Origin of the sequence: Nocardia sp. NPDC049149, from assembly GCF_043197455.1 — a bacterium.
Classification (GTDB): Bacteria; Actinomycetota; Actinomycetes; order Mycobacteriales; family Mycobacteriaceae; genus Nocardia.
The window spans coordinates 764,528-821,700 of sequence record NZ_JBICTD010000005.1; the positions used below are offsets into that span (position 1 = coordinate 764,528).

The 57,173-nt window shown below is 67.9% G+C and carries 50 protein-coding genes (2 of these 50 running past the window's edge); 27 read left to right on the forward strand and 23 right to left on the reverse strand.

The window, feature by feature from the left end:
* The 3 genes from ACGFNJ_RS23815 to ACGFNJ_RS23825 all read right to left on the reverse strand — a co-directional run.
* Positions 1-409 carry the 5' portion of a class I SAM-dependent methyltransferase gene (locus ACGFNJ_RS23815; RefSeq protein ID WP_393452000.1) on the reverse strand. 227 nt of this gene lie to the left of the window's left edge, so 409 of the gene's 636 nt are visible here — the first part of the coding sequence; it begins with the start codon at positions 407-409; its stop codon lies off the left edge, out of view.
* Positions 410-485: 76 nt separating this feature from the next.
* Positions 486-1,907: a hypothetical protein gene (locus ACGFNJ_RS23820; RefSeq protein WP_393452003.1), complete on the reverse strand. Its 1,422-nt coding sequence runs from the start codon at positions 1,905-1,907 to the stop codon at positions 486-488.
* Between the two features lie 326 nt (positions 1,908-2,233).
* Entirely contained in the window at positions 2,234-3,112 is an 879-nt protein-coding gene (locus tag ACGFNJ_RS23825; RefSeq protein WP_393452006.1) for an alpha/beta fold hydrolase, read from the reverse strand.
* 115 nt (positions 3,113-3,227) lie between these two features.
* Between ACGFNJ_RS23825 and ACGFNJ_RS23830 the strand changes: the two genes are divergently transcribed.
* The 4 genes from ACGFNJ_RS23830 to ACGFNJ_RS23845 all read left to right on the forward strand — a co-directional run bounded on the left by ACGFNJ_RS23830 (position 3,228) and on the right by ACGFNJ_RS23845 (position 9,929).
* The gene (locus ACGFNJ_RS23830) at positions 3,228-6,581 is read left to right on the forward strand and encodes a BTAD domain-containing putative transcriptional regulator (protein WP_393452009.1); all 3,354 of its coding nucleotides are present in this window, start codon (positions 3,228-3,230) and stop codon (positions 6,579-6,581) included.
* A gap of 268 nt (positions 6,582-6,849) precedes the next feature.
* Positions 6,850-8,016 carry an alpha/beta fold hydrolase gene (locus ACGFNJ_RS23835; protein WP_393452012.1) on the forward strand — a complete coding sequence of 389 codons (1,167 nt, stop codon included), beginning with the start codon at positions 6,850-6,852 and terminating at the stop codon, positions 8,014-8,016.
* An 85-nt stretch (positions 8,017-8,101) separates the two neighbouring features.
* On the forward strand, positions 8,102-9,106 hold the full coding sequence (locus ACGFNJ_RS23840; RefSeq protein WP_393452015.1) for an adenylate/guanylate cyclase domain-containing protein: 1,005 nt from the start codon (positions 8,102-8,104) through the stop codon (positions 9,104-9,106).
* A gap of 58 nt (positions 9,107-9,164) precedes the next feature.
* On the forward strand, positions 9,165-9,929 hold the full coding sequence (locus tag ACGFNJ_RS23845) for an RluA family pseudouridine synthase (RefSeq protein ID WP_393452270.1): 765 nt from the start codon (positions 9,165-9,167) through the stop codon (positions 9,927-9,929).
* Here the strand turns inward: ACGFNJ_RS23845 and ACGFNJ_RS23850 are convergent.
* Positions 9,926-10,570 carry a TIGR03086 family metal-binding protein gene (locus ACGFNJ_RS23850; RefSeq protein ID WP_393452018.1) on the reverse strand — a complete coding sequence of 215 codons (645 nt, stop codon included), beginning with the start codon at positions 10,568-10,570 and terminating at the stop codon, positions 9,926-9,928. The genes ACGFNJ_RS23845 and ACGFNJ_RS23850 overlap by 4 nt on opposite strands.
* 80 nt (positions 10,571-10,650) lie before the next feature.
* Between ACGFNJ_RS23850 and ACGFNJ_RS23855 the strand changes: the two genes are divergently transcribed.
* Both ACGFNJ_RS23855 and ACGFNJ_RS23860 read left to right on the forward strand, forming a co-directional pair.
* A complete protein-coding gene (locus tag ACGFNJ_RS23855) occupies positions 10,651-11,088 on the forward strand; it encodes a MarR family winged helix-turn-helix transcriptional regulator (RefSeq protein WP_393452021.1) in 438 nt (145 codons plus the stop codon).
* 163 nt (positions 11,089-11,251) lie between these two features.
* Positions 11,252-12,031 carry a metallophosphoesterase gene (locus ACGFNJ_RS23860; protein WP_393452024.1) on the forward strand — a complete coding sequence of 260 codons (780 nt, stop codon included), beginning with the start codon at positions 11,252-11,254 and terminating at the stop codon, positions 12,029-12,031.
* A gap of 8 nt (positions 12,032-12,039) precedes the next feature.
* Here the strand turns inward: ACGFNJ_RS23860 and ACGFNJ_RS23865 are convergent, their stop codons facing one another.
* On the reverse strand, positions 12,040-13,098 hold the full coding sequence (locus ACGFNJ_RS23865) for an AraC family transcriptional regulator (RefSeq protein WP_393452027.1): 1,059 nt from the start codon (positions 13,096-13,098) through the stop codon (positions 12,040-12,042).
* Between the two features lie 84 nt (positions 13,099-13,182).
* Here ACGFNJ_RS23865 and ACGFNJ_RS23870 point away from each other — a divergent pair, with 84 nt between their 5' ends.
* From ACGFNJ_RS23870 to ACGFNJ_RS23885, 4 genes are all read left to right on the forward strand, one after another.
* Positions 13,183-14,649: a flavin-containing monooxygenase gene (locus tag ACGFNJ_RS23870; protein ID WP_393452030.1), complete on the forward strand. Its 1,467-nt coding sequence runs from the start codon at positions 13,183-13,185 to the stop codon at positions 14,647-14,649.
* A 45-nt stretch (positions 14,650-14,694) separates the two neighbouring features.
* Positions 14,695-16,821: an ABC transporter ATP-binding protein gene (locus tag ACGFNJ_RS23875; protein ID WP_393452033.1), complete on the forward strand. Its 2,127-nt coding sequence runs from the start codon at positions 14,695-14,697 to the stop codon at positions 16,819-16,821.
* Positions 16,821-17,561: an energy-coupling factor transporter transmembrane component T family protein gene (locus ACGFNJ_RS23880; protein WP_393452036.1), complete on the forward strand. Its 741-nt coding sequence runs from the start codon at positions 16,821-16,823 to the stop codon at positions 17,559-17,561. Before ACGFNJ_RS23875 ends, ACGFNJ_RS23880 begins: the two co-directional genes overlap by 1 nt.
* Positions 17,562-17,799: 238 nt before the next feature.
* A complete protein-coding gene (locus ACGFNJ_RS23885; protein ID WP_393452039.1) occupies positions 17,800-18,456 on the forward strand; it encodes an ammonium transporter in 657 nt (218 codons plus the stop codon).
* 187 nt (positions 18,457-18,643) lie between these two features.
* Here the strand turns inward: ACGFNJ_RS23885 and ACGFNJ_RS23890 are convergent, their stop codons facing one another.
* The gene (locus ACGFNJ_RS23890; protein WP_393452042.1) at positions 18,644-20,134 is read right to left on the reverse strand and encodes a lipase family protein; all 1,491 of its coding nucleotides are present in this window, start codon (positions 20,132-20,134) and stop codon (positions 18,644-18,646) included.
* Between the two features lie 439 nt (positions 20,135-20,573).
* Between ACGFNJ_RS23890 and ACGFNJ_RS23895 the strand changes: the two genes are divergently transcribed.
* The 3 genes from ACGFNJ_RS23895 to ACGFNJ_RS23905 are packed head-to-tail and all read left to right on the forward strand — an operon-like array spanning position 20,574 to position 22,981.
* Positions 20,574-20,933 carry a WXG100 family type VII secretion target gene (locus ACGFNJ_RS23895; RefSeq protein WP_393452045.1) on the forward strand — a complete coding sequence of 120 codons (360 nt, stop codon included), beginning with the start codon at positions 20,574-20,576 and terminating at the stop codon, positions 20,931-20,933.
* Positions 20,930-21,226 carry a WXG100 family type VII secretion target gene (locus ACGFNJ_RS23900; RefSeq protein WP_393452048.1) on the forward strand — a complete coding sequence of 99 codons (297 nt, stop codon included), beginning with the start codon at positions 20,930-20,932 and terminating at the stop codon, positions 21,224-21,226. The genes ACGFNJ_RS23895 and ACGFNJ_RS23900 overlap by 4 nt, the downstream gene beginning before the upstream one ends.
* Before the next feature lie 3 nt (positions 21,227-21,229).
* The gene (locus ACGFNJ_RS23905; protein ID WP_393452051.1) at positions 21,230-22,981 is read left to right on the forward strand and encodes a hypothetical protein; all 1,752 of its coding nucleotides are present in this window, start codon (positions 21,230-21,232) and stop codon (positions 22,979-22,981) included.
* Between the two features lie 19 nt (positions 22,982-23,000).
* Here the strand turns inward: ACGFNJ_RS23905 and ACGFNJ_RS23910 are convergent, their stop codons facing one another.
* From ACGFNJ_RS23910 to ACGFNJ_RS23925, 4 genes are read right to left on the reverse strand one after another with little or no spacing between them, the layout of a single operon-like run.
* Positions 23,001-25,313, reverse strand: coding sequence for an ATP-dependent DNA ligase (locus ACGFNJ_RS23910; protein WP_393452054.1), 2,313 nt, complete (start codon positions 25,311-25,313; stop codon positions 23,001-23,003).
* A gap of 50 nt (positions 25,314-25,363) precedes the next feature.
* The gene (locus ACGFNJ_RS23915) at positions 25,364-25,588 is read right to left on the reverse strand and encodes an antitoxin (protein WP_393452057.1); all 225 of its coding nucleotides are present in this window, start codon (positions 25,586-25,588) and stop codon (positions 25,364-25,366) included.
* 38 nt (positions 25,589-25,626) lie between these two features.
* Positions 25,627-26,769 (reverse strand): MBL fold metallo-hydrolase, encoded by a 1,143-nt coding sequence (locus tag ACGFNJ_RS23920; RefSeq protein ID WP_393452273.1) that lies wholly within the window; start codon positions 26,767-26,769, stop codon positions 25,627-25,629.
* On the reverse strand, positions 26,769-27,497 hold the full coding sequence (locus ACGFNJ_RS23925; RefSeq protein WP_393452060.1) for an enoyl-CoA hydratase: 729 nt from the start codon (positions 27,495-27,497) through the stop codon (positions 26,769-26,771). Before ACGFNJ_RS23925 ends, ACGFNJ_RS23920 begins: the two co-directional genes overlap by 1 nt.
* 90 nt (positions 27,498-27,587) lie before the next feature.
* Here ACGFNJ_RS23925 and ACGFNJ_RS23930 point away from each other — a divergent pair, with 90 nt between their 5' ends.
* Positions 27,588-28,691: an NAD(P)-binding domain-containing protein gene (locus ACGFNJ_RS23930; RefSeq protein ID WP_393452063.1), complete on the forward strand. Its 1,104-nt coding sequence runs from the start codon at positions 27,588-27,590 to the stop codon at positions 28,689-28,691.
* On the opposite strand, the gene ACGFNJ_RS23935 is transcribed toward ACGFNJ_RS23930, so the two are convergent.
* Complete coding sequence (locus ACGFNJ_RS23935) at positions 28,688-29,545, reverse strand: aldo/keto reductase (protein ID WP_393452066.1); 858 nt, start codon at positions 29,543-29,545, stop codon at positions 28,688-28,690. The two genes, ACGFNJ_RS23930 and ACGFNJ_RS23935, sit on opposite strands and share 4 nt — an antisense overlap.
* 187 nt (positions 29,546-29,732) lie before the next feature.
* Between ACGFNJ_RS23935 and ACGFNJ_RS23940 the strand changes: the two genes are divergently transcribed.
* On the forward strand, positions 29,733-30,716 hold the full coding sequence (locus ACGFNJ_RS23940; RefSeq protein WP_393452069.1) for a hypothetical protein: 984 nt from the start codon (positions 29,733-29,735) through the stop codon (positions 30,714-30,716).
* Between the two features lies 1 nt (position 30,717).
* On the opposite strand, the gene ACGFNJ_RS23945 is transcribed toward ACGFNJ_RS23940, so the two are convergent.
* From ACGFNJ_RS23945 to ACGFNJ_RS23965, 5 genes are read right to left on the reverse strand one after another with little or no spacing between them, the layout of a single operon-like run.
* Entirely contained in the window at positions 30,718-32,241 is a 1,524-nt protein-coding gene (locus ACGFNJ_RS23945) for a carboxyl transferase domain-containing protein (RefSeq protein ID WP_393452072.1), read from the reverse strand.
* A 51-nt stretch (positions 32,242-32,292) separates the two neighbouring features.
* Positions 32,293-32,895, reverse strand: a complete 603-nt coding sequence (locus ACGFNJ_RS23950) for an ATP/GTP-binding protein (RefSeq protein WP_014981574.1) — start codon at positions 32,893-32,895, stop codon at positions 32,293-32,295.
* Positions 32,876-33,250, reverse strand: coding sequence for a DUF742 domain-containing protein (locus tag ACGFNJ_RS23955; protein WP_014981573.1), 375 nt, complete (start codon positions 33,248-33,250; stop codon positions 32,876-32,878). The genes ACGFNJ_RS23950 and ACGFNJ_RS23955 overlap by 20 nt, the downstream gene beginning before the upstream one ends.
* A 7-nt stretch (positions 33,251-33,257) precedes the next feature.
* Positions 33,258-33,671 carry a roadblock/LC7 domain-containing protein gene (locus tag ACGFNJ_RS23960; protein WP_011207200.1) on the reverse strand — a complete coding sequence of 138 codons (414 nt, stop codon included), beginning with the start codon at positions 33,669-33,671 and terminating at the stop codon, positions 33,258-33,260.
* A complete protein-coding gene (locus ACGFNJ_RS23965) occupies positions 33,668-37,201 on the reverse strand; it encodes an ATP-binding protein (protein ID WP_393452076.1) in 3,534 nt (1,177 codons plus the stop codon). Before ACGFNJ_RS23965 ends, ACGFNJ_RS23960 begins: the two co-directional genes overlap by 4 nt.
* 317 nt (positions 37,202-37,518) lie before the next feature.
* Between ACGFNJ_RS23965 and ACGFNJ_RS23970 the strand changes: the two genes are divergently transcribed.
* From ACGFNJ_RS23970 to ACGFNJ_RS23990, 5 genes are all read left to right on the forward strand, one after another.
* Positions 37,519-39,558, forward strand: a complete 2,040-nt coding sequence (locus ACGFNJ_RS23970; RefSeq protein WP_393452079.1) for an AMP-binding protein — start codon at positions 37,519-37,521, stop codon at positions 39,556-39,558.
* A gap of 133 nt (positions 39,559-39,691) precedes the next feature.
* Complete coding sequence (locus ACGFNJ_RS23975; RefSeq protein ID WP_393452082.1) at positions 39,692-40,078, forward strand: hemophore-related protein; 387 nt, start codon at positions 39,692-39,694, stop codon at positions 40,076-40,078.
* A gap of 142 nt (positions 40,079-40,220) precedes the next feature.
* Positions 40,221-40,919 carry a response regulator transcription factor gene (locus ACGFNJ_RS23980; protein WP_393452085.1) on the forward strand — a complete coding sequence of 233 codons (699 nt, stop codon included), beginning with the start codon at positions 40,221-40,223 and terminating at the stop codon, positions 40,917-40,919.
* Entirely contained in the window at positions 40,916-42,292 is a 1,377-nt protein-coding gene (locus ACGFNJ_RS23985) for a sensor histidine kinase (protein WP_393452088.1), read from the forward strand. The genes ACGFNJ_RS23980 and ACGFNJ_RS23985 overlap by 4 nt, the downstream gene beginning before the upstream one ends.
* Positions 42,293-42,372: 80 nt before the next feature.
* Entirely contained in the window at positions 42,373-43,539 is a 1,167-nt protein-coding gene (locus tag ACGFNJ_RS23990) for a hypothetical protein (RefSeq protein WP_393452091.1), read from the forward strand.
* A 58-nt stretch (positions 43,540-43,597) separates the two neighbouring features.
* Here ACGFNJ_RS23990 and ACGFNJ_RS23995 read toward each other — a convergent pair whose 3' ends face one another.
* The 4 genes from ACGFNJ_RS23995 to pdxH all read right to left on the reverse strand — a co-directional run bounded on the left by ACGFNJ_RS23995 (position 43,598) and on the right by pdxH (position 47,587).
* Positions 43,598-43,957: an FKBP-type peptidyl-prolyl cis-trans isomerase gene (locus tag ACGFNJ_RS23995; protein WP_069162189.1), complete on the reverse strand. Its 360-nt coding sequence runs from the start codon at positions 43,955-43,957 to the stop codon at positions 43,598-43,600.
* A 43-nt stretch (positions 43,958-44,000) separates the two neighbouring features.
* A complete protein-coding gene (locus tag ACGFNJ_RS24000; RefSeq protein WP_393452095.1) occupies positions 44,001-45,314 on the reverse strand; it encodes a citrate synthase in 1,314 nt (437 codons plus the stop codon).
* A 193-nt stretch (positions 45,315-45,507) separates the two neighbouring features.
* Entirely contained in the window at positions 45,508-46,788 is a 1,281-nt protein-coding gene (locus tag ACGFNJ_RS24005) for an MFS transporter (RefSeq protein WP_393452098.1), read from the reverse strand.
* A 70-nt stretch (positions 46,789-46,858) separates the two neighbouring features.
* Positions 46,859-47,587, reverse strand: a complete 729-nt coding sequence (gene pdxH / locus ACGFNJ_RS24010) for a pyridoxamine 5'-phosphate oxidase (protein ID WP_069162187.1) — start codon at positions 47,585-47,587, stop codon at positions 46,859-46,861.
* Positions 47,588-47,739: 152 nt separating this feature from the next.
* On the opposite strand from pdxH, the gene ACGFNJ_RS24015 reads away from it, so the two are divergent.
* Both ACGFNJ_RS24015 and ACGFNJ_RS24020 read left to right on the forward strand, forming a co-directional pair.
* Complete coding sequence (locus tag ACGFNJ_RS24015; protein WP_393452102.1) at positions 47,740-48,888, forward strand: citrate synthase 2; 1,149 nt, start codon at positions 47,740-47,742, stop codon at positions 48,886-48,888.
* A 98-nt stretch (positions 48,889-48,986) separates the two neighbouring features.
* Positions 48,987-49,874 (forward strand): polysaccharide deacetylase family protein, encoded by an 888-nt coding sequence (locus ACGFNJ_RS24020; protein ID WP_393452105.1) that lies wholly within the window; start codon positions 48,987-48,989, stop codon positions 49,872-49,874.
* Between the two features lie 47 nt (positions 49,875-49,921).
* On the opposite strand, the gene ACGFNJ_RS24025 is transcribed toward ACGFNJ_RS24020, so the two are convergent.
* Positions 49,922-50,590, reverse strand: a complete 669-nt coding sequence (locus ACGFNJ_RS24025; protein WP_393452107.1) for a hypothetical protein — start codon at positions 50,588-50,590, stop codon at positions 49,922-49,924.
* A 175-nt stretch (positions 50,591-50,765) separates the two neighbouring features.
* On the opposite strand from ACGFNJ_RS24025, the gene serC reads away from it, so the two are divergent.
* The 3 genes from serC to ACGFNJ_RS24040 all read left to right on the forward strand — a co-directional run bounded on the left by serC (position 50,766) and on the right by ACGFNJ_RS24040 (position 54,348).
* Complete coding sequence (gene serC, locus ACGFNJ_RS24030; protein ID WP_393452110.1) at positions 50,766-51,890, forward strand: phosphoserine transaminase; 1,125 nt, start codon at positions 50,766-50,768, stop codon at positions 51,888-51,890.
* Positions 51,891-52,226: 336 nt separating this feature from the next.
* Positions 52,227-53,282 carry a septation protein SepH gene (sepH, locus tag ACGFNJ_RS24035; RefSeq protein WP_393452113.1) on the forward strand — a complete coding sequence of 352 codons (1,056 nt, stop codon included), beginning with the start codon at positions 52,227-52,229 and terminating at the stop codon, positions 53,280-53,282.
* Positions 53,283-53,601: 319 nt separating this feature from the next.
* On the forward strand, positions 53,602-54,348 hold the full coding sequence (locus ACGFNJ_RS24040; RefSeq protein ID WP_393452116.1) for a DUF6928 family protein: 747 nt from the start codon (positions 53,602-53,604) through the stop codon (positions 54,346-54,348).
* Here ACGFNJ_RS24040 and ACGFNJ_RS24045 read toward each other — a convergent pair whose 3' ends face one another.
* Both ACGFNJ_RS24045 and ACGFNJ_RS24050 read right to left on the reverse strand, forming a co-directional pair.
* Positions 54,349-54,630 carry a DUF2537 domain-containing protein gene (locus tag ACGFNJ_RS24045; protein WP_393452119.1) on the reverse strand — a complete coding sequence of 94 codons (282 nt, stop codon included), beginning with the start codon at positions 54,628-54,630 and terminating at the stop codon, positions 54,349-54,351.
* The gene (locus tag ACGFNJ_RS24050; RefSeq protein ID WP_393452122.1) at positions 54,627-55,427 is read right to left on the reverse strand and encodes a TrmH family RNA methyltransferase; all 801 of its coding nucleotides are present in this window, start codon (positions 55,425-55,427) and stop codon (positions 54,627-54,629) included. The genes ACGFNJ_RS24045 and ACGFNJ_RS24050 overlap by 4 nt, the downstream gene beginning before the upstream one ends.
* A gap of 117 nt (positions 55,428-55,544) precedes the next feature.
* Here ACGFNJ_RS24050 and ACGFNJ_RS24055 point away from each other — a divergent pair, with 117 nt between their 5' ends.
* The gene (locus ACGFNJ_RS24055; protein WP_393452125.1) at positions 55,545-56,771 is read left to right on the forward strand and encodes a GNAT family N-acetyltransferase; all 1,227 of its coding nucleotides are present in this window, start codon (positions 55,545-55,547) and stop codon (positions 56,769-56,771) included.
* A 121-nt stretch (positions 56,772-56,892) separates the two neighbouring features.
* Positions 56,893-57,173 carry the 5' portion of a YccF domain-containing protein gene (locus ACGFNJ_RS24060; protein ID WP_393452128.1) on the forward strand. Its footprint extends 121 nt past the window's final position, so only the first 281 of its 402 coding nucleotides appear in the window; the start codon lies at positions 56,893-56,895; the stop codon falls past the right edge of the window.

Genomic DNA, 57,173 nt, shown 5'->3' on the forward strand with positions numbered 1-57,173 from the left:
CCGGGCGCAGCCAGCTCGCCATGCGAGCAAGGGAGGCGTCGATGTCCGCGCGAGTCATTTGCAGCAGCGGGAAGAACGCGCAGACCGCGGCCAGACTCGAAGGCTCGATCGAGTATTCGCGCACGTCCGCCTGATGGAAGGTGGCACAGGGGACCTGCCGCTTGGCGGCATCGATCATGACAGGGGACACGTCGATGCCCACCACCCGAAACCCGTTGTCGGACAGGGTACGTGCGGTGGGCACCCCAGTGCCGCTGCCGACGTCCAGCACCTGCGCGCCCGCAGGTAAGCGCGCAGACAACCACTCGAGTGCGGCGCGCTGCTCGGGAAGGTCCCGGTAGGACCGTTCGTACTCGGCGCCGAGGAGGTCGAAGAGGCGAGCCGCAGGCAGCGGAGCATCGGACGTCATGGATCTCAGACTCCCAGAATCCTCCGTGCCGAGCAGACGGTTACGCGGAAGCCGGAGCGGATCGCGGTCGGCCCGGCTATGCGCCGGGGTCGCTCGTATCGATGCGGAGCGGGTGTAAGCCCCAGGAGGCGGCGACCTTTGTTGCTTGATTTGCTAATTCCGTTGCGGAACGGGACATCTCCGGTTTGAGGCTTTCCAGGTTCCAGTGGATTCGTTCGCCGGCTTCCGAGAGCCAGGTCGCCAGTGCGACAGGCTGTTTGGTGGCAGTGGGGAGATCGAGGCCTTGAACCACTGCGCGCTTCATGTGCAGTAGCGGGGTGGACTCGCGGAGTTCTGGGGCGACGAAGTCGTCGAGAACACCCATGTTGGAACACATTCCGATGGTGATCGGTGGGGTCTCCAGCAGCCGGTGCACGACACCCTCCGGCAGGAAGTCGATCAGGTCAGGCGGCATCTGACGCGGGCGTGAGAGAACGCCACCACCCACCGTGTCGGCGGCGGCGAACGCGCCCTTGCTCGCCGCCCGCAGCGCGGTCAAGTTGTGGTTGTCCAGCCAGTCGCGCTGCACCACCACCGGCACCCTGGTGAAGGAGTTCGCGTCACTTTGGTTGTGCTCGCGCAGGATTCGGACAGCGGGCGTGAGCACCGGCGGAATGCCGTCGATGAGCGGGCAGTTGCGCAGCAGGTCAGCGGTGAGCGCAAGGTACAGCGTGTTGGCGGTGCCGCCGTCGCGCGCCGCGATCGCCCGCCACTGTGCCGCGTCGAAGGTGAGCACCGCCGACTGCTCCTGCCATTCGGCGGAACCCGGCGCGGCCTTGGGTTCCCGGGTGGTCAACGCGGTGAGGATGGCCTTGCGATGCAGTGGATCCTGGTTTGCCCGCCGCATCTCCGAAAAGACCTGCCTGGCAATGGCAGTGGCGCGGTGCATACCATCGGCAACTTCATCGCGGAAGCCGACAGCGGTGGCCAGCGCACCCTTGGTGGCCCGTCCCGGATCGACAAGCCCGGCCTCGGCCATCAGGCCCGCATGACCATCGGCGACCGCGTGCGACTTGCTGAGGCAGACGATCATCCCACCGGAGGTGGTCGGCACGGCCGACAACCGCCAGCCGTAGCCTGCGTCGGGATCGAGCGGGAACTGCGCCTGACGGTTCGCCCACGCCATGGCGTCGGCCTCCGGTATCGCCACCGATTCCACCGACAGTGGCAGCGCCGAATCGGTCGGCACCCAGCGCGCGCGGGCGAACGGCACCGCAGGGCGGCGCACGCGGCGCGTCAGCGGCCCCGCCTTCAGCAGTGTGTACATCGCATTCAACTGCGCATCGGAAAGCCTGTGCTCGACCAAAGTCAGCGTCTGAGTAATGACGGGCAGTCCATAACCGTGATGCAGCCGCAAGAACGCCTTGTCGGTGAGATTGACGTAAACCGGGCTGGCTCCGCCATTTCGGAGAGCAGTTTTTCGTCCGGTCTGCTTGCTGTCGCGAGAGATGGTCGCCATCGTCGCTCCTGGTGAGATGCTGCCCGCTTCCGATCAATCGCCCCGGGCCGTGGATTACTGACATACACGCAGGTGGAGCCGCATCCGCGGCGCTCGACCGCTGCGTCGATCTTGCCTCCGCCATTCCTGCGGCCGATACGGACAACATTGTCATCGGCGCCGCACAATTACGGACAAACCACCGGTAGAAGCGGAGAGGATTCCTCGACTACAGGTGCTCGTCGCCAATGTACAACCACCACTCGGAGAATTGGCGAGTGATGATTACCACATCAATATCGCGTCAACATTTCGGCCGGATATTCGGCTCGTCGCGACGAAATCCGTCAACGCGCGAGCAATGCGCGCACGGCATCGGTGACGGTGGCAGGCGACTCCTCCGCCATGAAGTGACCACAGCTGACGGTGTGGTGCTTCAAGTCGGGTGCCCAAGCGCGCCAGCGACTTTCGGCATCGAAGCCGAGGACGGCGCCCCAATCCTGTTGCAGGACGGTGACCGGCATGCGGAACTGGTTGCCCGCGGCGCGATCGGCCTTGTCGTGCTCGAGGTCGATGCCTGCGGACGCGCGGAAATCGGCGACGATGCTCGGCACCGCGGCGGCACTGGCGTGCAGATAGGCAGCGCGCACCTCGACCGGGATCGCGGCGGGGTCGGCGGACCAGCCGTCGAGAAAGTGGCCGAAGAAGGCGTCGGGAGCGGCGGCGATCAGCTGCTCGGGCAGGCCGGGCGGCTGCGCCATCAGGTACAGGTGGAAGCCGACGGCCGCCGTGACACCGCGCAGCACCTCCCACATGTCGAGGGTGGGCAGCGTGTCGAGGGAGGCGAGGTGGGTGACGGCGTCGGGATGGTCGAGTCCGGCGCGGATCGCGACCAGGGCGCCCCGATCGTGCCCGGCGAGCGCGAACCGCTCGTGCCCGAGGGCGCGGGCGACGGCCACGGTATCCGCGGCCATGGTTCGCTTCGAGTAGACACCGCTGTCGGTCGCCACCGGCTTGTCGCTGTCGCCGTAGCCGCGCAGGTCAGGGCAGATGACGGTGTGATCGGCGGCCAGGTCGGCCGCGACGTGCCGCCACATCAGATGGGTCTGCGGGAACCCGTGCAGCAGCACGATCGGGCTGCCTGCCCCACCCACCGCAACGTTGAGCTCGACGCCGTCGGCGACGGCGATTCGCTGGTAGTCGAATCCGGTAATCTTCGATGTCATCGGGTGTCCTTCCAGTGTTCGTCGGTGACACCGGACAGTCTTTTCCGTGGCACTCAGCATCCGGTCAGCAGCGACTGAGTACGGCTGCTCGCATCGAAAGGATCGGACCCGTCGCGTGGCGCAGCTGAGCTTCGGGGTGCTCGGTCCCCTTCGCGCCGAACGGGCCGGGTCGACTCTGGCGTTGAAAGGACCCCGGCATCGTGCGGTGCTCGCGCGCCTGCTCGTCGCGCGCGGCCACGTGGTCTCGGTGGACCAGCTGATCGGCGACCTGTGGGAACAACCGCCGCGCGGTGCGGTCGGCGCGATCCAGACCTTCGTCGCCGATCTGCGCAGAGCACTCGAGCCGGAGCGCCAGGCCAGGACCCCGGCCGAGATCCTGGTGACGGCCGCGCCAGGCTACGCACTGCGCACCGCGCCGGATGCCGTGGACGCGGACCGCTTCGCCGCCGCCGTCCGCCACACCACCGAGCTGCTGGCTGCCGGGCAGCCCGACGGCGCGTTGTCGACGATCGATGCGGCGCTCGACCTGTGGCAAGGACCTGCCTACGCGGAGTTTGCCGAACAGGGTTGGGCGCGTGGCGAAGTCGACCGGCTCGACAACCTGCAACAGCTCGCCGTCGAACAGCGCGCCGCCGCGCTGGTCGAGCTCGCGCGTCCTGCCGAGGCCATCTCGGGACTGGAAGCCCTCGTCGCCGAGCACCCGTTGCGCGAACACGCTTGGCAACTGCTCGCCGTCGCCATGTACCGATCCGGCAGGCAGAGCGACGCTTTAGCCGCACTGCGGCGCATCCGCGAGCTGTTGCGCACCGAGTTGGGCGCCGACCCTGGTCCCGAGCTGCGACAAGTGGAAGCCGACATCCTGGCGCAGGCACCCCATCTGCTGCCGACGACCAAGACCACTCGAACCGCCGTGCGTGGAACGGGTTTCGTCGGTCGGAGCTCGGAGTTGGCGGCGCTCCACCGTGCCGCCGACCACGTCGTCCGGCACGGTCACGCACAGTTGGTGTTGCTGACCGGCGAGGCAGGTGCCGGGAAAACCGCACTGGCAGAGGAACTCTCGACCGCATTGGCGGCCGACGGCTGGATCACCGCACGGGGTGAGAGCCCAGCCGACCTCGGCGTGCCGCCGGGCTGGCCGTGGAACAGGATCGTCGCCGCGCTGACCGCCGCAGGAGTCGCATCACCCCCGGCGAATCCGGCAGGTGCACCGCCCCTAGCGGATACACCGGCTCCAGCAGGTGCACCGCTCCCCGCGGATACATCGATCTCGGTAGACGCACCGCCCCTGGCGGATACACCGTCCCCCACCGACGCGCCGTCTCCGACGGGAGCACTGACCCCAGATACGCCCGCCTCGATGGATCCGGCCGAGGCACGGTTTCTGTTCCACCGCAACGCAGCCGAGCAACTGGCCGCAGTGGCACGCCGTGCACCTGTGCTGCTGGTATTCGACGACGTGCACAACGCGGGTGCCGAAACCCTCGACCTACTCACCGCGCTGATCGTCGGCGGCATCGCGGGCCCGGTGCTGGTGCTTGCGACCTACCGCAGCACGGAGATCGGTGGCGAATTGACCGCGGCGCTGGGCAAAATGGCGAGAACCGAACCGGTCCGGGTGTATCTGACCGGACTGTCCGAGGCCGATACCGATGCCCTCGTGCGTGCGATCGCCGGACCCGACCTCGCGGCGGCCGCCGCGGCGGGAATCCACCAGCGCAGCAACGGCAATCCGTTCTTCGTCCGGGAGTTGTCCAGGCTGCTCCGCGACGAGGGAGCGGCGGCGCTCGACACCATTCCGGCCGGTGTGCGCGAGGTCATCCGGCATCGCCTGGCACTGTTGCCGCAGCCCGCCCAGACCGTGGTCGCCCAGGCTTCCGTGCTCGGCGAGGATGTCGATCGCGAGATCCTCTTCGAGCTGGCCGACGACGCAGAACGCACTATGGACAGCCTCGAAACTTCGCTGGCAGCAGGTCTGTTCACCGAGCGCCCCGACGGCACGCTGCACTTCACCCACACCCTGGTGCGCGACACCGTCTACCGCGACATCAGCGGACCACGCCGCGCACAGTGGCACGGCCAGATCGCCGCACTGCTCGAAAGAACAGGCACCGCAGAGGTTTCCGTGCTCGCGCACCATTTCACTCGCGCGCACAGCCGAGCCACCGCGGCCGCCGCCGCTCGATACGCGCGCGCCGCCGCGCTCGACGCCGAGCAGAAATTCGCCATCGCCGAGGCTGCACGCCAATGGCGAGCCGCCCTGGACGCTTTCGACCGGATGCCGGAGCCCGACCTGTCCGCACAGCTCGAGGCCACCACCGGACTCGCCAGGGCACTGGCGGTGACGGGTGGGCTCGCCGAGGCCCGCCACTACCGCGGACTAGCCGTCATTCGGGCTGAGCGGCAGGGTGATCCGACGCTGACCGCCCGCGTCATCAGCGCGTTCGACATCCCCGGCGTGTGGACAACCAACGACGATCCCGAGCTGGCAGGCCGACTCGTCGCGGCTGCCGAACGCACCATCGCCGTGCTGCCCGCCGACCACCGCGAGCTGCGCGCACGGTTGTGCACGACCGTGGCGATGGAACTGCGCGGCGCCGCCGACGACCGCGGCCTGCACGCCGCCGCGGAGGCCGAGACGATCGCCAGGGGGCTCGGCGATCCAGCGCTGCTGGCGTTCGCGCTCAACGGCCGTTTCATGCACACCTTCCAGCGAGCCGGACTGAGCGCGGACCGCGCCCGCATCGGCGCCGAACTCATCGCGCTCGGACAGCAGCACCGGCTACCCACCTTCGCGGTGCTCGGCCATCTCATCGGCATCCAAACAGACTGCGCAACAGGTGCTCTCCCCGCGGCGGCGGCCAACGCGACCGCCGCGGACCGGCTCGGCGCCGAGTACGAGTTGCCGATGGTCGGGATCTTCACCCGCTGGTTCAGCGCGCTGCGCACCGCGATCACCGGCGCTCACGACGAAGCGGCAGCCGCTTACCGGTCTGCGGCCACCGGGCTCGCGGGCAGCGGCATGCCGGGCGTCGAACATGGCCTACTCCCCCTCGCCCTCCTCTGCCTGCGCCTACGGCACGGACTGGCCCTCCGCGACGACTTCGCCACCGCCGCATGGGGACCACACGAGCCATGGGTCCGGCCGATCCTCCTGCTGGACAAGGGCCTTCGCGACGAAGCAACCGTAGCCCTGCGCGCGACACCGGAATCCCCGCGAGACCTGCTGCTCGAGCTGCGCACCTGCCTCACCGCCCGTGCCGCCGAAGCGCTCGGCGACGAACCCTTGATGCGCCGCTGCTACGACCAATTACTCCCTGCCGCGCAGGAACTCGCCGGGGCGGGCACCGGGCTACTCACGCTGGATCCCGTCGCCACCTACCTCGCCGAACTTGCCACGGCCCTCGGCGACTCCGCAGCCGCAGCGCGGCATCGTCGGCAAGCGGACACGCTCATCCGTCGCGCACGCTGACCCGGCATCCGGACACTCACGGGACAAGCAATCGCTCTTGCTCGCCCACCTCCCCGTTCCACGCACCGATGCGGCCGCCAGGACCGCCACAGCCTTCCGAACAGCAGAGATCGAACTGGACACGGTCCGCCAGCCCCTGGCGCGCGGCAGCAAAGCCGCGCGTAACGTGTGGTTGCTTACAATTTGCTGCGCCGCGATGTGGTAGCTACACAACCGACCTAGTCTGACGTTAGCTGGACGATCGTCCAGTACGAAGGAGAAGGCTTCGATGCGGGTAACTCGTGGGTGGAAGGGCGCGGTGGCAGTGGCCACGGTGTCGGCTGGCGTCGCACTCGGATTGCAGGCCGCGCCTGCGCTCGCCGCCTCTCCCGGGACGTTGATCGACGCGATTCCGCAGGCCGACGGCTGGCGTGGCATGTCGGGCGGGTCGGTGGTCACCTACTGGATGACCGGGTCGGACGGGACGGCACGGCAGGCAAGCGGGGCGATGTTCGTCCCCTCAGGCACGCCACCCGCGAACGGCTGGCCGATCATCGCGTTCGACCACGGCACCTCCGGGCTCGGCGCAGGCTGCGGCGGCCAGTCCGATCCGAGCACGGCCCCGGACACCCACTTCCACAACGAAGAAGACGGCATCATGCAGCACCTGCTCGCGCAGGGCTTCGCCGTGGTGGCGCCGGACTATCTCGGGCTCGGCTTGTTCAACACCGGACCGCACCCGTACTTGGAGTTGCAGACCGAGGCCACCGCCACCATCGACCTCGTCCGCGCCGCGCGCGCGGCCCGGCCCGAACTCTCCAAGACCTGGGGCGTGTTCGGCCTGTCGCAGGGCGGGCAGGCGGCGCTCGGCGCCGGCCACCTGCAGGCGACCTACGCTCCCGAGCTGGACTTCCGCGGCACCATCGCGGTGGACCCCGCGTCCGACATCGAAAAGGTGCTTCCCGCAGTGGGACCCGACTTTCCCAGCTTCCCCGACTCGGACGAGTTCGTCGGGTTCTCCTCGATGATCATGACCGGACTGCGCAGCACCCACCCCGAGGTCGATTTCGATCAGTACCTGACCCCGCTCGGCCGCGCCGTGCTCGACGACATCGCCACGCTCTGCAAGCCGCAGATCGAGGCGCGGGTGCACAACATCGGCCTCGGCCAGCTGATCTCGAAACGGTTGTCCGACAGCGGGCTTCGTGCCGCATACAACTCCTACCTGACCGTGCCGACCAGCGGCTACGACGCCCCGATCCTGTTGCTGGTCAACGCAACCGACAGCACGGTGCCCTCCCCGCTGCACGCCACGCTGGCGAGCGAGTTCGCCGCCAACGGCGTCGACTTCCAGACCGTTGCCGGCACCGGGACGCACACCCAACTCGATCCGCAGATGTGGTCGTCCATCGACACATTCGTGGCCCGCATTCAGGCGACACCCACGCAATCCTGATACGGGCAGTGCCGCGCACTGTGAGCTCACCCAATCGCGGCGGTGTCCGCACCGGACGGTCCGCCGGTGGTCGTAAGGTACGGGAATGGTGCCCACCGAGAAGTCCGAGCAGGTGCAGGCGATCGTCGAGGCCTATCTGCTCGACGGACCACGGAAGTACAGCCGCACCGAGGTCGCCGAACGGTCGAAGACCAGCACGGCAATCACCAAGCGGCTGTGGACGGCCCTCGGCTTCCCCGCGGGCCTGGACGACGACGCCGTCGACTACGCCGAGGCCGATATCGCGGCCGTCCGGAATTTCCGCTCGCTGAACATCCTGTCCGCCGCCGATTCCCGGCAGCAGGCGGCGACCGCGCGCACCCTCGGCCAGGGCATGGCGCGACTGGCCGAATGGCAGGTCGACCTGGTGCTCGCCGAGATCGGTGCCCGCATCGCCGCCGCGGATCCCGACGCCGACCCCGAGGAAACCGTGCGCAGCGCGGCCGAGGGCACCCTCACGACGCTCGAACACCTCAACACCTATGCCTGGCGCCGCCACCTCGCCGCGGCGCTGTCGCGCTCGCTCGACCCGGGCACCTCGGCGGGCGAGACGGTGCGCGACCTCGCGGTCGGCTTCGCGGACATGGTCGGCTACACGCGGCTGACCAGGCACCTGCACCCGGACGAGCTCGCGCTGCTGCTCGAGTCGTTCGAATCGACCACCACCGCCGCGATCACCGAGAACAGCGGCTGGGTGGTCAAGAACGTCGGCGACGAGGTCATGTTCGCCGCGACCAACGCCGTCGCCGCGGCTCGCATCGCGCTGGCCATCCAGGAGTCGACGATGATGGTCGGCGGCACCCCCGAACTGCGTGTCGCCGTCGCCTACGGGCCGGTGCTGCAACGATTCGGCGACCTGTACGGCTCGGTGGTGAACATCGCGTCCCGCCTCACCGGTGTCGCCAGGCCGGGCACGGTGCTCGTCGACGACGAGGAAGCGGCCGCCCTCGCCGGCGAAGCGGAGTTCGAGATCAAGAACCTGCGCAGTGTCCGCGTGCGCGGCTTCAACCGCCTGCGCCCGCATGTGCTGCGCCGCAAGGGCAACGGCTAGGACAGGGCACCACATTCGCGGCACAGCCGAGCCGCACTTTAGGCTCGTGCCAGTGGAAATGGACTGGTCCGAGCTGCGCGCGCGATTCCTCGTCGAAGAGGACGCGGCGATTCTGGCGCTGCACAAACCCGCTGGCATCTCGGTCACCGGGGAACGGCACGACACCGACCTGGTCGAGCTGGCGGCCGCGGCGGGCGAGACGCTCTACCCGGTGCACCGGATCGACAAGGTGACCTCCGGCCTGGTGCTGCTCGCCAAGGAGCTCGGCGCGCACGGCCAGCTGACCAGGCAGTTCAACAAGCAGACCGCGGACAAGGCGTACCTGGCGATCGTCGAGTCCACCGAGCTGCCCGACGCAGGCGTGCTCGAGCTGCCACTGAGCGTCGGGCGGAAGAACCGTGTTCGCATCGCGGCGCCGCGCGAGAGCATCCGCCGGGTGGCCGACCGCTGGTTCGTCGAGGACGCCGACCTGCTCGACACCAAGAACTACCCGTCGCGGACCGACTTCGTGACGGTGCTGCGCCGGGCCGGGCACTCGGTGCTCGCGCTGCGCCCGATCACCGGCCGCCGCCACCAGATCCGGGTGCAGCTGGCGTGGATCGGCGCGCCCATCGTCGGCGATCCGCTCTTCGACAAGTCGGGGGCCAACGCGCGGACCTACCTGCATTCGTGGCGGCTCGGCCTCGCGGCGCCGTGGCGGACGCCGCCGGAGCTCGCGCTCGCGGCGACGCCCGACGCGGACTTCTGGCGGCCGATCGACGCGGCGCCGCACGAGTCCGACGAATTGCTCAGTCGCGCAACCGAACTGCTTGGGGCTGGCTAGCGCGACCACTCCGGCGACCGGCCGAGCATCGCGACGATCCGGTCGAGCCGATCCGCGCTCGACCACGTCACCTCAGGACCGAACGCGGCACCGGGAGCCAGGCGAATCTCGCCACCGGGTACGGCGCTCGCGACTGGATACGCGGCATCGATCAGCTCGTCGTCGAACTGCACCGGAACGCCCAAAGTCTTTGCCACGTCCCAGGAATGGACGACGTAGTCGATGAAGTGGAAGCTCAGCACCTGCGCACCGGAGAACCGAAAGTCAGTGGTGAATTCCGGGAGCAGGATCTGCCGTTCGACAACGCCCGGCTCGGCGAACGCCGCGACGACCTCAGCCGCGGCGTCCCGATAGTCGCGCACCGGGTCCGGCCCGAGCGGGCGGGTCTTCCATGACGCCAGGTCCTCGGCACCGCGGACCGCCGCGGCGAAGCCGCGGTGCTGGGCGATCATGTGCGTCAGCAGGCCGTGCAGCGTCCAGTCGGCGCACGGCGTCGGTCTGCGCAGGTCAGCACCGGTGAGCTGGGCGACAAGGTCAACACTCACCTGCACCGCCCTTGCGTCCAGCGTGACGAGATCTACGTCGTTGCCCAATGAGTCGAGGGTGCGCAGTTCGGTACGAGTATCCGGATCAATGGCCATCGCGCTGCTCCTAGTTATTTGATAAGTATGAGCTTATCGTAAGCGTGAGCTTATTAAGTAGCAACCAGTATTTTCTACCCATGCCAGAAGCACGCCGCCCGGACCTCGCCGCGATGATCGCGCCACTCGGCCGCGCGCTGATGACGGCGGAACTACCTGTGCTGGAACGACATGGGCTATCGATGTGGGCATACGCCGTGCTCCTCGGACTCGGCAAAGAACCCGTCTACACCCAGGCGGCACTGGCCAAGGCGATCGGCGCGGACAAGACGCGCATCATCGGCGTGCTCGACGAACTGCAGCGGCGCGAACTCATTCGGCGCGAACCGGATCCGGCCGACCGGCGGGTGAACCTGCTGTCGCTCACCCACACCGGACGGACCCTGCGCGACCGAGCGCAGAGCGATATCCAGGAGCAAGAGAACCGCCTGCTCGCCCACTTGCCCGCCGCGGATCGACGGTCATTCCTGCGGTCGTTGCAGACGTTGACCGCCCTCGTCACCGAGCAGAGCGAATGACGCCGCTATGACCGCGAACACAAACCGCAGCACACGTTTCCGCCGGTGGCGAGCCTCATGGCGACGCACAACACGCAGGTCAACTAGTCTTGTTGGGTGCCGCGCGCGGGAGGCGGGCACACTCTGACGCAACGGAGCGATCCCCCAGAGAAAGCGAACGCCGATGATCCTGGTGGCTCAGGTCAGCGACACACATTTCGATCTCGGCTCGCGCAATGCCGAACGAGTCGAGGCGGTGCTGGCGTTCCTCACCGGCCTGCGGCGCACGCCGGACGCGATCCTGCTGACCGGTGACGTCACCGACGCGGGCAAGCCCGAGCAGTACGCGCAAGCCAAGCTCGCACTGGCGACCGACATTCCGGTGTACGCGATCCCCGGCAACCACGACGATCGGGCGGCGTTCCGCACCACCCTGCTCGGCGAAGCCGCCTCGGACGCACCGATCAATCACGCTCACCGGATCGGCGATCTGACCGTCGCACTGCTGGATTCGAGCATTCCAGGGGAACCGAGCGGCAGGCTGTCCGAGGAGACCTACGCCTGGCTGCACGACGTGCTCGCCACCGCCCCGGCCGACAAGCCGGTGCTGCTCGCGCTGCATCACCCGCCCGCGCACCTGTTCAGCCCGGTCGTCGACGAGATCGCACTGGCGGAATCGGAGAAGCTCGCCGAGGTGGTGGCGAACGACCAGCGCATCGTCGCGGTGCTCACCGGCCACGCACACTCCTCGGCGACAACGACTTTCGCGGGCAAGCCGCTGCTGGTCGCGCCGAGCACCGCGTCGGTGCTCGGCGCCGACTGGGAACTCGAGCTGCCCGACCACGTGATGGACTACGCGCCGGATCCCGCCGTCGCACTGCACGTCATCGATGAGACACACAGCCTGACAACGCATTTCCGCAGCGTCCCGATGAGCGGCTGGCTCGGCGTCCCGCCTGCCTGACCGTCGCCTCAGCGACGGACCGCGCGCTCGCGGCGGTAGGCCGCAGGCGTGGCCCCGGTCCAGCGCTTGAACGCGTAGATGAAGGTCGAGGATTCAGCGTAGCCGAGGCGGATCGCCACATCGCTCACCGAAAGCGGTGTGGTGGTGAGCATTTCCTCGGCCAGCGCTCGGCGCACCTCGTCGAGCAGGGCGCGGTAGCTGGTGCCCGCCGCGTCGAGGTGGCGGCGCAGGGTGCGCGTGCTCATGTTGAGACCGCGTGCGACGGAGTCGATTCCGGGTGGCGCGGTGAATCCCTCGGCGCCGCCGGGCACGAGCAGCTCGCGCACGTCGGCGGCGATGCCGGTGCGGGCGCGGCGGCGATGCACCAGATCCCGGCACTGGGCAAGGCACATCGCCCAGGTCTGCTCGTTCGCCTGTGGCAGCGGCTGATCCAGCACCGCGGGATCAATGGCGAACAGGTTGCGCGGCTGGCCGAAACGCGGCGCCACCACGGTGACCTCTTCGATCCGATCGGCGTAATCCGGTTCGGGGAAACAGAACTCGGCCCTGGCCAACGGTAGATGCCTGCCGAGCAGGTCGCTCATCACCTGATGCATGGCAGTGACGTCCCGCTCGACCAGGAACTGGCGCACATCGGCCGGAATCAACTCGTCGTGCACCCAGGCGACGAACTCCCCCGCCCGCCATTCGGCGACCGGCAGGCAGAAGGTGAAGCTCAGCTCCAGATACCGCAGCGCGAACGAGATCGCCTCGCCGAGGGTCGGGCTGCTGACGCAGGCAAAGCCGAAGATGCCGAACGTGGTGATCCGGTAGCGGCGACCGATCTCGACCCCGAGTGCGGGCCGGTCGGCGAGCTCGCGCACCAGATTGCGGATCACTGCGAGCTCGATCTGCGCGTCGATTTGGGCGTCCGGATCGCGCAACAGCGGCTCGGTCAGGCCGGTGCCTGCGAGCATGCGCGTGACGGGCACGCCGTGCTCACCGGCGTAGCCGACCATCAGCGCCACGCTGGCGATGCCGCGTGGAAAGTTCCAATCGCGGATTCCCGGATCCTGCACCCGTCCCACCCGCCCAGTATGGCCGGATTTGTCGATCGGTTTTCCGGACGCCCCCTAGAGTGGAACTATCTGCAGTGCTGTGAGGAGTGTCACATGACAACCGGCAACCGGCCATCGGTCCTCATCATCGGCGCGGGCTTCGGCGGCATCGGCATGGCGATCGAGCTGCGCCGCAACGGTTTCCACGACATCACCATCCTGGAACGGGCCGACGATCTCGGCGGGGTCTGGCGGGAGAACACCTATCCCGGCGCCGCATGTGACGTGCCGTCCCCGCTTTACTCCTATTCGTTCGAGGCGAAACCGGACTGGCCGCAGCGCTACTCCGGGCGTGACGCCATCCACGCCTATCTGCGCGGCGTCGCGGAGCGCAACGGGGTGCTCGACGCGATCCGGTTCGGCGTCGAGGTGACCGATGCCGAATTCGACGACGCGGCCGGGCATTGGACGGTCCGCTCCGCGGACGGGAACGCCAGGACGGTGGACATCCTGATCTCGGCGGTCGGCCAGCTGTCGCGGCCCGCGCTGCCGCAGATCCCCGGCATCGACACCTTCGCGGGCCAGGCGTTCCACTCCGCCGAATGGGCGCACGCCGTCGAGCTGACCGGCAAGCGCGTCGCCTGCATCGGCACCGGCGCCAGCGCCATCCAGTACATCCCGGAGATCCAGCCGAAGGTCGCCGAGCTCACGCTGTTCCAGCGCACACCGGCCTGGGTGATCCCCAAATTCGACACCGACTACTCGCCGATCCAGCACAAGCTCTTCGCCAAGCTGCCCGGCGCGCTGCTCGCCGAACGCTTCGGCTGGTGGGCGATTGCCGAGTTCGTCTCGCTCGGCCTCGTCGAATTCCCGGCCATCACCAAGCTGGTGTCCGGCATCGCCGAGCGGCATCTGCGCAAGCAGGTGGCGGATCCGGAGCTGCGGGCCAAGCTCACCCCCGACTATCCGATCGGCTGCAAGCGCGGGCTGTTCTCCAACGACTACTACCCCGCGCTGACGCAGCCGAACGTCACGCTGGAGACCACCGCGATCACCGAGGTCGTGCCCGAAGGGGTGCGCACCGCCGACGGCACCGTGCACGCGGCGGACGTGATCATCTACGGCACCGGGTTCAAAGGCACCGAATTCCTCTGGCCGATGAACATCTACGGGCGCGCGGGCCGCAAACTGTCCGACGCGTGGGCCGCGGGCGCGCACGCCTACTACGGAATCACGGTGCCGGACTTCCCGAATCTGTTCCTGGTCTACGGGCCGAACACCAATCTCGGTGTCGGCTCGATCATTTACATGATCGAATCGCAGACCCGCTATATCCGGCAGGCGGTGCAGTTGCTCGCCGACCGGCCAGGGCACTGTCTCGAAGTGCGCGCCGACCAGGAACAGCAGTTCAACACGGCCCTGCAGCAGCGGCTGGCGCGCACACCATGGAACTTCTGCTCGAGCTGGTATCGCAACGCCGCAGGCCGCATCACCAACAATTGGCCGGGCTCGCAGACCAGCTACCGCCGCCGCATCCGCACCCTCGACCCCGCCGACTACACCCTCACTCCGGCCGCCTGAGCGTCATCGTGACACGCCGAGCGCGGCCCCTGGCAGACTTGTGCCGTGAATGGACAGCCGATAGCTGACGGACCGGCCGAACGTGGGCCGCTACGACCGATCGAGCTGGCCACCGGCGCCGTGCTCGGCGGCGCCACCGTCGGATTGGTGACGATCGGCTCCGTCATCCCGGTCGCTGGCGCGCTGAACCTGGTCGCCGCAGTGCCGATGGGGCTGATCGCGCATCGCTATCGGCTGCGCGCACTCGTCACCGCCGCGGTCGCGTCGGCGCTGGTCGCCTTCGTCGCGACCGGGCTGGTCGCCACGGTCGGGCTGATGGCGACGGCGACGGTCGCAGGCATCATCGGCACCGCGAAACGCCGAGGTGGCGGGTTCCTCGCGATGTTCGGCCTCTCGATCCTGGCGAGCGCGCTGTGGGCGGGCTTCGCCGTCGGCATGTTGCAGTTGTTCTCCTCGGGGCGAAACCTGCTGTTCGACAACGTCCGCAACGCCTCGCGCGGCATCCAGAACCTGGCGGCGCGGCAGCCGCAACTCGAGCCGCTCGGGCGGACGGCCGCCGATCTCACCGATTCGGTGCTGCGCTGGTGGTGGGCCTGGGTCGGCGGCAGCGTCGCGACCGGCATGCTCGCGACCGCGATCTTCTCCTGGTTCGTGCTCGGTTCGGTGCTCGATCGCCTGGCCTGGCTGCCCGGCAGCGACCGGCTCGACGCGCCGCCGGACGAGCGGCCGATCGCGCCGTTGCCGGTCACGTTGCGCGGCGCCAGTTTCCGCTACCCCGGTGCGGTGCGTGAGGCACTGCGCGATATCGACCTCACCGTCGCGGTCGGCGAGTTCGTCGCCATCGTCGGGCACAACGGATCAGGGAAGTCGACGCTCACCAGGCTGCTGGCCGGGCTGCCACCGACCTCGGGAGCCGTGCAGCGGCCCGGCTCCGCGGGGCTCGGGCATCTCGGCGGCACGACGCTGGTGTTGCAGCGACCCGAAAGCCAGACGCTCGGCGTCCTCGTCGCCGACGATGTGGTGTGGGGGTTGCCGCCGGAACAGGCCGCCGAGGTCGAGGTCGACGCGCTGCTCGGCGAGGTCGGCCTGAATGGCATGGGCGAGAAGGAAACCGCGACCCTGTCCGGTGGGCAGCAGCAGCGGCTCGCGGTGGCCGCGGCGCTGGCCAGGAAGCCCGCGCTGCTCATCGCCGACGAGGCCACCTCGATGATCGATCCGGACGGTCGCCGCGAACTCGTCGAACTGCTTGCGGCACTGCCGAAGCGGCATGCGATGGCAGTGGTGCTCGTCACGCACCACGAAGCCGATGCCGCCGCGGCCGATCGAGTGATTCATCTCTCCGAGGGGCGGTCGGTCGAATTCCTGCCCACCTGGCCCAAGCCGGTACGGGACGCGCGACGCAGGCCGATGGGCGACACGATCCTCGAACTGCGCGGCATCGCGCACACCTACAACCGCGGAACCCCGTGGGAGGCACCGGCATTGCACGCCGTCGACCTGTCCGTGCGGCGCGGGGAGGCACTGCTCGTTGTCGGCGGCAACGGATCGGGCAAGTCCACCCTCGCCTGGATCATGGCGGGTTTGATCGCACCGAGTTCCGGCCGTTGCGAACTCGCGGGCAAGCCGATCGCCAAGCAGATCGGCCGAGTCGAGTTGGCCTTCCAGCATTCTCGGCTGCAACTGCAGAAACAGACCGTCGGGGCGGAGATCGCGGATTGGGGCGGGCGCGCGACCGGGTCCGGTGCGGTCGGGCGGGCGCTGGACGCCGTCGGTCTCGATCGCTCGCTCGCGGCACGCTCGATCGAGGAACTCAGTGGCGGACAAGCGAAACGGGTGGTGCTCGCCGCGATCGTGGCGAGTCACCCGCAGGTTGTCGTGCTCGACGAGCCGTTGGCCGGACTCGATCCGGCAGGCAGGGCCGATATCGTGGAACTGCTTGCGCGGCTGCGGGACTCCGGGCTGACGCTGATCATCATCTCGCACGACGTGGCGGACATGTCGGCGGTGTGCGATCGAACGGTGCACCTGATCGACGGGCGGATTCCGGCAGCAGACTCGGTGTCCGCGATCGCGGCGGTCACCGATCAGGTGGCCAGGCCGCACGATGCCCGGCCGGCGCCGCTGCGCTATCCGGGCGATGCCGCGCAGCACATCGAGCACGGAGGTCGCTGATGAGCACGGTGTTGTTTCGTCAGGTTCCGGTGGCCAGCCCCGTGCACAGCCTGTGGGCAGGCACCAAGATGATCGGCGCATTCCTGATCAGCCTGCTGCTGATGTTCCTGCCGACCTGGCCGGTGCTCGGCATCATGATCGCGTTCCTGGTGCTGATCGGCCTGCTCGCCCGGTTGCCGCTCGGCACGCTGCCGCGGCTGCCGTGGTGGTTCTGGGCCTTGCTCGTCGCGGGCGGACTGATCAATGTTCCGGTCGGCGGCCATGCCGTCCTGCGGTACGCACAGGTGGTGGTCTTCGGCCTCATCATGGTCGCCGCATCGTTGCTGGTTGCCTGGACGACGCCGATGAGCGATATCGCGCCCGCGCTGGCCAGACTCGGTGCGCCATTGCGCAAAATCCGTGTGCCGGTTGATGAATGGGCGGTCGTCGTGGCGCTCACGTTGCGCGGTCTTCCGCTGTTGATGGACGAGATTCGCGTGCTGCGCGCCGCGCGCAAGCTTCGTCCGAAAGACGGCGTTCTCTACCTCGCGACCGAGAACGCGCTAATCGATATTCTCACCGCGGCGATGGCCGTATCCACCCGGCGCGCAGGCGAACTCGGTGAGGCGATCACCGCGCGCGGCGGCACCGGCGAACTCACCGCCCACCCGGGTGCGCCGGGGCGTCGCGATGCCGTGGCGCTGATCGTCGTCACGGTGGTGTGTGCGGGCTCCTACGCCATGGGGATGTCCCTGACATAGCCCCGAACTGGGCAGACGGTATGTAAATAGCCTATTGCTATAACAGAATTCGCGGTTTCTTAAAAAGGAAAACTACCCAATAATTTTGGGTGCAAACCGCGGCCGGGGCGGTAGAGTTCTCTGCGGAGTAGCTGATCTTTTGATCACATCATTGGCTGCGCACCGTAGTGGGGGAAGGAATCGGACGTGCGTGGTGTTCTCCATTGCTTGAAACCTGATGAGGATAGGAACAACCCGGATGATTCTCCGCAAACTCACTGCGGCCGCCGTGCCCCTTGTCGCCGCGGTCGCGGTCGGCGCGGGCACCTCCTACGCACAGCCTGACGCCGCACCGGCAGCCGAGATCGGTTACGAGGCAAAGCTGGTGGGCGACAAGATCATTACCACGCTGACCGGTGGATCGTTCGAACTGGCAGGCAGCACCGTCAACGTCAACGACGCGGCGGGCAAGACCGTGGTCACGCTGCCACTAGCCTTCCGGCAGGACGGGCTGGAATACCCGCTACCGCATGCGGTCCGCGACGCGGGCCGCGTACTGGAGCTGACCGTGGTCAAGGACCAGGCCGCCGCACGTCCGGCGCCCGCGGCCGCGATCGCCTCGCCGTACGAGAACCAGCGAGCGCAGGATGCGTTCCTGTCGCAGTTCGGCATCGCCACTGCGGTCGGTGGTTTCATCGGCACCATCATCGGCGCGCTGGTCGGGCTGACCGGCATCGTCTCCGGGCCGGGCGTGATCGCCAGCGTGATCGCGGGTGCGGCCGTCGGCGGCATCATCGGCACCATCATCGTTGGCGGGCCGACGCTGCTCATCGCGGGCATCGACCTGATCAGCACCCTGGCCGCACCGCCGGGATCCACCAAGTGGATGGACGACACGGGCCGCTCGCGGAACTGATCACCGACGTTCCGACGCGCACCCGACACGGCGCGCACCACGATGTGGTGCGCGCCGTGTTGTTTTCGGGGAACCCCGTGCGCCGAGATTCGCACCCCTTCCGTGGATCCGCACTGCTTCTAGCAGCCCGCAAGCAGTGCGGATGCACAGAGAGGGTGCGGATTTCGTAGCGGAGGTGGGCGTTCGCCTATCGGGGGTGACAGCCGGGGGCGACAGGGACGCCTGCTACCCGGTCGGACAGGTAGCCCATGGCGCCGAGTGCTTCGCCTGCGGCGGCGGGGTTGTGGCCGGGCAGGGCGGAATGCACAAAAGTGACGTCGGGGCCCTGCGCGCAGTAGCGGCCGAGGAGATCGGTGAAGCCCGCCGCGGGGATCACGTCGTCGCTGGTGCTGTGGTACAGGTACATCGGAACCCTCGGGGCAGGGGCGCCGAGTTCTTGGGGGTCGGTGGCGGCGCGAAAGCTGGGGTGGGACAGCAGGTTCGGGACCGACGAGAAGTCGTCGACCCTGGCGTTCACATATTTCGAAACCAGGTCGGGGCCGCAGGCCGCGCCGTCGGCGGCCAGCATCGCGCGGCCACGATCGTTGAGCAGGTCCGCGATGCCCGCGCTCGGGTGGTCCCTGGTCGCCGCGATCAGGATGAGCATGGCCAGGCCTGCCTGCGGCGTGCCATCCACGTGCTGGGCGATGGCAGGCCAGTTGGCGGGGAGACCACCCGCGGCGATGCCGGCGAATCGGACGTCCGGCGCATACTCCGGCTGCATCTGGGCCGCCCAGAGGGTGGCGAAGGCGCCGCCCGAATAGCCCCACGCGACAAGGGGTGTCGTCGGACCGAGACCCGCGGCAGGCAGGTCACGGGCGGCGCGAATGCCGTCGAGCACGCCGCGTCCCGAGTTGACACCGTCCAGGAACCTGGCGTGCGGGCCCTCGTAGTCACTGGTCACCACGGCCCAACCGCGGCGCAGCGCATCGGCCATGAACGGGGTGTCGATCAATGCCTGCGCACCGCCGAGATCGCCGCCGCCCGCCAACGCATACGACGGCGCACAGCGGGTGCCGAGGCTGTCCTCGGCGATCTGATAGGACAGCAGCGGCCGCGGACCGGGACCGAACCAGGGCAGCATCGGCACCATGACGGTGGCCACATCGGCAATCGCCGCGCCGCCCGCGTCGGTGGATCGATACTTCACCTGCCACGTCGAAACCGGCAGCGGCAGACCGAACAACGCGGTCTGCCGCGACGCAACGATCGCGCCGTCGGGATAGGCGGCGATATCGGCGGGCGCGGCATAGAACGGATCCGCATCGGGCGGCGGCACCTGGGCGCGGGCCGTGCTGTGCGTCGTCAGCAGCGTCGACGCCAGCACCAGCAGCGTGGCGGCGGCCGCCGAGGATCCGACGCGGGCGAGCATCGCAGCGACGCGCCTGCCCGGCGTCCGGGGTAGCACGGGCGGTGTCGAGCTGTCGATTGCCGCTGTCCCACTACCGATTCCACCCGGAGTCGCCATGGCACGCAACCTACCTTGCTCCCGGCCGAACTCGGCGGCACACGTGTGCCGTTTCGCGGATGCCTGGGATTTGTTGCCGGAACGAGCTATTCGGCCGAGCCACGCCGAGCGCATCGGCCTGCCGCCGTCGGACGCTTCGCGATTCGCGCGCAGGGGATGGATCGTGCGCATGGTGGCCTCCGCTGTCCGGCGAGGCGCGATGCTGACGCGCCGGCGACTGGCCTGCACCGGCGCCTGCTGGCCTCGGGTCACTCACGGTACTGGCAGATCAGAGCCCCAGCAATGGGTGAAACAAGGTCAGTACCTCCGCCGCGGATGTCCGGCCCGATCGGCCGAAAGCGCCATGGGCACAATCGAATCGCGGCCAGATCCCGCTGCGGTGTCGAGCACGCATCGACGAGGAGTAGCTGAGCACGCGACCCGCCACCACCGTCGCACCGGAACCTCCCCGAAAATCCGCACCCCTTCTGCGGATCCGCACCCCTTCCGTGCGCCCAGAGCCAGTGCGAATCCACCGAAGGGGTGCGGATTTTCGGTGTGCCCGGCGAGGGCAGCGAGAATTCGACATCTTTGATCTCGACTGCGGGGCCCAAGTTTTTGCGGGCACAGCTTGGGGCAGTTCACGCGTTACGATTTGTCTATGAATGGCACCGGGGGGCCGGAGCCGGAGCGCAGTGTTTTCGTTGTTCCGGACGAGGTCAGTGCATTTGGCCGCAAAGTGTATGGCATCGCGAATACCCTGAATTCAGCTCTGGGTTCGACAGCCAAGGATGTCGATGAGTTGTTGGCGCAAGGGTGGTCCGGTGCTGCGGCAAGCGAATTCGCGGAAGGCTGGCACGATACTCGCGAAGGCGGGCTGCGGATCGCGCAGGCGTTGACCGACATGGCCGCGAAGCTCGGCATCGGTGCGGACAACTACCGCGACGGCGACGGCGACAGCGCGGGCGAGTTCACGGGGCTGCGATTATGAGTTCGGAATTCAAGGTCGACCTCGATCATCTCGACAATGTTGTCAGCAGGCTCAACGCCCTCGCCGGGTTCGTCCACGAAGAACTGGACCACCTCGATGAGGGGGTCGCCGCGCTGCCCGGCATCTGGGAGAGCATCGGTTCGCAGGCCTACACCGAGGCCCACGGCAAATGGGCTTCCGGCGCAAGGGAATTCGCCGAAGGTGTGGCCGAGATGCGGGCCGCCGCCCAGGCCGCCCACCGCCGGTACTCCGCCGCGCTGCAGACCAACCGTCGCATGCTGCGTGGCGGATAGACGATGGCGCCGCAGAACGAAACACTGATTGTCGATGCCAAGGTGTACTACGCGGTTGCCAAAGACCTAGCCACACTGCGAGATCAAGTACGGCAAGTGGTTACCGGCACTCTGGTTCCCGGACTGAGTTCGACAGGAGGAATGGCTGGGGCATTTCCGGCCGTCGGCCCATGGTCTACGGAATACAAGACCTCGAGTGGTGACGTTCGCGACGCGACAATTGCTTGCGCGACGGCCCTCGACCGTTTCTCCGATGTGCTGAAGATCGCCGGATACAACTGGGAGATGGCCGAATACAACAACACCAGCCCCGGCCAGCGAGCGGCGCAGCCGCCGGTCAAGCCGGTGCCGTCCGCAGCGCCACCGATCAGCGCAAACGACTTTCCAGCGCTGCCTGATCCGAATCGCGACAACGGGCCCGGTATTCTGCTTGCGCCGAGCCGAGGAGGAATCCCGACATCGGTACCGAACGGCCGGACCGACCTACTGGCGACGGCCGCTAAAACCTGGACCGCTTTCTCGAATTCCGAGATCGCCCAAGCGGGATTGGTCACGCTGCGGCAGGCGTCCGAAAAGTTCGACGCCATCACAGCTCCCGAGGTGCCCGACATCGTCGAAGGATTGGCTGCGCTGCGCGAAGGCATCAGCGATACCTTCCGGGTCGCAGGCACACTCGGCGACGCGGTCCAGCGCTACCACGACGGCCTCGTCACTCTCCGAACCGCGCTCGCCAACGCCGGGCCCCACGCCTTTCCCATGGCGAGCCGGGTCAGTGCCACCGTCGAGAGCGGAGCGGTGAACTTCTCGGTCGACTTGGTCACGATGCTCGATCTGTACAGGGCGATAGAGGTTTTCAACGGTGTCTTCGCGAGCAGCCCGTTGACCGGTGTGCTCGCGAGCACCAAATTCCTCGGGCTCCTAGGCCTTGAAGGCATCCCCAAAATGAAGGCGCTGGCCAAGTTGCCGCTGCTCCTCGAATCCGGGAATCCGAGCGACAACACCGCGCTCCAAGGAGATTTGGACAGGATGGCCACCTGGGAGGGGCCTGCGCCAACTCTGACAACCATGGATCTCGCCGCACTGGACAAATATGGCCCGCAGATGAAGCACTGGGCTCTGCTTGCCGTGAAATACGGCAGGGAAGCCGGAGTGGATCCGCGCCTGGTGCTCGCCATGGTGCTCCAGGAGGGCGCGCCCCTGCGGACCGGCCTGGACACGGGCATGTTCAACGCACTGAAAGATCCGTCGACCTATCGCCCCGACCCGAGAGGCCCCGCGGCGGGGGTGATGTATGACACGGCACGTTATTTGTCGTCACAGCCCTTTGTGGACAAGCGGGGTGTCCATTTGGACGGGTCGGGTGTAGGGAACTCGATCGGCTTGACCAATCAGAAAGAGGACCCATTCAACGCGGTCAAGGCCAAATATCCGGACAAGTTCAACGGCCAGGAATGGTCTGACCTGGTCGGGAACGACGATCTGGCGGTCAAAGCTGCTGCCTACAATTTGCGGATGCTCAGGGACGACGCGGCATCTCACGCCACGCCGGAAGTACGCGCAGGTCAACCGTTGAACCAGTTCCTCGGATCCGGTTACAACGCAGGCGGATTGGTGGCGCGGTCGCATGGCGTCGCCGCCGGGCAGTCCACATTCCAGGACACGGAGGTAGAGCACGGTCAGAGCACACTCAACGTAGTCAACCTCGCAAACGACATCTTGGTCGGCAGCGGAGCCTTCAGCAACGGGGGCTTTTAACGAGCACCACCTCCACCAGTCAGTCGGTGGTGCCGAGCCAGGCGGGGTGCCAGAGGCGGCCGGTTTCGGTCCAGTTCATGAAACGGACGGTGCCGTGGATTTTGGGCGTCACCCAGACCGCTTCCTTGCGTTCCTCGGCGGTCAGCTCGTTGTCGAACGGGGTGGTTTTGCGGTCGAGTTTGTTGAGGCGCTTGGCCAGTTCCTGCATGGTCTGATCGTTGAATCCGGTGCCGACTCGGCCGACGTAGATGAGCCGGTCCTCGTAGGGGATGCCGACGAGGAGGGACTTGAAGTTCCGCGCGTCGCTGCGCCGCCAGCCGCCGATGACGACCTCCTGGGTGCGCCAGTTGCGGTGCTTGACCCACGAATGTCCGCGCTTGCCAGGCAGGTACACCGAATCCTTGCGTTTGGCGACGACGCCTTCCATGCCGTGTTCCTGGCTGTAGCGCACGGCGTCGGCACCGGAGCCGTCCAGTCGCGGCGGCACCATCAGCGACGGCGCGGTGCCTGCCAGTGCCTCCAGCACCCGGCGCCGATCCGAATAGCGTTTGCGGACAAGCGAGGTGCCGTCGAGGTACAGGACATCGAAGGCGACGAAGACCGCGCGCGCCGCATCCGCCTGCAGCAGGCCGAGATTGGCGACACCGTGGTCGTCGAACACCACGGCTTCGCCGTCGAGGACGACACTGTGGCCGGCCAATTCCGCGGCGAGCCCGGCGATCCCGGAATATCGACCGGTCACCACATTGCCGACCCGGCTGCGCAAGGTCAGCGTGCCCGCGTCGACCTCGGCGATGAGCCGGAACCCGTCCCATTTCGTTTCGAAGCACCACTCGTCGGGCGTCAGATCGGCGACATCGCCAGGCGTGGCGAGCATCGGCGCGAGACCACGCGGAAAGGTCGACGGCCCGCTCGGCACCCGGATGATCCGGCCGGACGATCCGCTCGGCTCGGCACCGACCGCGCCGTTCGGATCGGCCCGCTGCTCGCGCATCCGATGCATCAGCCACTGGTTGCCGTTGGTCTGGATCAATGCGTAGCGACCGTTGAGCCGCTGCCCGTGGAATTCGACGATGACCTCGTCGTCGCGCCACTTCTCCGTCTCGTAGGTGCCGGAATCCCAGATCGTCATCTCGCCCGCGCCGTACTCCCCCTTCGGGATGGCGCCGTGAAAGTCCAGGTACTCCAGCGGATGATCCTCGGTGTGCACGGCGAGCCGGTTCTGGTCCGATGAGGTCGGCGGGCCCTTCGGCACCGCCCACGACACCAGCACCCCGCCACGTTCCAGCCGCACATCCCAATGCAGCCGCCGCGCATGGTGTTCCTGCACGACGTAGCGGTTGCCGTCGGTCGGCACCGGCCGGTCGGCGGGCACCGGCTCGGGTGTCCGCGCCGGGTCGCGCATCGATCGGTACTTCGCGAGCGCGTCGGCGCCGGATTCGGGCGAGGCCTTGCTGCCCGCCGCCACCGGCGGGTCGAGCTCGGCGAGTAAATCGCCATCGGCCAGCCATCGAGCAAGCACCTCGTCGAACCGTAAGTGCCGCAACTTCTTCCGGTTTTCGATTTCCTTCCAGGTGCGTGGCGCTGCCGCATTGGGCTGCTCGCGCCCGCGCATCGAGTACGGCGCGATCGTCGTCTTGGCCGGATTGTTCTGGCTCCAGTCGAGGAAGATCTTGCCCTTGCGCACCACCTTCGCCATGGTCGCGGTCACCAGATCCGGGTGCAGCTTCTCCAGATTCGTCGCCACCTGCTTGGCAACGGTGGACGCACCGCCGGAGCTCAGCTCCCGATCCAGCGGGACGTAGAGATGAATTCCCTTGCTACCGCTGGTGACCGGGAACGCACGCAGTCCGATGCCCTCGACCATGTCGCGCACCGCGAGCGCCACCCGCGCACAGTCGGCAAGCCCCGCGCCTGGCCCTGGGTCGAGGTCGAACACCAGCCTGGTCGCCGGGCCCATCTCGTCGCCGTCGAAACGCCATTGCGGCACATGGACTTCCAGCGACGCCTGCTGCCCGAGCCAGGCCAGGCCGGCCTCGTTGTCGATCACCGGATAGGTGACCTTGCGGTCGGCGTGCTGAATGGTGTGCCGCGCGAGCCACGACGGCGCGTGCGCGGCGAGATTCTTTTCGAAGAAGGACGGCTCGTCGACCCCGTTGGGCCATCGCTTCCTGGTGACCGGGCGCTGCACGATATGCGGGAGCATCGCGGGCGCGATCGCCGAATAGTAGGCGATGACCTCGCCTTTGGTGGTGCCGGTGGCCGGATACAGCACTTTGTCGAGGTTGCTCAGTTCAACCTCGATACCCCCGAAGCTCCGGCGGGCTGCCATATCAGCAATTTTAGAGGCGGGGACCGACAGAAACCGGGCCCCGCCGCTCGTCAGCCCTGCGGGCCCGGCTGCTCGGGGGCGCCGGGCTGCTCCGGCGGAACCACCTTCTTGGCGGCTTCCTTACCCTTGGCGATCTTGTCCGAGTACTTGCCCTGCGTCTTCTGGTCGATGAAGTCGCCGCCCTTGTCGATGGCGTCGTTGATCTTGTCGGCGTTCTTGGCCGCAGCGTCTTTGCCCTTGCCGACGAGGCCCTTCAAGGTATCCGCGAAGCTCATAGCATTCGATCCTTCCTGTAGCCCACTAGCACGAGTGTTCACCCGACATCTTCCCACCACGAATCCCGTGGTGGTGCGCCTATGGGGTCGACCCGCTGGCCAGGCATGGGCACCGCGATCTTCGTACCAGCGGTTTCGGCCGCCGACACCATCCGCCGCACCGGCTCGGACCAACCGTGGAAGGCCAGATTGAACGTCGCCCAGTGAATCGGCACCAGCAGCCCGTGCCCGGCGTCACCGACACACAGATCGGCGTGCGCGCGAACCGCCTCCTCAGGATTCATGTGCACGTCGCGCCAGCGCTCGTCGTAGGCGCCGATCGGCAGCAGCGTCAGATCGAACGGGCCAAGCGCCGCACCGGCTTCCGCGAATGCCTTGGTGTACCCGGTGTCGCCGCCGAAGTAGACCCGCTTGGTCGGTCCGACGATCGACCACGAGGCCCAGAGCGTGGTGTTGCGAATCAGCCCGCGCCCGGAGAAGTGCCGCGCCTCGGTACAGGTGAGCACCAGATCGGCGCCCGCGCGCCCCCGGCCGAGCGCCGAGAGCGATATCGAACCGCCCCAATCCAATTCGATGATCCGATGCTCAGGAACACCCCAGTGCCGCAGGTGCGCGCCGATGCCGATCGGCACCAGGAACGGCGCGGTCTGACGCAGCACCAATTCGCGGACGGTCTCCTTGTCCAGGTGGTCGTAGTGATCGTGCGAGATGATCACCGCGTCCAGCGCGGGCAGCTCGGACAGCGGAGTCGGCACCGGATGCATGCGGGTCGGGCCGACCAGCGCGGACGGCGAAACCCGTTCGCTCCATACGGGATCGGTGAGCACCCGGTAGCCGTCGACCTCGATGAGCGCGGTGGCGTGCCCGTACCAGGTGACGGCGAGATCGGCGGCGGACGCGGGCAATTGCGGCGTCTGCAGCGGGATCACCCCGCTCGGCCGACCGGCATTGCGCTTGGTGAGCGCCGAAATCAGCAGGGACGGTGCGGATCCCGCCGCGAGCTGACTACTCGGCTCGGTGTTGTGGAACTGGCGGTTGCGATAGGTGGCCGCGCCGGTCGCGTACGGCTGGATGGCCGAGATCGAGGCGCCCATCGCCGAGGGGATGCCCCACGCCGCGCGCACCACCCAGCTGAGCCCGAGCGCGCCCGCCGCGGTGCCTGCCATGCGTCGAATACCCATCATCGCCCCACAAATTTCGCGGCACGCTTCTCTTGCCTGGCCAGCAGCCCCTCTTGGGCGTCGGCGCTCGACCACGTCGCCGCGAAGGCGGCGCGCTGCTGGGCGTTGTCCGGTTCACGGGTGCCGTCGTCGTTGAATACCAGCTTCATGTAGCGCAACGACAGCGGCGCGAGCTCGGCGATCTGCTTGGCCCACGCCTGCGCATCGGCCAAGGTGCCGAGCTTGTTGGCGAAGCCGAAGTTGTAGGCGTCGACGGCCGAGACAGGCTCGGCGCCGAGCAGGATGGTCCTGGCAGGCCCGCCGCCGATCAACGAGGCCAGCCTGCGTACCGTCCAGCGGTCCACCGAGATGCCGAGCTTGGCCGCCGGAATCGCGATATAGGCGTCCGGCGCGATCACCCGCAGGTCCGAGGCGATCGCCAGCTGCACACCCGCGCCGAGCGCGCCGCCGTTGATCGCCGAGATCACCGGCACCGGGGCGGACTCGATGAGATGCAGCATCTCCATCAAGCTGTTGAGGAACTCCTCGGAATACACGCCGGTCAGATCCGCGCCCGCGCTGAAGATCGGGCCATGCCCGGTCAGCACGATCACCCGCGCCTCGTCGGCGATGGCGGCGAGCACGGCCTCGCGCAACAGCGTGATGAGTTCGAGGTTGAGCGCGTTGCGGCGCTCCGCGCGCTGAAGTTCGATGGTCACTACGTCACCGTCTCGGCTAACTCCGAGCATGCGACCTCCCCAACTGAGCGATCCGTCTGGTTACATTCACTGTGCCACAGCAGACGGCTCACTTCGTTGAAGCCGATACGATCTTCGGCTGTGCCGACAGACTTCGATATCTTGGTGATCGGCGCTGGTCAGGCGGGACTGTCGGCCGGTTATCACCTCCAGCGCCTCGGGTTGCGCCCCGAGCAGGACTTTCTCATCGTCGACCACGCGCCGGGACCGGGTGGCGCCTGGCAATTCCGCTGGCCCTCGCTCACGCTGACCACGGTCAACAGAGTCCATGATCTTCCTGGCATGTCATTCGCGGAAACGTTGCCGCCCGGCTCCGAGTCGGCGCCCGCTGCCACCGCGGTGCCGCACTACTACGAGCTCTACGAGAAGCGGTTCGAGCTGCGGGTGCGCCGACAGGTTTCGGTCACCGTCGTCTGCGACCGCGCCGAAGACGGCAGCCCCGCCGAGCACGGCCCTGTCCTCAACGCGGAAACCGATTCGGCAGGCACGATTCGGGTGCGCGGTCTGATCAACGGCACCGGCACCTGGGAACACCCCTTCATCCCGCGCTATCGCGGCGCGGAGACCTTCGCCGGGCGGCAGCTGCACACCCGCGACTACCGCACGGCCGCCGAATTCGCGGGCAAGCACGTCGTGGTGGTCGGCGGCGGCATCTCCGCGGTGCAGCTGCTCGACGAGATCTCCCAGGTCACCTCGACGACCTGGGTGACGCGGACCGAACCGATCTTCCGCGAAGCGTCGTTCGGCCCCGAGGACGGCCGCGCAGCGGTCGCCAAGGTCGAAGATCGGGTGCGCCGCGGTCTGCCGCCAGGATCGGTGGTTTCGGTCACCGGGCTGCGGCTCGACGACCGGCTGCGGGCGGCCAAGGAACGCGGCGCACTGCACCGGCTGCCGATGTTCGACCACATCGAACCGGACGGGGTGCGCTGGACCGACGGCACCTTCCAGCACGCGGACGTGATCCTGTGGGCCACCGGATTCCGCAGTGCGCTCGACCATTTGGCGCCGCTGCGACTACGCGGACCCGGGGGCGGCATCACGATGACCGGGCGGCTGGCCACCCAGGTGGCTGCGGATCCGCGCATTCATCTGATCGGCTACGGGCCGTCGGCGAGCACCATCGGCGCCAACCGCGCTGGGCGGGCGGCGGCCGTGGAGCTGACCAGCTACCTGGGTCTTGGTTAGACGTCCAGGCCCTGGCTGAAGGTGTTCGGGTCGTCGCCGACGCGGGTGCCGGTGTCGAGCGCGTTGATCGCGGCCATCTGGTCGCGGCTGAGCTCGAAGCCGAAGACGTCGAAGTTCTCGGCGATCCGGGACGGCGTGACCGACTTGGGGATCACGATGTTGCCGAGCTGCAAATGCCAGCGGATGATCACCTGCGCGGGCGTGCGGTCGACGGCGGCGGCGATCGAGGCGATGGTCCGATCGTCGAGCAGCGTCCCCTGGCCGAGCGGTCCCCACGCCTCGGTGGCGATGGCGTGACCCGCGTGGAACTCGCGCAGCTCGCGCTGCGCCAGCCGCGGATGCAGTTCGATCTGGTTCACCGCGGGAATCTCGCCGGTCTCAGCGATCACGCGGGATAGGTGCTCCGCCGTGAAGTTCGATACGCCGATGGAGCGGACCCTGCCCTGCGTCTTCAGCGCCTGCAATGCCCGGAATGTGTCCACGTAGCGGTCGGCGGCGGGCACCGGCCAGTGCACCAGGTACAGGTCGAGGTAGTCCAGGCCGAGGCGCGCCATGCTGGCGTCGAAGGCGCGGAGGGTGGAATCGAAGCCCTGCTCGGAATTCCACACTTTGGATGTGACGTAGACCTCGTCGCGGGGCAGCCCGGATTCCCGGATCGCGCGGCCGGTGCCCTCTTCGTTGCCGTAGATCGCGGCGGTGTCGATGCTGCGGTAGCCAGCCTCCAGCGCGGCGGTGACGACCGGGAAAGCCTCGTCGTCGGGCACCAAGAAGACGCCGAAACCGAGTTGCGGGATCACGTTCCCGTCGTTCAAGACGATCGAGGGGATGGCAGAGGTCTCGCTTCTGAAGGTCACATCCCGACCGTAGAAGCGTGTCGGCGAGCCGTCAACGCTGCCCCCTGGCGTGTTGGCTCCAGGTTTGCCGTCCGACCTGCGATTTCTTGCCGACGCGCAGTGACGCGTCCGACTCACTCTCTCCCGTGGCGTCAGGGGCCGTTTCGGCTCGGTCGCCCGGTTGTCATATCCGGGTTACCGTCGCGGCATGGCTCTTCGATTCGGGATCTATCCGGGTGGACTCGGCGCAGATGAACAGGGCGTGATCACGCCGGGTCCGCCGGAGCAGGCCGAGCGGATCGGCGTCGCGCTCGACGAATTGCACGGCGCTCATCCGTTTCTGGTCCGCGGGTATCGGCTGTACGGCGATGGGGCGGGCGCGGTGCGGGAGGCGCCACCGAAGGTCGCCCAGTATGTGCTGGCGCACCGAAAGATTGATCTCGTCGTGTGCTTTCGGGACTCGGGGAACGACCTGACCGGGTGGCTGGACTTTCTGCGCGCGCAATTGCGCGAGTTCGGGCCGCAGCTGGCTTCGCTGCAGGTTGCCGAGGAAGCCAATCACTCGGGTCCCGGTGGTGACGGCGGCTTTCCCGCGGTGCGGCAGGCGATCGTCGATGGTGTGCTCGCGGCCAGGGACGAGGTCGATCGGCTCGGCATCGACGTGCTGATCGGTTGCAATGCAACGCCGATCTTCGATCCAGCCCAGGAGTTTTGGACCGATCTCGGCCGCCGCGGCGGGTCGGAGTTCGTGGCCGCGCTGGACTATGTGGGATTGGACTTCTTTCCCGACGTGTTCCGCCCCATCGCGGCGGGACAATTGGCCGACGCCGTCGGTGGGGTGCTGACCGGCTTCCGCGAGCAGAGCCTCACCGCGGCGGGCATCCCGGACACCACGCCCATGCATGTCGCCGAAAACGGTTGGCCGACCGGACCGGATCGCTCCTATGCCCGGCAGTCGGAGGTGCTGGACACGGTCGTCCGCACCGTCGATGCGTTGGCCGCCGCGCTCAACATCACCACCTACGAGCATTTCGCCCTGCGCGACGCGGACAGCGACCGGCAGGATCTGAACTTCGAATTCGGGCTGCTGCGTTCGGATTACACACCGAAACCGGCGTTCGCGCGGTATCGCGAGCTGATCGCGGAGCTGAGCGCGCCCCAGGGTCTGCGCAGCGACACGCTCCCCGAGTGAATCAGTCAGTGCTGCTTGGCAAGCCGAGGCGGCGGTAGCGGGCCTTGCGCAGAGCGCGGAGGTCCGCGTCAGGATGGGCGCGGAGCTGGGCGAGTTCGGCGCCGATGGCGGCGACCATGCGGCGGGCGAACTCGACCGGCTCGTCGGCCGCATCGGGGAACTCCGGCACGATGCGGTCGACCACGCCGTCGGCATGCAAGTCGGCCGCGCGAATGCGTTGCGCGCGAGCCAGCTCCGGCGCGTGCGCGATGTCTCGGTAGACGATCGCGCTGGCGCCCTCCGGCGGCAGCGGGGCCAGCCAGGCGTTGGTGGCGGCGAGGACACGGTCCGCGGGCAGCAGGGCCAGCGCGCCGCCGCCGGTGCCCTGGCCGAGCAGCACCGAGACCGTCGGCGTGTCCAAAGTCACCAAATCCGCGATGCAGCGCGCGATTTCGGGAGCCAATCCGCGCTCTTCGGCCTCCTTCGACAAGGACGCACCCACCGTGTCGATGACCAGCACGAGCGGTATCCGCAACTCTTCAGCAAGCGCCATGCTGCGTCGTGCTTCCCGGAGTGCGGCGGGTCCCATGGCGTCGTCCTGCTGCCCGGATCGGTCGTGGCCGAACACCACACACGGCTGCCCACGGAAGCGGGCCAGCGCGTGCACCACGGTCCGATCGGACTCCCCCTGACCGGTGCCGCTGAGTGGAACCCGTTGTGTCACATGTCGTAGTAGATCGCGGATACCGGGCCGGTCCGGCCGTCGCGAGATCAGAACAGACTCCCAGGCAGAGACCCCCGCCGAAGCCATCGCAGGCACCGGAGCCGACGTGCGCCCGAAGGATCGTCGATCTTGTTCCGCGACAACTGAATCCGGCACCCCGCTGAACACACTCAGCGCGCGATGGGCGATGCGGCGAAAGAGCGGGACGGTGCCCACGCCATCGATAACGCCACGGCGGTAAAGGTTTTCGGCGATCTGCACGCCCTCGGGAAACGGCTGACCATAGAGCGCGTGGTAGACCCGAGGCCCGAGAAACCCGATCAACGCGCCGGGCTCGGCAAAAGTCATGTGCCCCAGGGAACCCCACGACGCGAAGACCCCGCCCATGGTCGGGTTGCGCAAATACACCAGATAGGGATGGCCTGCGGCCTTGTGCGCGGCGACGGCACCGGCGATCTTCACCATCTGCACGAAGGCGACGGTGCCCTCCTGCATGCGGGTGCCGCCGGAGGTCGGCGAAGCGACCAGGGGCAGCCCGAGTTCGGTGGCGCGCTCGACCGCCGAGACGATCCGCTCCGCCGCGGCAACACCGATCGAACCAGCCAAAAAGCCGAACTCACAGGCGATAACGGCCACCCGATGCCCGCGGAGCAGCCCTTCGCCGGTGAGCACCGATTCATCGGTGCCCGCCGCGACTGCCGCTTTCTGTAAGACCTCGCGATACCGCATGGTGGCGGCCACCGTGATCGGTGGCCGGTCCCAGCTGACAAACGAGTCGGTATCGAGCAATTGCCCGAGCAGCTCGCGCGCCGAAATTCTCACCGAGTGAGCTTAGCCACTCGGTTCCTGACGAACGTAGCGCCGCGCGAACGGCTAGTAACCCTGCATCACCTTCCGCAGGGCGTACTCGGTGAGCGCGACCAAGGCCTGCTTGGCCGGCTCACGACGCCGTGCGTCGATGGACAGGATCGGTACGTCCGCAGGCACGGCGAGTGCCTGCCGGATGTCCTCGATCGGGTACCGCGGCGCGTCGTCGAATTCGTTGAGCGCCACCAGGAACGGCAGGCCCCGCGCTTCGAAGTAGTCGACAGCCGCGAAGCTGTCCTCGAGCCTGCGGGTGTCGACGAGCACCACGGCGCCGATGGCGCCGCGGATCAGGTCGTCCCACATGAACCAGAATCGATACTGGCCCGGCGTACCGAAGAGGTACAGCACCAGATCGTCGGCGAGGCTGATCCGGCCGAAGTCCATCGCCACGGTGGTGGTCGACTTCATCGGGATGCCTGTCAGATTATCGATACCGGTACTGGCATTGGTCACCAATGCCTCGGTGCGCAGCGGAACGATCTCCGAGACAGCACCGACCATCGTGGTCTTACCGACACCGAAGCCACCCGCGACCACGATCTTCGCCGACGTTGGCTTGCTGGTACGGGTGTCGACCTGCGCCGTCGAATCAAATACGCCGGAGTCCACTGAGAACCCTTTCGATCAGCTCGCGACGTTCATCGTCGCTGGAATCGTCTTTCAAAGTTGCCGAAACGCGGACGTGGCCGGCCTCGATCAGGTCGGCAACCAGCACGCGTGCCACCCCGATGGGGATACCCAGTCGGGCTGCTACCTCGGCAACGGACGGCGATTCTCTGCACAACTCCACGATTGACGTCTCGATGTTGGTCAGTTCGAACTGCCGCTCCAGGGCGACCGGATGCGATGCGACGAGGGCCTCCAACGCCAACTCGACCGCGGGCCTCGTTCGGCCTGCGGTCAACGAGTATGGGCGGACGAGGCTCGGCTCGGCGCTCCCCACGCGGTGATCTTCTATGTCCATCCCACCATCAGGAACCCATCGTGACGCGTGGCGTGGCCTGGACAGTCTGGCCCACACGCTCGACCAACAACGCCATCTCGTAGCCGACCTGACCGATGTCGCACGAGGTGTTGGTCAGCACTGCCAGGTACGAGCCGTCGCCGACGGCCATGAGTAGCAGGTAGCCGTGTTCCATCTCGACGACGGACTGCAGCACGGTGCCGCCCTCGAACAGGTTCGAGACGCCGACCGAGAGGCTGGCGAGCCCGGCGGTGACGGCCGAGAGCTGCTCGGCACGGTCGACAGGCAGCTGCGCGCTCGCGGCCATCAGTAGGCCGTCAGCCGAGACCAGGACGGCATGGGCTACGCCAGGAACCTCGTTGGCGAAGTTCGAAACCAGCCAATCCAGCTGACGATTCGTACCACCTAGATCGGGGTTCATCGGTCTCCTTTATCTCCGGTTAGGTTCATTGCTCTCATTGCGCGGCCATCCCGGACGCCTTGCTGGTGACGACTCAAGCTGGACCTGATCGTTTCCGGGTCACGGCTCGGTGCCCTATCCACCGCACCGTTGACGGCGCCCGGGACCAGCCTTCCGCCCGGATTGCGTTGCGGCAACCCGGCCGCCGTCTTTGTCTCGGTTTGCGCCTCGCTGGCCCGGCGAGCCGCTTGCCAGCCTTCGTCACCCGGCGACTCGAACGAAGCAGCCACTTGTGACCGGTCCATATTCGGGTCTGAGAGCCACGCAGACATCATTTCCGCGAAAATTGGTGTCCCGCCCATGACGGAATCGCCGGTATCGACCGCGGGTTGCAGCCTGGTTTGGAAGAACGAGGCGGTTCTGGTCGGGTTCGCGCGGTAGCTGTGGCGACCGGGATCGGCGCCCGCTTCCGCGTCGTTGCGCGGCTCGTCGGCGTCCGGCCGTGCGGCCCGACCGCGTTGCGGCAGTGCGACTCCCGGTGCAGACTCCCGCGGCGCCAGACCTTCGGCGCCCGGTTCGCGTTGTGGCAGGTTCGGCGGTACCTGGGACCCAGGCTGACGCTGTGGCAGCCCGGTCGGTGTCGCGTCCCGCTGCGGCAGGCTCGCCGCCGCGTGACGCGACGGTAGGCCACCGGAACTCGGATCGCGCTGCGGCAGCCCCACACTCGGCTCACGCGGCGGCACACCGCCTGCACTCGGCTCACGCTGGGGCAGGCCGCCCTGGCTCGGCTCACGCTGAGGCAAGCCACCCGAGGCGGATTCCCGCTGCGGCAAACCACCGGAGCTCGGTTCACGCTGCGGCAGCCCCACACTCGGCTCACGCGGCGGCACACCGCCTGCACTCGGCTCACGCTGCGGCAGACCACCGGACGCGGATTCCCGCTGCGGCAGGCCGTTTTCGCCACGTTGACGCTGCGGCAGACCACCGGCATTCGGATCACGTTGCGGCAGACCATTCGGTCCTACCTGCCGTTGCGGCAGCCCGGTCGCACCGCTGTCACGCTGCGGCAGGCCGCCCGCGTTCGGATCGCGCTGCGGCAGGCCGGAGCTCGGATCACGAGGTGGCACACCGTTCTCGCCACGCTGACGCTGCGGCAGGCCGCCCGGGGGCTGAGCGAGACCACTGATGCTCGGTTGCGGCACCCCGTTGCTGCCCGGCTGCCGTTTCGGCAGCTCACCCGAATTCGGGTCCCGCGGCGGCAGACCCGTCACGGTGGGCTCGGCCGGCGGGCCCGGCTGCCGCGGCGGCGGACCGCCGGGGGTGACGTTGCGCTTGGGCAGGTTCGCCGCGGCGAGCTTGCCGCGCTGCGGCCCGTTCGACTGCTGGCCGGGGGCCGGGCGCAGGGTCGGACCTGCCTGCTGCGCGTTCATGCCTGCTGCCATCGCGTTGCCCGGCTGCCGCTGTGGCAGCCCGCCTGCCGCGAGCGGCGTACTCGGCGAGGTATTGGGCTTGCTGACCGGAATCGGCCCGCTCACCCCTGGATCGACGGTCACCATGACATTGCCGCCCGGCGTCCGGGTGATCGCCCGCATCTGCATCGACGACGGGCCTGCCGGCCTCGGCCGTTCCTGCGCCTGCGGCGACGGCGTGACCGGCTGCGCCGTGATCGGCTTACCCGCCACGATCAGCCCACCGGGCACATGCACGGTGACGGTGACACCAGGATCGCGGGCGGTGTCGAAGGTGGGGCGCAGCCGCACGGTGAGACCGTGCCGCTCGGCCAGCCTGCCGACCACGAAGAGACCCATGTGGCGCGCGGTGTCCGGACCCGGCTCCGCGGTCTGCTCCAGTCGCCGGTTGATATCGGCCATCTCCGGCGGCGGCATACCGATGCCGCGGTCGGCCACCTCGATGAGCATGCCCTGATCATGTGCCTGCGCGAAGGTGAACTTCACGTCGGTCTCCGGCGGGGAGGCACGCAGCGCGTTGTCCAGCAGCTCGGCGAACAGATGCGCCATATCGGAGGCGGCGGGCTCGACCAGCGAACCACGCGGTGTGGCACCCAGTTTCACCCGCTCGTAGTCCTCGACCTCGGAGATCGCGGCGCGCAGCACGTCGGCGATCTCGACCGGCGCGGACTTCGCGCGGCGCTGCCTGGTGCCTGCGAGGATCAGCAGGTTGTCACCATTACGGCGCATACGCGCCGCGAGATGGTCCAGCCGGAACAGGTTTTCCAGCAGGCGCGGGTCCTTCTCGTCGTACTCCATCGCCTCGATCAAGCTGAGCTGATGGTCGACGAGGGACTTGGAGCGCCGGGCTAGGGTCTCGAACATGTCGTTGACCTGGGAACGCATCTGCGCCTGGTCGCTCGCGAGGCGCAGCGCCTGGCCGTGGATGTCGTCGACGGCGCGAGCCAGCTGGCCGATCTCCTCGGTGCTGCGCACCGGCATCGGTTCCAGCGGAACCTCTTCCGGCGAGGCGCCGTTGCGGAGCTGGGACACCTCGTGCGGCAGGTCACTCTCGGCGACCCGCAGCGCAGCGAGGCGCAGCCGGTGCAGCGGCACGATCATCGACCGCGCGACGAACACCGCGAGCAACAGCGCGGCGAGGATGGTGGCAACGACGACCGCGGTGTAGGTCCACGCGTCGCGCTGCGAGGTGGACACCAGCGAGCTCATCGCGACGTCGATGTCCTTGGTGGCCTTGCTCACCACGAGCTCGTAGACCGCGAGGCTGTCGGTCAGCGACTTCTTCAATTCGCCGACCGGCTGCTGCCCGGCCTTCGCCTGCGGGCTGGTCAGCAACCGCACGCGGGTGTCGATGCCGACCTTGAGGTCGTTGATCGAGGTGTCCCCGTCGGGGAACCGGTGCGACAGCACGTTGAGCAGCGAGCGTTCGGTGCTTGCCGCGATGAGGAAGCCCTGGACGCCGTCGGGCTCGTTGGCCAGCACGGCAGGGAACGCGGCGACTTCACCGACCAGCGTGGCACGGGTGTTGAGCGAGTCGACGAGGCGCAGCTTGGCAGTGTCGACCGCGGTGTCGCTCACCTGGCCGACGGTCGACTCGACGATCCGCACACTGTCGTTGCGGACGCGGTCGATCAGACCGATGGCGTCGGAACTCGGCGGTGGCCGCACCGCCTTGCCCTGCTCGCGCACGGCGCGAGCCTGGGTGAGCATGCTCTCCAGCGCCGCGCGGGCGCCTGGCACACCGTTGAGACGATCGGTCGCCTTCTCCGCGTTACTGATCGCCTTGTCGAGGTCGGCAAGGTTCTGATCGGTCACCACAGACACATTCGGCACGACGGAAACCATCTGCGAACCGACTGTTGTCGCCGTCTGTGCGCTCAGCGCGGTGACGGCCGGGATGGCCCCGACGTTCTCCGCGACGGCGGCAAGCCGACTCGAGCCGGTGAACTCCGAGGAAATCCTGGACACGCCGAGCCCCACCGCGACTGCCAGCGGAACGGCAAGCACTGCCGTTACCTTCCAGCGCAGGTCCCAGTTGCCGAGCGCCCAGCGCCTTCTGCCGGACCTAGCGGCGTCACGCATCTCCCACTCACTTTCCAAACTGGCCCCAACCACGCGCCATCAGCGAACCTCCACACGCATTACTGGCTCGACAGGCGGAGCTGGCCGAGAACTGCGGCTGGCCGAGAAATTGCGTCTACGACGGCCCAAATAAGTGACATCAGATTCTAACGGATCAATAACTTCTTGGGTGACTCCGAGTAAGCCTGCGCCCCTTGACCTGCCAGTTCCAGGCAAAACCAATGGTCACAACACCCACCCGGGCGTCGCGTGAAGTCTGCCACAATCAACCAGATCTATCGAGGCGGGCATCGAGGCGAGGCTAGGGAGTCACGGGATTGAACGTGCGGCACGAGTACCGACCGGTCTATCAGACCAGCTTGGTCGATCCCGCCGAGTTCTGGGCCGGCGCGGCTGAAGCGATCGACTGGGACGTGCCACCAACCCAGATCGTCGACGCCACCGCTCGTCCAGTGGCCAGGTGGTTCCCGGACGCTCGCCTCAACACCTCCTTCAACGCCCTCGACCGGCATGTGCACGGCGGCGCTGGCGGTGAGGGGGGCCTAGCGAATCAGCCCGCCTTAATATACGACTCCGCTATGACGGGCACCAGAGGCGTTTTCACCTACGCCGAACTGCTCGAAAAGGTTGCTGGATTCGCGGGAGCGATGCTCCGCCTTGGCGTCTCGGCGGGCGATCGCGTCATCATCTACCTGCCGATGATCCCCGAAGCGGTGATCGCGATGCTGGCCTGCGCGCGCATCGGCGCGGTGCACTCGGTGGTGTTCGGCGGCTTCGCCGCGCCCGAGCTCGCGGCACGCATCGACGATGCCGAGCCAGTGTTGATCATCACAGCATCCGGCGGCCTCGAACCGGGCAAACAGCTCGACTATCCGCCGATTGTGTTGCAGGCCTTGGATCTCGCCGAGACCACCGCGCCGCGGACGGTGATCGTCAAGCAGCGGCCGCAGTTCCCGACGATCCACTTCTCCGCGCCGCAGGCCGCCACCGCATCGATGCCGAGTTCCGCGCACACCGTCGCGGCCCAGTGGCTTGATTGGGACGATGCTGTCCGCGATGCGCCACCGGCCGATCCGGTTCCGGTTGCCGCGACCGATCCCCTCTACATCCTCTACACCTCCGGCACCACCGGGAAGCCCAAGGGCGTCGTTCGGGACAACGGAGGACACGCGGTTGCCCTCGCTTGGTCCATGCGCAATATCTACGACGTAGGTCCCGGCCAGGTGATGTGGACGGCCTCCGATGTCGGCTGGGTCGTCGGGCACTCTTACATCGTCTACGCGCCATTGCTGGTCGGCGCGACCACGCTGCTGTACGAAGGCAAGCCGGTCGGCACCCCGGACGCGGGCGCCTACTGGCGGGTGGTCGCCGAACACAACGTTCGCGTGCTGTTCACCGCCCCGACCGCGCTGCGCGCGATCCGCAAGGCCGACCCGGACGCCGCGCTCGCCCACGGCTACGACCTGTCGTCGTTACGTGCGCTGTTCTGCGCGGGCGAACGACTAGATCCGGCCACCTACGCATGGGCCGACGAGGTGCTGCTCGCAGGCCGGACCGACTGCCCCGTCGTCGACCACTGGTGGCAGACCGAGACCGGCTGGCCGATCTGCGCTAATCCGCTTGGCCTGCAACAGCTTCCGATCAAAGCAGGCTCGGCGTCGGTGCCGGTGCCCGGTTACCGGATCCGGGTGCTCGACTCCGAGGGCAACCCGGTGGCGCCGAATGTCGAGGGCAACATCGTGATCGGGCTGCCGCTGCCGCCAGGCACGCTCACCGGACTGTGGAACGACGACGAGCGCTACCAGCGCTCGTATCTGGCCGCCTACCCCGGGCACTACCTCACCGGCGACTCCGGCTACTTCGACGACGACGGCTATCTCTTCGTGCTCGGCCGCAGTGACGACGTGATCAACATGGCCGGGCACCGGCTGTCCGCGGGCAGCATCGAGGCGGCTATCGCAGGCCACGAGGCGGTCGCCGAGTGCGCGGTGGTCGGCCTGCCCGACGAGCTCAAGGGCCACCGGCCGCTGGCCTATGTGGTGCTGAAGTCCGGGGTCGAGGTCGATCCGGCCCAGCTGCGCGAGGAACTGATCGGGCGGGTGCGCACGCAGATCGGCGCGATCGCCACGCTGCACGACGCCATCATCGTGTCCGCGCTGCCCAAGACCAGATCCGGCAAGATCCTGCGCAAGACCATCCGGCAGATCACCGCAGGCGATCCGTACGACGTGCCGTCCACCATCGAGGATCCCACCGTGCTCGACGCGCTGGAGGTGCAGATCCGGGCCGCGATGCCCGCGGTGGTGCCGGAGCGCACCGAGCAGGTGGTCGTCCCGGACGTCGGCTCCCCCGCGTAGACGCGAAAACTACCGCCGCACTGTGCGATTCCCACCTGCTTAGAGATTCCTCAGAGAACGCTCACGCGGGTGCCAGTGCGGCGGCCTAGCGTCGAGGGCGCACGCAAACCCCTCGATGATCGGGAGAATCACCATGAAGCGTTCCGTTGGCCGTCCCACCGTCGCCGTGCTCGCCGCGGGCGGACTGGCCACAGTTGCCATGATGCTCAGCCCCGCGATCGCCGCCGCAGGCCCGATGGAGTTCGCAGCCCCGCTGCTCGAGTCGGACTGTTCCTTCGCCCAAGTCGACGCCGCCCTGCACGCCAAGGCCCCCCAGCTCGCCTCGATGCTCGACGCGAACCCGACCCAGAAGGCCGAACTGCAGCGCAAGTTCGACCAGCCGGTCGAAAAGCGCCGCGCTGACCTCCAGCAGGCGATCAACGAGAACCCGGATGCCGTCCGCCAGGCCGAAAACGACCCACGCACGGCTCAACTCCGCGAGACCATCCAGGCGGTAGCCAACTCCTGCCACAATTACTGATAATTTGCGAACTGATCTCGCGAGGACATGGGTAACTCGCCGGGGACGGGCTGACCGGCCCGTCCCCGGACCGCCAGCCGCCAACGCCCGGCGACCAAGCACACGAATCTGGCTAGAAATCCCGGAGAGGCGGGAAAGCGACGTGACTGTCAATCCCACGGTTCTTGTTGTCGACGACGACGAGGATGTGCTCGCGTCGGTCGAGCGTGGGTTGCGGCTGTCCGGGTTCCGGGTGCTCGTCGCCAGGGACGGCGCGCAGGCGCTGCGCAGCGTGAGCGAGTTCGCGCCGGACGCGATCGTGCTCGATATGAACATGCCGGTGCTCGACGGCGCCGGGGTGGTGACCGCGCTGCGCGCGATGGGCAACGAGGTGCCGATCTGTGTGCTCAGCGCGCGGGCCTCCGTGGACGATCGCATCTCCGGGCTGGAGTCGGGCGCCGACGACTATCTGGTCAAACCGTTCGTCCTCGCCGAGCTCGTCGCCAGGATCAAAGCGCTGCTGCGCAGGCGCACCGACACCCAGGTGCCCGCGACGCCTGGCGCGATCACCGTCGGCCCGCTCGAGGTGGATGTCGCTGGCTATCGCGCGCTGCTCAGCGGCGTCGAAATCGAGCTCACCAAAAGAGAATTCGAGCTGCTGTCCACGCTGGCGCGCAATGTCGGCGTTGTCCTGAGCCGGGAGCGGCTGCTGGAACTGGTGTGGGGCTACGACTTCGCGGCCGACACCAATGTGGTGGACGTCTTCGTCGGCTACCTGCGGCGCAAGCTGGAAGTGGACGGCGCACCCCGGCTGCTGCACACGATCCGCGGGGTCGGGTTCGTGCTGCGGGCGCCCAAGTGACCGAGCGTCCCGCGAAACCCCGTCGGCGACGGACGTTTTCGCTGCGCACCCGGGTCGCGGGCGCGGCGGCGGCCGGGGCGATCGTGATCGTCACCGCGATCAGTGCGATCAGCGTGCAGCTGATCGAACGCAACAACGTGCGCCAATCCGATCAGCAGCTGACCACCGCCTCGCGCATCGCGCTGATCGAACCGGTCATCGCGGTGCGGCTGCTCAGCCTGACCGGGCTCGGCAAGGACATCTCGATGACCGTGCGCGACAACGGCACCGTCACCGCGAGCAGTCCCACCGAATTGCCTGCCCTGCCACCGGGTTCGCGCACCGTGACCATCGATGACGCGTCCTACCGGGTGCTCACCACCACGGAGAACCAGCCCGCGGGCCGGGTGGTGTCGATCGGGCTGCCCGCGGCAGAATCGACCAGGATCACCACCGAGCAGCAGCAATGGGTGCTCGCGGGTGGCCTGCTCGCCATCACCGCGGCGGCCGCGCTCGGCTGGCTGCTCGCCGGGCGCGCGGTCCGGCCGATCGTGCGGCTCACCAAGCAGGTCAGTGCGCGCAGCGCGCTGCCGGATCCGGCCAATCCGCAAGCGCCGGTGGATGGTTCGGGCGTGCGGGAGGCGGAGAAGCTGGCCGAGGCGGTGAATACGATGTTGCAGCGGGTCGATCGGGCGCAGGCCGAAACCGCGGCCGCGCTCGAGACCGCGCGCGACTTCGCGGCCGTCTCCGCGCACGAACTGCGCACACCGCTCACCGCCATGCGCACGGACCTCGAGGTGCTGCGCACCCTGGACCTGGACGAGGCGCAGCGCGCGGAGATCCTCAGCGATCTGCAACGGAGCCAAGGCCGGGTGGAGACCACGCTCGCGGCGTTGGAGCGGCTGGCCACCGGCGATCTGCTCAACGAGCGTGATCACGTCACCACCGATGTCGGCGAGCTCTGCGACCAGGCGGCGCACGACGCCATGCGCAGCTTCCCCGGACTCACGGTGCGCATCGACGCCGGCACCGAGCTGGTGACCCGCGGCCTGCCCGCCGGGCTACGCCTCGCGGTCGACAACGCGCTGGCCAACTCCGTCAAACACGGCCGCGCCACCGAGGCACTGGTGTCCGCGCACCGGGCCCCAAACGGCCACATCGTGATCGCCATCGACGACAACGGCCGCGGCATCCCGATGGACGAGCGCCAGATCGTATTCGACCGATTCTTTCGCGGCAGCCAGGCCAGCAAAGGCGGATCCGGGCTCGGCCTCGCGCTCGTCGCGCAGCAGGCCCAATTGCACGGCGGCCGAGCCTACTTCGACGACGGCACACTCGGCGGCATCCGGCTGGTCCTCGACCTGCCCGATCGCACCGCGCCCGGACCTCAGTGACCTGAACAGATCTACGGCCTTACTGAACTCTCAGAGAAACGCCAGCGCAGCGGTTATGCACGGCAACTACCGTCGGGGCCATGATCGAAAAACGCGCCCGCCTGGCACTTCTCGCCGTTGCTCTGGTTGCCGCTGGCGCCGTCGGTGCCGGGGTGACCGCGTGTAGTCGCTCGGCGAGTCCGACGGGAATTGCGCTGGTCAACGCCGATAAGGGGCCAACGGGCGAGCGGGTGGTGCAGGCGCTGACGCAGGCGGGCGGATACGAGTGGACCGCGGCCAAGCCTGGCGAGGCCAGCACCGCCGACTACGCCGCGGTGATCACGCTGCCCGAGGACCTGACCGAATCCCTCGGCAGCCTGGCAGGCACGCAGCCGCACCGGGCCAAGCTCACCGTGAGCTCGGCAAAGAACGCCGACACCGCGCTGGTCAACGGCGCCGCCGACGCGGTGTCGCGGCGGATCGGCGCGGTCGGCGTCGATGCCGCGCTCGCCGCGGTCGGACAGGCACGCACGCAGATGTCGCAGGTGCAGTTCACCGCCCAGCTGTTGAAGGCGGGGGTGAACGCGGCCGCGTCGGGCGCCGATCAGTTCAGTTCAGGCGCCGACCAAATGCTCGGGTTCCTCAACTTCGCCAAAGAAGGCTCCGCACAGTTGACCTCGGCCATCGCGCTGCTGAACTCGACCGTCGACGGCGCGGCCAAACAGGCGAACGAGCTTGCCTCCGCACTGGATTCGACCGGGATCACGATCGCGCAGGTGGAACAGACGGCGAACACGGTGAGCTCCGGCCTCGATCAGATCCTGCCGCCGCTGCGCGCCTTGCCCTTCGCCAACGACCCGGCCGTGGTCGACATCATCAAGAAACTCGAAGCCCTGCAAAATATTTCGGGCCAGGCCGGGTCACAGCTCACCGGTATCGGCGCGCTGGTCGGCGGCGCGGTCGACCCGAACACCGATCTCGGCACGCTGCTCCGCACCGTCGTCGACCGATTACAAAGCGCCAGTGCGCAACTCAACCAGGGCGCCAAGCTGGCCGAGGGCCTCCCGCAGCTGGCCGACCAGGGCGGCGCCCAACTGATCGGCGCCATGAACCAGCTCACCGGCGGCGTCACCCAGCTGCAGACCATCGTCGGCAACCTGAGCACGCAAACCGACAAGGCCGTCGCCGCACTCCCCCAACGCAGTAGTACTCAGCAATCGGCCCTCGCCGTCGCTCTCACCGACCCCGTCGAGGTGGTGCACGAGTAGCAACGACTGCGGCCCATGTTCCAGCTGGAACATGGGCCGCAGTAAGCATTTTCGCCGTCTAGTTCGCGTCGACCAGGTCGATCACGAAGACCAGGGTCTTGCCGGCGAGGGGGTGGCCTGCGCCGGCCGGGCCGTAGGCGAGGGCAGGCGGGATGGTGAGCTGGCGACGGCCGCCGACCTTCATGCCGGGGATGCCGTCCTGCCAGCCCTGGATCAGGCCGCGCAGCGGGAACTGGATCGATTCGCCGCGGTTCCAGGAGGAGTCGAACTCTTCACCGGTGTCGAACTCGACGCCCACGTAGTGGACCTCGACGTTGCCGCCGGGCACGGCTTCCTTGCCTTCGCCCTCGACGATGTCCTTGATCACCAGCTCGGAAGGCGCGGGGCCGCCCTGAAACTCGATCTCCGGCTTGGTCATTCGGGTTATCCCCTTCGATAGATGATGGTGGGTGACAGGGAAATCAACGATTGTTGAGCTCGCGGTAGTCGCGGGCGCCGTAGCCGGTGTAGATCTGCCGCGGCCGGCCGATCTTCAGTGGCTCACTGTGCATTTCACGCCAGTGCGCGATCCAGCCCGGCAGCCTGCCCATCGCGAACAGCACGGTGAACATGCGGGTCGGGAAGCCCATGGCCTTGTAGATGACGCCGGTGTAGAAGTCGACGTTCGGGTACAGCTGGCGCGAGATGAAGTACTCGTCGGTGAGCGCGGCCTCTTCGAGCGTCTTGGCGATGTCGAAGAGTTCGTCGTCGCCGCCGAGCTTGCCGAGAATCGAGTCGGCGTGCTTCTTGGCGATCGAGGCGCGCGGGTCGTAGTTGCGGTAGACGCGGTGCCCGAAGCCCATGAGCTTCACGCCGTCTTCCTTGTTCTTGACCTTGCGGATGAACTCCTTGACGTCGCCGCCCTGAGCCTTGATGCCGTCCAGCATCTCGAGCACGGCCTGGTTCGCGCCGCCGTGCAGCGGACCCCACAGCGCGTTGATGCCGCCGGATACCGAGGTGAACAGGTTGGCGTCGGAGGAGCCGACGAGCCGGACCGTCGAGGTCGAGCAGTTCTGCTCGTGGTCGGCGTGCAGGATCAGCAGCATGTCCAGCGCCGCGGCGACCTCGGGGTCCACCTCGTAGGGCTCGGCCGGGAAGCCGAAGGTCATCCGCAGGAAGTTCTCCACCAGGCTCAGCGAGTTGTCCGGGTAGAGGAACGGCTGGCCGACCGACTTCTTGTACGAGTACGCCGCGATCGTCGGCAACTTGGCCAATAGTCGGATGGTGGACAGCTCGACCTGCTCGGGGTCGCGCGGGTCCAGCGAGTCCTGGTAGTACGCCGAGAGCGCGTTGACCGCGGACGACAGCACCGGCATCGGGTGCGCGTTGCGCGGGAAGCCGTCGAAGAACCGCTTCAGATCCTCGTGCAGCAGCGTGTGCCGCCGGATCCGGTCGGTGAAGTCCTCCAGCTGGGTCTTCGAGGGCAGCTCGCCGTAGATCAGCAGGTAGCTGACCTCGATGAAGGTCGAGGAGGCCGCGAGCTGATCGATCGGGTATCCGCGGTAGCGCAGGATGCCCGCGTCACCGTCGATGTAGGTGATGGCCGACTTGGTGGGGGCCGTGTTCATGAAGCCCGGGTCGTAGGTGACGTACCCGGTGTTGGCGAGCAGCTTTCCCAGCTCGATACCGTCGTTACCTTCGGCGGCCTTGGCAACCGTCATCGGGAATTCCCCGCCGGGATACGAAAGGACCGGCTTGGCGTCTTCGTCGACGTTGATGATGTTCTCAGCGGGCACGGAAGGATCCCTCTCAGGCTAGAACCGTAGGCACCGGGCGCGGTCGGCGCACGATGCGCTTGCCTCAACGCTAGCCGTTCACCGGCACGGACAACCACGGAGGGTAGTCCTGCCACGGCTCACAAACTGCGCGTGGCCAAGTGAGGTCAGCATCGCTCATCCGACCACAGTTGCCAACAATTCGCAGGACACCTCACATCACCATTTCCGCATGTGCACGGCCCACTCGGTAGCGCACGAATGCCGGGAACGCGATGGCCGCGATCACCACACCGATCACGACAAGACCACCACCACCCGCCGCGGCAACAGCGGTACCCAGACTGGCCGCCGCGAAACCGTGGGCAACATCACCGATACGGGGCCCACCTGCGACGACCACGATGAATACACCCTGTAACCGCCCACGCATCTCGTCGGTGGCGACCTGCTGCAGCATCGTCACCCGGAGCGCGGCCGAAATCATATCCACGGCGCCGCCGAAGGCGGAGCAGAACAGCGCGATCCACAGCCCTAATCCGAGGCCCAAGCCGTGTCCGGTGAAACCGACCGCGAGCCCGAAACCGACCATGGCCAGACCCCACAGCACGATGCAGACGATCACCGCCAGGCCCTGGCGCCGGATCCGCGGGATCCACCCGGAGAACACGCCGCCGAGCACCGCGCCCACCGACATGGACGCGAACAGCAGGCCGAGCGCGACACCGCCGGTGGTCGGGTCGCCGAAGGTCTCGTGCGCGATCTGCGGGAACAGCGCCCTCGGCATGCCGAACACCATCGCGATCACATCCACCGCGAAGGACGCGAGCAACACCCGCTGCGTCGCTAGATAGCCGAAACCGTCCAGCACCGTGCGGAATCCGGCCTTGCGCACCGAACCGGTCGGCGGCAGCGCCGGCAACCGCCACACCGCCCACAGCGTGGCAAGCAGGGCGACGGAGTCGATCAGATAGAGCGTGGCGAGCCCGATCACCGGGATCAGCGCACCGGCGAGCACCGGCCCCGCGATGGCGCCGAACTGCATCACCGTCATGCTCAGCGAATTGGCCGCGGCCAGGTGCTCCTCCGGCAGCAGGCGCGGAATGGTCGCGCTGCGGGTCGGCTGATTGACCGCGAAGAACGCCTGCTGCACCGCGAAAAGGCCGAGCACGACCCACACGTTGTCGAGGCCTGCGGCGGCCTGGATCCAGAACGCCAGTGCGGTGAGCCCGGTGCCCGTGTTGGTGATGAGCAGCAGCTTGCGCCGGTCCATCACGTCCGCGAGCGCGCCGCCCCACAGCCCGAACACCACCAGCGGCACCAGGCCGAACAGGCCGGCCAGGCCGACATAGCCGGAGCTGCCGGTGATCTGGAAGATCTGCTGCGGCACCGCGACAATGGACAGCTGCGCGCCGATCATGGTGACGACGCCGGACGCCCACAGCCGCCGGAAATCGTCATGCCGCAGGGGCGCCGTGTCGGCCAGCAGTTTCACCGGGCGCAGACTATCGAGTCCAACCCGCTTGTCTCGACGCGATATTCATCACCGGCCGACCGGGAATAATTCACGGCTGTAGTCGTTCGACCTTCATCGCGGGTCCTTCGATCAGCACCCGAATCCGGTTGTGCAGCCTGCCGCGCCTGCCCTGCCAGAACTCCACCTCGTCGGGTCGCAGCAGGAAACCGCCCCAGTGCGGCGGCACCGGGATCTCGTCGACGGCGTCGAAGCGCTCGACCGTCTCGGCCATGATCCGGTCGAGCTCGGCACGCGAGCCGATCGGCGTCGACTGGTGCGAGGCCCAGGCGCCGAGCTGGGAATCACGCGGGCGTGAGCGCCAATAGACCGCGGTCGTCTCCGGGGCGACCTTCTCGATCGCGCCGCGCACATGGACCTGCCTGCCGAGCGCAGGCCAGACGAAGGTGACCGCGGCGAACGGCACCGCGGACAGCTGGGTGCCCTTGGCCGAGTCGTAGTTGGTGTAAAAAGTCACACCCTCGGGCGAAAGGCCTTTACAGAGCACGGTCCGCGCGACCGGTCTCGGGATGCCGTCCGCCATGTTCACGGTGGCGAGCACCATGGCGTTCGGCTCCGCGACACCGACCGCGGTCGCCTGCTCGATCCAGTGCCGCAGCAACGGTTCCCAGCCGCCAGCCAGCCAGGTTTCGTCCAGATCGACGTCCTCGCCGCTGCCGAAGGGGGCACCGCCGTACTCGGCGCGCATGCCCGCGAGATCGGTGTTCGGGTGGTATTCGGCCGTTTCCTGGCCGGCGGATGAATTGTCCAGGTCACGCATGGGCCAGACGTTACTCCGCGGTAGCAAGGAGCTAAGGTTTTGATGATCGGCATGTGCTCGGCGAGCCGTACACCTCCCGCCGACCTTTTCGAGCGACCTGCAAGCCGTCGCCGCGAAAACCATGCGAACCGAAGTGCAAGGAGAGTCGCAACATGACTACCAGCCCCGCGGTGCCTACCGGGCAGACCGCCGTACCCAGCGATTTCGTCAGCGGCCTGGAGGGCGTGGTGGCTTTCACCACCGATATCGCCGAACCCGACAAGGACGGTGGCGCACTGCGCTACCGAGGGGTCGATATCGAAGACCTGGTCGAGGGCAAGGTGACCTTCGGTGACGTCTGGGCGCTGCTGGTCGATGGCGAATTCGGCCGCGGACTGCCGCCCGCCGAGCCGTTCCCGCTCCCGGTGCACACCGGTGATGTGCGGGTCGACGTGCAGGCCGGCCTGGCCATGCTCGCGCCGATCTGGGGCTACCAGCCGCTGCTCGACATCGACAACGAGACCGCGCGGGACAACCTGGCTCGCGCCTCGGTGATGGCGCTGTCCTACGTCGCGCAGTCCGCGCGCGGCATCTACCAGCCCGCCGTCCCGCAGAAGAAGATCGACGAGTGCACCACGGTCACCGAACGATTCATGACCCGATGGAAGGGCGACCCGGACCCGAGGCACACCGAGGCGATCGACGCCTACTGGGTCTCCGCCGCCGAGCACGGCATGAACGCCTCCACCTTCACCGCCAGGGTGATCGCCTCCACCGGCGCCGACGTGGCCGCCGCGCTGTCCGGCGCGATCGGCGCGATGTCGGGCCCGCTGCACGGCGGTGCGCCCGCTCGCGTGCTTCCGATGATCGAGGGCGTCGAAAAGACTGGTGACGCAAGGGCTCTGGTCAAGGGCATCCTGGACCGCAAGGAAAAGCTGATGGGCTTCGGGCACCGGGTGTACCGGGCCGAGGACCCGCGGGCCCGCGTGCTGCGCGCCACCGCCAAGCGCCTGAACGCGCCGCGCTACGAGGTGGCCGCGGCGCTGGAGCAGGCCGCGCTCGCCGAGCTGCGTGAGCGCCGCCCCGACCGGGCCATCGAGACCAACGTGGAGTTCTGGGCCGCGGTGATCCTCGACTTCGCCGAGGTGCCCGCGCACATGATGCCCGCCATGTTCACCTGTGGCCGCACCGCAGGCTGGTGTGCGCACATCCTGGAGCAGAAGCAGCTCGGCAAGCTGGTCCGTCCCGCCGCCATCTACACCGGCCCCGGCCCGCGCAGGCCGGAAGAGGTCGGCGGCTGGACTTCCGTGCGGCACGTATAAGAACCTGATAACGATCCACCCGCGAGCCGAATGCCCTGAAGCAGTGGGGCGTTCGGCTCGCGTAACATCCGGGTGACCTTGAAAGGGTGGGCGCACGGATGTTGGAACGAGGAATGTCGCGGCGGCGAGTGTTCGGCCTCGGCGCCACGCTTGCCGCCGGGTTCGCCGCCACCGCGTGCGGCGCCGCGCAGTCCGATACCGTGCCCGCGCAACCGAGTTCGACGATCGACCCGGCCTCGGCGCTGGGGAATTGGGAGGCCCTCGCGGTCTCCAAAGCCGCACCGCCACCGCAGGTCGGCTCCCCGTCGGCGGTGGCCGCCAAGCACGCCGGTCGACAGCCCCAGCAGTGGGGCGTTGCGATGCAAGGCATCACCAGCACCTTCGAGGCCACCGGCAAGCAGATGGCGCTGACCTTCGATGCCTGCGGCGGTCCCGGCGGCACCGACATCGACGAATCGTTGCTGAGTTTCCTGATCGCCCAGCGGATTCCGGCCACGCTTTTCCTGAACAAGCGGTGGATCGACGCGAACCATGGCCGCGCCGCCCAGCTCGCCGCGAATCCGCTGTTCGAGCTGGCCAATCACGGCACCTCGCACAAGCCGATGTCGGTGCGCGGCCAGGCCGCCTACGGGATCGCGGGCACCGGCTCGGCACAGGAGGCGGCCGACGAGGTGTGGGGCAATCACGAACGACTAACCGAGTTGGTCGGCAGGCCGCCGCGGTTCTTCCGGGCGGGCACCGCGCACTACGACGACGTCGCGGTCTCGATCGTGCACGAATTGGGAGAAACCCCAGTGGGATTCAGCATCAACGCCGACTACGGCGCGACCGCCAACCCGGCCAAGGTCCAGGCCGCGATGAATGCCGCTGCGCCGGGCGCGATTTCGCTGGCACACCTGCACCGCCCACAATCCGGCACCGGCGCGGGGATGATCGCGGTACTGCCAACCATCCGCGCGATGGGTTTCACCTTCGTGCATCTCTGATCCGCCGATACTCGGTGCGCCCCTGACTCGTTCGCGCACCCGGCCGCTCAGTCCTCGCCGAGCGAGGCGGCCCAGTCGACCGCGACGGATTCGCCGTGATCGACGGCGAAGAAGGCGACCTCGAGGTGCTGGCCGAGATCGACCAGGCTGATCGCGGCCAACGGCACCGGCTGGACCAGCCGAACCAGCCACGGCGTCGGTTCGTCCCATGCGCGCAACTCGAGGTCGAGCCGAAGCACCGGATCGTCGCGGCCGGTGTAGTCCGCCGCGACCGGAGTGGCGGCGAGCACCGTGGCATCGGCGCGGCGGCCGTCGGCGAGGATCTTCGAGATGCTGGCCCGGCCGGTCTCCGCGAAGTCGGGCACGTAGAGCACCAACCGATCCCGGTCGCCCGGATCGATCCGGCAGCTGACGACATCGCCGGGCTGCATCCATTCCAGCGTCGCCTCGGACACCCGCTGGCGCACCCTGGTCTCGTACGGCGTCATCCCGTCGACCTGCACCCGGACCCAGAACACCGGCCCGTACTCGGCGCGGCCGTTGCCGTCGTCATCGACCATGCCCCTCGAGCTCGGCCGCACCCCGAGGATCGTTGCCGAACCGAAGGTCCCGCGCATCAGCAACTCGCGCCTGGCCGCATCCGAGATCGTGCCGACGCGAAGTCCGAAGGTGCCAGGGCGACGGCCACGCAACCGCCACAAGTTTGCTGACGCCATGCTCATGGGCGCAAAGGTTAGCTGGCATGTGCGCCGAGACACAGCGGTACCACCGTGATCCGCCGCGTTCTTGCGCGTGTCCTGCGCCGATGGCACGGACGGCGGGTGATAGCTGGCTGCGCGGAGGCCGACCCGAACGTACCGAGCGGCCCTACCACGCTCTACCCTGTTCGGCATGACCACTGCGTTCCCGACGATTCCCGCCGACCTCAAGCCCGCCGACGGACGTTTCGGCTGTGGCCCCTCCAAGGTGCGACCGGAGCAGTTGCAATCCCTGGTGGACGTCGGCGCCTCGGTGTTCGGGACCAGTCATCGGCAGAAGCCGGTGAAAGACGTGGTCGCGCGGGTGCGTTCGGGCCTACGCGAGCTGTTCGCGCTGCCCGACGGCTACGAGGTGGTGCTCGGCAACGGTGGCACAACGGCCTTCTGGGATGCCGCCGCGTTCGGCCTCATCCGCGAGCGTTCGCTGCACCTGACCAACGGCGAGTTCAGCTCGAAGTTCGCCACCGTGGCCAAGGGCAACCCGTTCATCGGCGACCCGATCGTCGTCTCGGCCGAACCGGGCAGCGCGCCGGAGCCGGTGTCGGATCCGGCGGCCGACCTGATCGGCTGGGCGCACAACGAAACCTCCACCGGTGTCGCCATTCCGGTGCAGCGTCCCGCGGGCTCGGAGCACGCATTGATCGCCATCGACGCCACCTCGGGCGCGGGCGGCCTCCCGGTGAACATCGCCGATTCCGACGTGTACTACTTCGCACCGCAGAAGTGCTTCGCCGCCGACGGTGGTCTGTGGGTCGCGCTGATGAGCCCGGCCGCGCTGGCCAGGGTCGAGGAGATCAAGGCGTCGGGTCGGTGGACCCCGGAGTTCCTCTCGCTGCCGATCGCGATCGACAACAGCACCAAGGATCAGACCTACAACACCCCGGCGCTGGCCACACTCCTGTTGTTCGCCAACCAGATCGAATGGCTCAACGGCAACGGCGGCCTGGACTGGGCGGTCAAGCGGACGCTGGATTCCTCGTCGCGCCTGTACAACTGGGCCGAGTCGAGCGAATACGCCACCCCGTACGTCACCGATCCCGCACACCGCTCGCAGGTGGTCGGCACCATCGACTTCGCCGATTCGGTCGACGCGGCCGCGGTCGCCAAGGTGCTGCGCGCCAACGGAATCGTGGACACTGAGCCCTACCGCAAGCTCGGCCGCAACCAGTTGCGCGTTGGCATGTTCCCCGCGATCGACCCGGAAGACGTCACCCAGCTCACTCGTAGCATCGATTGGGTCGTGCAGAACCTGGGCTGAGGTCAGCGACACGCCGTGCACGACACGCAAGATTTCTGACGAGCTCGACACACCGGAGCGCGAATCTTGCCAGTGCCGTGCACGGCCCGTCACCCCCGGCGGGCGGCCGAAGCGGATGCGCCGCAGGCGCGAATCTCGGCTGCTCGGAGGGTAAAGCCGAGGGGGCGGCGAACACTCGGCGCCACCGGCGCTCAAAAACCAACACAGCAGATTAGCGGGGTGTGGAGGTCTCCACAGAGATTTCCGCCGTGCGTGTCTTGCCCCACGGATCCCAGAAGTGCACTACTGTTTCGGAAAGTGGGCGGTGTCGCGAGTCGACGCGGTAAGGAGGTAACGGTGCGTGAACTTCGAGTGATCGGGGTGACGCCCGACTCCACGCACATCGTGTGTATCGACACCGAGTCCGGAGCAAAATACCGGCTTCCCGCCGACGACAAGCTACGAGCCGCAGCACGCGGAGACCTTGCCCGATTCGGCCAGATAGAGATCGAAATGGAAGCAACTATGCGTCCTCGCGATATCCAGGCTCGTGTCCGTGCAGGTGCGTCCGTCGAACAGGTCACCGAAGAGTCCGGCATGCCTGCCAGCCGCGTCGAGCGGTTCGCCTACCCGGTATTGCTGGAACGGGCCCGTGCCGCCGAGCTCGCACAGAAGGCCCACCCCGTCCGCCCCGACGGCCCTGCCGTCGAGATCCTCATCGATGTCGTCACCGCAGCCTTCACCGAGCGTGGCCACAACATCGAGGGCGCCGAATGGGACGCCTGGAAGGACGAGAAGGGCTTCTGGGTCGCCCAATTGCAGTGGCAGAACGGGCGATCCGAGATCGCCGCGCACTGGCGCTACCAGCCGGACGCGCACGGCGGCTCGGTCTCCCCGCTCGACGACCCCGCATCCGACCTGATCGACCCCGACTTCGGGCGTGCGCTACGCGGCCTGGCAACCATCCTGCCCGCCGAGGCACCGGCGCCCGAGCCGGAGCCCGTGGTCGAGCCGCAGCCCGCGCCCGCAGCGCCGCCTGCCCGCACCACCGCACGGCAGCAAGGCCAGCCCACGCTGGACGAGTACTACGAGCAGCGTGCCGTCGCCGCAGGCGGCGCAAGCACGCCCGCGATCACCGCAGGCACGACCGCGACGCCGGCCGCCACGTCCACTGCGACGCCCACCGCAGCGAACCCGGCACCCGCGCCCGCCGCACCTGCGCCCGCCGCGAGCACCCCCACGGAGACCGCTCCCGCGGCCCCCGCCACGCCGAAGGCGCCTGCCGCCGAGGAAACCACCAAGAAGCCCGCCCCCGCCAAGGCACCGGCGAAGTCGACCCGCACCAAGCGCGGCAAGGCGCCCATGCCGTCCTGGGAGGACGTGCTGCTCGGAGTGCGCAGCTCCGGCCACTGAGCGTGTTTGGCGCACAGCCGATTTCAACGCTCCGCAGGGGCTGAGCGAACGCAGGGAGGCCGCGCGCCGCGCGCGAGTTCGCCTGCGGGACAGCGAGCGACCAGATGCAGGGCATTCCGGCGCTATTCTGGTACCCGTTGGCGTGTTCTGGAGTCGAAGGGACGCCGACGGCAGTGCAGGGCGAGTAGATTTTTCGGTGTGTTGTCGACTGCGCGCGACGGCGTCGGGCGGTTCACGAAGACGGTGAATTGTTCGAAACCACCGTGCGTTGCTCGAAGTTCGCGGAGCTGATTCGTGCAACCATCGGGAGGTGCCGGAAATGCTATCGAAGGCTTCGTCTCTCTGGTATGTCGACGCACCCGACCCGCTGACGGTACTGCGGGCCAATCATGACCCGGATCCCGATGCCGCACTGGCCCTTGCGAAACAGCTGCACGGCGACCGCGACGTGCTGCCGATCATGGTCGGCACCCTCGCAGGCTGCGCGGGCCCGGACACCGACGAGGTGTACATCGGTTGCTATCCCGGCGTGACGGTGGTGTGTTCGGCGCAGGCCTCGCGCGTCCATCCGACCGAGATCCCGGAAATGCTGGTGCGCCCGCTCGCTTCGGAGCACACCTATCTGGTCTCGTTCGACACCGCACACGGCTGGGGCGCGTTCGCCCATTGGGAGCGCGGCGAATTCCGCAGGGCGTTCAGTTCGAGCCGGGTGAACATTCTCGAGGACGAGGGCCTGCCGCTGGTGTGGGAGCGTCCGTACTGGGCCGGTGAGCATCCGGTGCGCTGGCAGGCCGGCGAGCTGCCCGACCCGCAGACGCTGCCGTTCGACCCGCCCGACTTCGCCGACGCCGCCAACAATGAGTGGCTCGGCTTCCACTACCGCGCGCAGGCCGCGGCCGGTGCGCTCGTTCCCGGCGATATCGCGGTGTGCGGGTTCACGCTGTATCCGAAAGGTCATGCGCCAGACCCGGCCACCCTCATCCCGCCGGTGGCGGACGATCCGGACACCGTGCGCCCCAAACGCGGCCTGTTCGGCTGGCTGCGCGGCCACGACCGGGTCTCCTGATCAGCCCAACCCGCTCAGCAGCAACACGACCCAGCCGACGAGCACGCCCGCGGCGCCGCCGCCGACCACCCACCTGGTCACCGGCGCCCACCGCAATCGCCACGCGGTCGGCGCGGCGCCGCCGGCCGCCACCAGATTCACGCCGACCGCGAGCAGCGGGTGCACCTCGGCCAGCGCCCGCCCGAACGCGTACACGGCGACCGCGGTCAGCACGGCCACCGCGATCGAGACGGTGAGCCCCGAGCCCCACGGTGCCGGCCCCTGCGCGGGCGGATAGTTCACAACCGCACCCGCTCGTAGAACGCCATCGCGGCCGCGGTCGCCACGTTGAGCGAGTCGGTGCCCGGCGACATCGGGATGCGCGCACGCACGTCGGTGGCGCGCATCGCATCCTCGGTCAGACCGGGTCCCTCGGCGCCGAGCAACAATGCCACGCGCTCCCCTGTCATTGCTGTGGCCAGCTGCGCCGCCGCCGGGTTCGGCGTGAGCGCGATGATCTGGAACTGCTTGCGGCGCAGTATATCCAGGCCGTGCGGCCAATCAGGTACCGAAGCGAACGGGACACGGAGCACGTGGCCCATCGAGACTCGGACCGCGCGCCGGTAGAGCGGGTCGGCGCAGCGATCGCCGAACAGGATCGCCGACGCGCCGAGCCCGGCCGCGTTGCGAAACATCGAGCCGAGATTCTCGTGGTCGTTCACGCCCTCCAGCACGGCCACCGTCCGCGCCGTGTCGACCACCTCGTCCATGGTGAGCAGCGCGGGCCGCGGCGCGACCGCGAGCACGCCGCGGTTGAGATGGAACCCGACCACCTCCGCCATCACCTCGGCGGACGCCCGGTAGTACGGCACCTCGACAGTGGCCAGGTCGTCGGCCAGCTCCACGCGACGCTTCTCCACCCCGAGCAATGCCGTCGGCGCGAACCGCGAATCCAGCATCCGCTGCACGACCACCACGCCCTCGGCGATCACCAGCCCCTTCCGTCCCGGCAAGTCCGGGCGGCGGTCGGCGGAGTTCAGGTCGCGAAAGTCATCGACCCGCGGGTCAGCGGGATCGTCGATATCGATCACTTCGGCCACGGGCTACATCCTGCCGGGGCGGCCAGGCGAGACCACCACCGGTGCTGGTCAGCATGCGGCGGCCGGCCCGCCGATATTCGAATGCGGCGTGGTGAGTTGGCGTGGCAAGGTCGAATCATGACGCTGACGAACGGCATCACCCTCCGCTCTGCCACCGACGACGACGCGAGCGCGATCCAGACCCTCACGGCGACCGCGTTCGGTGCCCGGTCCGACGAGGAGACCCGCAGGCAGAGCCTGCAGCTGTTTCCGCAGCAGGACCCGCTGTACGCGCGGCAGGACGCGATCGTCGCCGTCGACCGAGGGCGGATCGTCGGACACGTGAAATCGCGCACGATGACGCTGACCGTGCCCGGCGAACGAACGGTCGATGCCTGCGGAATCGCGGCGGTCGCCGTCGCGCCGACGCATCGACGCCGCGGGATCCTGCGGGCGATGTACACCGAGCAGCATCGGCGCACCGAGGCCGACGCCTTCCCGCTGACCATCTTCACGGCCAGCCAGGGCAGCATCTACGGGCGATTCGGCTACGGCCCGACGGTGCGCGAGAACTCGGTCACGATCGATCGGCGCTTTGCCGAATTCCTGCCGACCACACCGAATCCGGGCGGGGTCGAGCTGGTCGAGCCCGGCGCGGTCATCGAACAGGTCAAGACGATCTACGACCGCTGGCGCCGAGGCACGCCCGGCGTGCAGGTACGCCCGGATGCCTCGTGGGGCCCGCTGTTCGCCGATACGCCGGCGATGCGTGGCGGTGGCACAGAGCTTTACGCGTTCCTGCACCCCGACGGCTATGCGCTGTACCGGTATCACCGCAGGGAGCAGGGGTTGCAGGTCGATGTGGTGGAGCTGCGGGCGGTGACGTCCGAAGCCCATGCGGCACTGTGGCGTTCGCTGCTCGGCCTGGATCTGGTCAAGCAGGTGAACGCGACGCTCAGCGACAACGACCCGCTGCCCTATCTGCTCACCGATCCCCGCCTGGTGCGCACCGAAGGACGCTTCGACGGACTCTGGTTGCGGGTCATGGACGTTCCCGCCGCGCTGAGCGCCCGCGCGTACCAGTGCGACCTGGATCTGGTGCTCGCAGTGACCGATCCGTTCCGCGACGCGGGCGGCACCTTCGCGCTCATCGTCCGCGACGGCGTCGCCGAGTGCGCACCGACCACCCGCACTCCCGATGTCGAACTCGGCATCGATGTCCTCGGCAGTCTCTACCTCGGCGCCTACCCCGCCCGTGCCTTCGCCGCCGCCAACCGCCTGCAGGTCAAAGACCCAACCCACCTGCATCCCATGACCGAGGCCTTCGGCACCGACCGCGACGCGGTGCTCGGCTGGTTCTTCTGATCGAGCCTGCGGGTGGCGCCTTGCCCGAGCACGGTCGGCGCCACTCTCCGGGATTACCCTGAGCGCGGTTTCATACCCGAGGGGTGATGCCGGAATGTCCGGTTGCTGGCATCCTTGGCGCATGAAGCCGATTCAGCTCATCCTCAATGTGCTCTGGCTCGTGATCGTCGGGTTCTGGATGGCGCTCGGCTACATCCTGGCCGGCGTCATCTGCTGCATCCTGATCATCACGATCCCGTGGGGGATCGCCTCGTTCCGGATCGCGGCCTACGTGCTGTGGCCGTTCGGGCGGACCACGGTCGAGAAGCCGTCGGCGGGGGTCGGGTCGCTGCTCGGCAACGTCATCTGGTTCATCTTCGCGGGCTGGTGGCTCGCGCTCGGCCACCTGCTGACCAGCATCCC

What these genes read in the sequence shown, in the direction of transcription:
- ACGFNJ_RS23820 (WP_393452003.1), bottom strand. Translation starts at nt 1,907, where the DNA reads ATGGCGACCATCTCTCGCGACAGCAAGCAGACCGGACGAAAAACTGCT.
- ACGFNJ_RS23825 (WP_393452006.1), bottom strand. Translation starts at nt 3,112, where the DNA reads ATGACATCGAAGATTACCGGATTCGACTACCAGCGAATCGCCGTCGCC.
- ACGFNJ_RS23835 (WP_393452012.1), top strand. Translation starts at nt 6,850, where the DNA reads ATGCGGGTAACTCGTGGGTGGAAGGGCGCGGTGGCAGTGGCCACGGTG.
- ACGFNJ_RS23840 (WP_393452015.1), top strand. Translation starts at nt 8,102, where the DNA reads ATGGTGCCCACCGAGAAGTCCGAGCAGGTGCAGGCGATCGTCGAGGCC.
- ACGFNJ_RS23845 (WP_393452270.1), top strand. Translation starts at nt 9,165, where the DNA reads ATGGACTGGTCCGAGCTGCGCGCGCGATTCCTCGTCGAAGAGGACGCG.
- ACGFNJ_RS23850 (WP_393452018.1), bottom strand. Translation starts at nt 10,570, where the DNA reads ATGGCCATTGATCCGGATACTCGTACCGAACTGCGCACCCTCGACTCA.
- ACGFNJ_RS23855 (WP_393452021.1), top strand. Translation starts at nt 10,651, where the DNA reads ATGCCAGAAGCACGCCGCCCGGACCTCGCCGCGATGATCGCGCCACTC.
- ACGFNJ_RS23860 (WP_393452024.1), top strand. Translation starts at nt 11,252, where the DNA reads ATGATCCTGGTGGCTCAGGTCAGCGACACACATTTCGATCTCGGCTCG.
- ACGFNJ_RS23870 (WP_393452030.1), top strand. Translation starts at nt 13,183, where the DNA reads ATGACAACCGGCAACCGGCCATCGGTCCTCATCATCGGCGCGGGCTTC.
- ACGFNJ_RS23880 (WP_393452036.1), top strand. Translation starts at nt 16,821, where the DNA reads ATGAGCACGGTGTTGTTTCGTCAGGTTCCGGTGGCCAGCCCCGTGCAC.
- ACGFNJ_RS23885 (WP_393452039.1), top strand. Translation starts at nt 17,800, where the DNA reads ATGATTCTCCGCAAACTCACTGCGGCCGCCGTGCCCCTTGTCGCCGCG.
- ACGFNJ_RS23890 (WP_393452042.1), bottom strand. Translation starts at nt 20,134, where the DNA reads ATGCGCACGATCCATCCCCTGCGCGCGAATCGCGAAGCGTCCGACGGC.
- ACGFNJ_RS23900 (WP_393452048.1), top strand. Translation starts at nt 20,930, where the DNA reads ATGAGTTCGGAATTCAAGGTCGACCTCGATCATCTCGACAATGTTGTC.
- ACGFNJ_RS23905 (WP_393452051.1), top strand. Translation starts at nt 21,230, where the DNA reads ATGGCGCCGCAGAACGAAACACTGATTGTCGATGCCAAGGTGTACTAC.
- ACGFNJ_RS23910 (WP_393452054.1), bottom strand. Translation starts at nt 25,313, where the DNA reads ATGGCAGCCCGCCGGAGCTTCGGGGGTATCGAGGTTGAACTGAGCAAC.
- ACGFNJ_RS23915 (WP_393452057.1), bottom strand. Translation starts at nt 25,588, where the DNA reads ATGAGCTTCGCGGATACCTTGAAGGGCCTCGTCGGCAAGGGCAAAGAC.
- ACGFNJ_RS23920 (WP_393452273.1), bottom strand. Translation starts at nt 26,769, where the DNA reads ATGGGTATTCGACGCATGGCAGGCACCGCGGCGGGCGCGCTCGGGCTC.
- ACGFNJ_RS23925 (WP_393452060.1), bottom strand. Translation starts at nt 27,497, where the DNA reads ATGCTCGGAGTTAGCCGAGACGGTGACGTAGTGACCATCGAACTTCAG.
- ACGFNJ_RS23940 (WP_393452069.1), top strand. Translation starts at nt 29,733, where the DNA reads ATGGCTCTTCGATTCGGGATCTATCCGGGTGGACTCGGCGCAGATGAA.
- ACGFNJ_RS23955 (WP_014981573.1), bottom strand. Translation starts at nt 33,250, where the DNA reads ATGGACATAGAAGATCACCGCGTGGGGAGCGCCGAGCCGAGCCTCGTC.
- ACGFNJ_RS23960 (WP_011207200.1), bottom strand. Translation starts at nt 33,671, where the DNA reads ATGAACCCCGATCTAGGTGGTACGAATCGTCAGCTGGATTGGCTGGTT.
- ACGFNJ_RS23965 (WP_393452076.1), bottom strand. Translation starts at nt 37,201, where the DNA reads ATGCGTGACGCCGCTAGGTCCGGCAGAAGGCGCTGGGCGCTCGGCAAC.
- ACGFNJ_RS23975 (WP_393452082.1), top strand. Translation starts at nt 39,692, where the DNA reads ATGAAGCGTTCCGTTGGCCGTCCCACCGTCGCCGTGCTCGCCGCGGGC.
- ACGFNJ_RS23990 (WP_393452091.1), top strand. Translation starts at nt 42,373, where the DNA reads ATGATCGAAAAACGCGCCCGCCTGGCACTTCTCGCCGTTGCTCTGGTT.
- ACGFNJ_RS23995 (WP_069162189.1), bottom strand. Translation starts at nt 43,957, where the DNA reads ATGACCAAGCCGGAGATCGAGTTTCAGGGCGGCCCCGCGCCTTCCGAG.
- pdxH (WP_069162187.1), bottom strand. Translation starts at nt 47,587, where the DNA reads ATGCGTGACCTGGACAATTCATCCGCCGGCCAGGAAACGGCCGAATAC.
- ACGFNJ_RS24015 (WP_393452102.1), top strand. Translation starts at nt 47,740, where the DNA reads ATGACTACCAGCCCCGCGGTGCCTACCGGGCAGACCGCCGTACCCAGC.
- ACGFNJ_RS24020 (WP_393452105.1), top strand. Translation starts at nt 48,987, where the DNA reads ATGTTGGAACGAGGAATGTCGCGGCGGCGAGTGTTCGGCCTCGGCGCC.
- ACGFNJ_RS24025 (WP_393452107.1), bottom strand. Translation starts at nt 50,590, where the DNA reads ATGGCGTCAGCAAACTTGTGGCGGTTGCGTGGCCGTCGCCCTGGCACC.
- serC (WP_393452110.1), top strand. Translation starts at nt 50,766, where the DNA reads ATGACCACTGCGTTCCCGACGATTCCCGCCGACCTCAAGCCCGCCGAC.
- ACGFNJ_RS24040 (WP_393452116.1), top strand. Translation starts at nt 53,602, where the DNA reads ATGCTATCGAAGGCTTCGTCTCTCTGGTATGTCGACGCACCCGACCCG.
- ACGFNJ_RS24055 (WP_393452125.1), top strand. Translation starts at nt 55,545, where the DNA reads ATGACGCTGACGAACGGCATCACCCTCCGCTCTGCCACCGACGACGAC.